This is a genomic window from Pseudidiomarina taiwanensis (assembly GCF_003987435.1).
GTDB lineage: Bacteria > Pseudomonadota > Gammaproteobacteria > Enterobacterales > Alteromonadaceae > Pseudidiomarina > Pseudidiomarina taiwanensis.
In genome coordinates this window covers 1-57,671 of sequence record NZ_PIQG01000002.1, presented here as the reverse complement: position 1 = coordinate 57,671, position 57,671 = coordinate 1, and the positions used below count along the sequence as shown (strand labels likewise).

Genomic DNA, 57,671 nt, shown 5'->3' with positions numbered 1-57,671 from the left:
CACCGGGTTTTTATCGATACTGGTAATCAACTCACTGGCCGCATGACTTATCCCCACGCCGAGGGCTAGCAGCAGTAGTCCGATTTTCATAACAGTTTGACTCAGCTTTACCACTCTTTCTCTACTCCTTTGGGTAGCCGGTTTTGTTGCTGACGGCGTTGCGCCTCTCGCAACATTTTATTGCGTAACAAAATCGCAGGATCATCTTGGATGCGATTGAGCCATTGTTCCATTTGTTGTCGCTGTTCTTCGGTCAAGGCTTCAGCGTTTGCATCAGGCATGCTCTCTTGTGGTTGCTCTGCCTCAGTTTCTTCAGCGGCAGTTTCAGCTTCCTGTTGTTGTTCAGTTTGTTGCTGTTGTTGCTGCTGTTGGTCGCCTTGCTGCTCATCACTTTGCTGCTGTTCATCTTGTTGGCTTTGTTCTGAACTTTGTTGCTGTTGCTGACCATTCTGATCGTCACTCGACTCGCCTTGTTGTTGCTCTTGCTGGGCTTGTTGTTCGGCTAGGCGCTGTTCTGCAAGTGCTTTATTCTCTTCTGCTTCAAGCCAATTAGGGCGCTGCCGCAGCGCCTCGTCATAAGCCATGATAGCTTCTTGATAGCGCTCTAACTGAAATAATGCATTGCCTTGATTATAGAAACCTACCGCATCAACACGTTGCGAAAAGTCCACTAAAGCGGCTTCATAGTTTCCCGCTCGATATGCCGCAGTGCCGCGTTGCCAGGCATCTTCACTGATCCCTTGGGCGCGTTCAAAAGCACCGCGCTGCAAGGCTTGGTCGGCCTGCTGATAGGGCGTTTGCCAGAGTTGCTCAGTCCAGTTAAGCGGTTCGTCTTGTTGGGCAAAACTAGGTGGACTCACTATCAGAGAGCTCAATACCAACACAAAGCCACTTAGAATATGCGGGAGGCGACGTTTTTGCGCAAACAGCAAAGCCAGGATTAAAACGGGTAATAACAGCCATGCACCGCGGTCCGCCCATTGGTCACCGGCTTCATTATCGGTTTTTTCACCATCCGCCTGTAGTGGGCTGAGCTGGGTTAAGCGTTCCAGGTCAAGCGCATCGTTTCGCAGTTGGACAAAGTTGCCAGCGCTTGTGGTGGCGATTGTTTCAAGTAAATTAAGCGAGTAGGTCGGAATCACGACTTGGTTGTTACGGTCGCGCAAATAACTGCCATCACTTAGCTCAATTGGCGCTCCGGCTGGCGTACCAACGGCCATGATCGATACGCGATGCTCAGTCTGCCGCAAAAAGTCAATGATCAGGCGTTGATCGAGACTGTCGATACCATCAGTGAGCCAGATGATATCGCCGGCTAGATATCCCGCATCGCTCAGTAAGCGGTCGGCAAGTCGAATTGCGGCCTCAGGATTGCTGCCACGGATGGGCATAATCTCAGGGCTTAAGGCACGAATCAAATTGGTTAAGTTTTTACTATCGGTACTGAGCGGGCTAATGATGTGAGCATCACCGGCATATGCTATTAAGCCAATTTCACCATCGAGATAGTCCTGGACCAGATCTATTGCTTTGAAGCGTTGTTGGGTAAGGCGATTGGGGCTAATATCGGTCGCTCGCATCGACAGTGACATGTCCATCACCACTACGGTTCCAGCTTTCAGTTGGTACACAGGTTGTGGCAAGCGCTCCCAACTTGGCCCTGCCAAGGCGAGGGTTGCGAGCGTCATGGCAAGGAATAAGCTCAGCGGTGCCCAAGCACGCTGAGAGCTTTGACTTTGCTGTTGTAATAAATGTAATAAATGTGGTGCGATGGCACCTTGCCAACCGCCTTGGTTACGCTTAACGCGCCAAAACTGCCAGGCGAGCACAGCCAGTGGTAATAATCCCAGTAACCACCACGGACGGATAAAATGAAATTCACTCATCGCCGCCTCCTTAACCCGAACCAACTCATCCAAAGCAACGCCAGCAGCCAAGCACAAGCGAGTGGCCAATGAAACAGACTCACCTGTGGCCGCTGCATTTGCTCATCCCCGGCAATGGGTTCGTATTCATCAAGTAATTGATAGATTTCTGCCAGTTCAGTGGTGCTGCGCGCGCGGAAGTAGCGACCGCCAGTGGCCTCGGCAAATCCTTGTAGCATGGCTTCGTCCAGATCCCGGCTAGGGTTAATTCGGCGTTGACCGAAAAAACCATCGACAATAACTTCTTCGGCACCGACGCCGATCGCATAGATTTTGACATCGTTGTATTGTGCCAATTGCAATGCTTGCTCCGGCGAGACGGCACCCGCAGTGTTTTGCCCATCGGTCAATAGAATCACAATGTTATTCGTATCTTCGTGCTGTTGGAAGCGTTTGACTGCTAGCGCCACGGCATCGCCGATAGCGGTTCGCTCGCCAATCAATCGTAGCGACGACTCATCGAGAAGTTGTTTTACGGTCTCTCGATCATAGGTCATGGGCGCTTGTACATAAGCCGTATCGGCAAACAGAATTAGCCCGAGCCGATCACCGTTGCGACGCTCAATAAAGTCACTGAGAACAGCTTTAACCATGGTCAAACGATCGACTTTATTACCATTGAGTTCCATATCGGCAATCTCCATACTGCCCGATAAATCAACGGCGAGCATCATTTCACGCGCCTCGTTGCGGGTTGCTATGGGTTCACCAAACCAAGTGGGCTGCATCGCAGCAAGCACTAGGCTCGTCCAAATGAGTAGCGCGAGGAGTAAGCTGATGCGACTATCGGCTGCCTTAAGCGACTGCTCCGCATGCGCTGGCACAGTGGCCACGCGTAAGCGTTGGAGTTGAGCTTGAAACGGTTTGCGCAGCCACCAAAGGAGCAGCGGAACAGGCCAAATCAAGCCCAGCCAGGGCCAGTTAAATTCATACATGGCCGGCCCCCTGTAGCTGTTTTACTTTATTCGGTAAGCTTAAGTGTAGCCAATAACGTGCGAACTTTTGATATTCAGCGACGGTCGAGGGGTCAGTGCTAGCAACATAGCTCTCACGCACCGCGGTACGCAATAATGCTTGCCATTGTTGCTGTTGCTTACTCGACAGAGGAGTCAGTAAAAAGTTAACCCAATCATCCCCACTCAATTCACTGATGCTTTGGCGGGGTAAATAGCCGAGACAGGCCTGTTTAATGAGCAGTGTGACCTGCTGACAATTGGGTTGAGGTTGGCGTAACTGCTTGAGCATATGATTACGGACTCGGCGGCTACGCAAGTAGCGATGCAACCAAATTACGAGAACGCTGAGGCTGAGCGTCAGTAGCGCAACCAGCGCATACCAGCCTGGTGCCAGTGGCCACCAGCTCGCCGCAGGCGCGGCAACAATATCATGTAGCTCAGTCGGAACCTGATCTAGCCTCATTGCATTACCTCAGCCCATTGTTGCTCAAGGGGGCGACTAGCGTCCACTTGCCGTAACTGCAAACCGAGCTCGCGAAATTGCTCATGGAGTTGCTGCTGGCGGGTGTTTGCCGCGGTCTGATAGGCTTTTAACGCAGCCCGGCTGGAGAGCGCTAAATCATGCTGTTGGTCATACACCGCTAACTCAGGACGAGGCTGGCTAAAGGGCAGCTGCTGTTCAAACGGATCGAACACTTGAATCGGTCTGACCTGGCAGTGTCGCTGCAGCAATTGGAGCGCACGTTTAGCCTCGTCATCAAAATGTAGCCAGTCGCTGACCAGATAGACAATGGTGCCTGGCTTGGCAACATGCAGAGTTCGTTGCAGTAAGGCGGCTAACACCGGATGCGCTGAGGCGTGTTGGTTCTGCCAATTCGCTACAGAATGGTTAATCCCTTCGTGTTGCACGCGCACCAGTTGTTGTAACAGTTTTAAGACGCCGTGTTGCCGCGCCATAGGTTTCAGTTCAGCGTGATCTTCGATAGCACCGAGTAAGCCTCCGATACGATCACCTTGATGACTCGCGACCCAAGCAATGGCACTGGCGAGATGACAGGCTTGTACTGATTTTAATAGCAGGGTTGAGCCAAACTGCATCGATTGACCCAAGTCGACCACTACCATAACCGGACGCTCTCGCTCCTCGCGGTAAAGCTTGGTATGGGGAGAGCCAGTGCGGGCCGTGACGCGCCAATCAATCGCGCGAATATCATCACCGGGTTGGTAGTGACGAACTTCGTCAAATTCCATCCCGCGCCCTTTATGTTTGCTAAGGAGAACGCCCGTTGGTGTTTGCCTTTGTTGACGTTGTTGTTTAATAAATGCGCCGACTTTGCTGCGATAGTACATCAGCTCGGCTAACTCAACATGAGTGCCGTTACTATGCCAATGTTTCAGCCATTGCTCGATTGTTGTACTCATCGCTTGTGGTTACCGCTCTATGTTCCTAAGGCGCAGGAACAAGACTGCTAAGGGTGGCGAGAACTTGGTCGGCATCGACCCCATCTGCCTCAGCTTGATAGCTGAGTATAATGCGATGACGCAGAACATTTTGATACACCGCCTGAATATCATCAGGAGTGACAAAATCGCGGTTGTCGAGCCAGGCTTTTGCGCGAGCACAACGGTCAAGTGCAATGGTTGCCCGTGGACTTGCGCCATAATGGATCCAACGCCCGAGGTCTTCGCTATAGGCCGCTGCATTGCGGGTCGCTATAACCAGCTCGACCAAGTAGTTTTCGACCTCTTCGTTCATGTAAATATTGAGGACTTCTTTGCGTGCCGCAAAAATATCTTTTTGCTGCAGCGGTGATGGCATTTTCGCTTGTTGTCCGGCGATATCCTCGCCACGCGTTAAGCGTAAAATATCGCGCTCAGTGGCGGCCTCAGGATAGGTTAATTTCAAGTGCATCAAAAAGCGGTCAAGCTGAGCTTCGGGCAACGGATAGGTTCCTTCTTGCTCTAACGGGTTTTGGGTTGCCAAAACCAGGAACATATCTGGCAGCGAATACGAGGTTTGCCCGACCGTAATTTGTCGCTCTGCCATCGCCTCGAGTAGAGCGGACTGAACTTTTGCTGGGGCACGGTTGATTTCATCTGCGAGCACAATATTGTGAAACAGTGGACCTTGTTGAAACACAAAAGAGCCGTCCTCGGGGCGATAAATGTCGGTTCCAGTTAAATCGGCTGGCAGCAGATCAGGAGTGAACTGGATACGGTGAAAATCACCCTCTAGGCCGTTCGCAAGAGCATTCACTGCGCGAGTTTTTGCAAGCCCAGGTGGGCCTTCTACGAGTAAGTGCCCATCTGCCAGCACGGCGATTAACAACCCTTCGATAAAGCGCTCTTGTCCAAGAACTTGGTTATTAAGATAGTTACGTAAGGCTTGAAAGTGTTCTGCGCTCATGAGGATCCTCTGTTGATTCACTGCAAACAGGCTATACTGACGGTCAACCTATCGACTCCGCATACTGTAAGACCTCACTGTACCGAAAACAACGGTTTAATTCTCGAGCGAATGCGGCTAAAATTTGTAACTTTATGTGAGGTCTGACCAGATCAAACCCTAACACCAGCATTGGAGATAAGACTATGGGGACGGCGACACAAAATTTAACCACCCGCCAAGGTGATCGCATCGCGATTGTGGCAGGCTTGCGCACGCCATTTGCCAAGCAGGCGACATATTATCATGGTGTGCCTGCACTTGACCTCGGTAAGATGGTCGTGCAAGAACTGCTGAATCGCACCCAACTTGATCCAAACGAAGTTGAACAGCTGGTGTTTGGGCAAGTGATTCAAATGCCGAAGGCACCGAATATTGCGCGTGAAATTGTGCTCGGTACCGAGCTTCCGGTCAGCACTGATGCATACAGTGTTTCGCGTGCTTGTGCGACCAGCTTCCAAGCGACCGCCAATGTGCTGGAGAGTATGCTAGCGGGTAATATTTCAGTCGGAATTGCCGGCGGGGCAGATAGCTCATCGGTGTTACCCATTACGGTCTCACGTAAACTCGGCCATGCCTTGGTCGACCTCAATAAAGCACGCACTTTAGGTCAGCGTCTTGCCATTTTAAAGCGCTTACGCTTCAAAGACCTGATGCCAGTGCCGCCGGCGATTGCTGAATACAGCACGGGCTTAACGATGGGCGATACTGCGGAGCAAATGGCGAAAAGTCATGGTATTACGCGGGCCGCACAAGATGAGCTGGCGCATCGTTCTCATACTTTAGCGCATCAAGCGTGGGAGCAGGGCAAACTAAGTGCTGAAGTGATGACTGCTTACGCCGAGCCGTATAAAGATTTTCTGGACCGTGACAATACCATCCGAGAAGCAAGTGACCTTGCTGGCTATGCCCGCCTTAAGCCAGTGTTTGACCGCAAACACGGTAGTGTGACTGCAGCCAATAGTACTCCGCTGACTGATGGGGCTGCTGCGGTGCTATTGATGACCGAGAGCAAAGCGAAAGCACTCGGCTATGAAGTATTAGGCTATATTCGCAGTTATGCTTTCAGCGCCATTGATGTTTGGGAAGATATGTTGATGGGGCCCTCGTATGCCACCCCAATCGCACTTGATCGCGCTGGGATGAAACTGAGTGATTTAGATTTAATCGATATGCATGAGGCATTCGCTGCGCAGTCGCTGGCCAATGTAAAAATGTTTGCCAGTAAGACTTTTGCGCAAGAAAAGCTTGGGCGCAGTGAGGCCATTGGTGAAATTGATATGGATAAATTCAACGTCCTCGGTGGTTCAATTGCCTACGGCCATCCATTTGCGGCTACTGGCGCGCGGATGTTGACGCAAGTATTACATGAACTTAAACGCCGCGGCGGCGGCACCGCCTTAACTACGGCTTGTGCAGCGGGTGGCCTTGGTGCAGCAATGATTGTGGAGAGCGAATAATGACGACGACAACGCAACAGCCAGCATTTCGCTTAGAGATGCGTGATGACCATATCGCCCTAATTCGCATTGATGTACCGGGCGATTCGATGAATACCCTCAAAGCCAGTTTTGCCGATGAAGTGACCGCTGTGCTTGAAAACCTAGAACAGGCAAAAGATCTCAAAGGGGTGGTCGTCATCAGCGATAAACCCGGTTCATTTGTCGCGGGTGCGGATATCAGCATGATTGATGGTTTAAGCAATGCGGCTGATACCGAGAGTTTGGCGCGTCAAGGGCAAGCGATGTTTGATCGGATCGAACAGCTCAAAGTACCTGTGGTGGCTGCCATTGATGGTGTCTGTTTGGGCGGTGGGTTAGAACTCGCACTCGCTTGTCATTACCGGATTGCAACGGACTCGAGCAAAACTGTATTGGGCTTACCCGAAGTTCAGCTGGGCTTGCTTCCTGGTTCAGGTGGGACCCAACGACTCCCGCGGGTGATTGGGATGCAAAAAGCTTTGCCGTTGATCTTAACCGGTAAACAGCTGCGCCCTAAACAAGCGAAAAAGCTTGGGATTGTCGATGACATTGTCCCCGCAAGCATTTTATTGGAAGCGGCGATTGAGCTCGCTAAAACCAGCAAGCCACGGATTAAAAAGGTCAAACATTCATTTGTGAATAAAATCCTCGAAGGCACCGGTTTTGGCCGCGGTATCATCGTCAAGAAAGCGCGCGAACAAGCGCAAGCAAAAGCACAGGGCAATTATCCTGCTCTCGACAAAATTATCGATACCATTGCCTTTGGTGTTGAGCATGGCATTGAGCAAGGTTTAGCGTACGAAGCAAAACAATTTGCTGAGCTGGCGATGACGCCGCAATCAAAGCAACTCCGCGGCATCTTTTTTGCCACCACTGAAATGAAAAAAGAGACGGGTGCGGGTGATGTGAAACCTGCCAAAGTGAATAAAGTCGGTGTTTTAGGGGGTGGTTTAATGGGCGGTGGGATTGCCTTCGTGACCGCTGCCAAAGCAGGTATCCCGGCACGCATCAAGGATATCAATCCGACCGGTATTAGCCATGCGCTGCGTTATAGTTATGAGTTGCTGAATAAGAAAGTGAAGCGCAAGCACATGCGCCGCAGCGAACTTGAACGCACCATGCTCAAGTTAAGCGGTACCCTTGATTACAGCGGCTTTAAAAATGCTGATGTGGTGATTGAGGCGGTGTTTGAGGACTTGAACTTGAAGCAGCAAATGGTGGCAGATATTGAGCGTGAAGCGCCGAATGCAATTTTTGCGACCAACACGTCAAGCTTGCCAATTACCCAAATTGCGGCGCAGGCCAAACATCCGGAGCGGGTGGTCGGGCTGCATTATTTCTCACCCGTTGATAAAATGCCGCTTGCTGAAATCATTACTCATCCAGGGACCTCGGCCGAGACCATTGCAACCACGGTCGCATTGGCGAAGCGGCAAGGGAAAACTCCAATTGTAGTGAAAGATGGCGCCGGTTTTTACGTGAACCGGATTCTCGCTCCTTACATGAATGAAGCTGCTCGTATGGTGCTTGCTGGCGAGCCGATTGAAAATGTTGATCGCGCATTGGTTAAGTGCGGCTTCCCAGTCGGTCCGATTAAACTGATGGATGAGGTAGGTATTGACGTTGCCGCTAAGGTTGCGCCGATCATGGAAAATGAGCTTGGTGAGCGCTTTGCTGCACCTGCGGCATTCAGTAAGTTGCTTGATGATGAGCGTAAAGGCAAAAAGAATAAAAAAGGATTTTACGACTATAAGGGTAAGAAACCGGGCAAAGCGGTTGATGAAAGTGTTTACCGTTTGCTTGATATTCAACCTAAGGGACAGATGGCTGCCACTGAGGTGGCGGATCGAGCGGTGCTGTTGATGTTGAATGAAGCTGCTTACTGTCTGGCTGAAGGAATTATCCGCAGCCCACGCGATGGCGATATCGGTGCTATTTTTGGTATCGGCTTCCCACCATTCCGCGGTGGTCCGTTCCGCTATATGGATAGTCTTGGCATTGCCGAAGTGGTCAAGCGTTTGCAAGGCTATGAGCAACAATTTGGTGAGCGCTTTAAACCCGCACCATTATTGCTCGAAATGGCTGAGCAACAGCAGTTGTTTTACCCGAACTAATTGAACGAATGAGGTTATTGTGATTATTGCGTTGTGTTGTTTGTTGTCTGCGCTAACACTTTATATTCAGGCGTTGCGAAACGCCATGGGAGCGAAGCGGTGGGGGGCTCTAGGCTTGCTTTTTGGGCCCTTCATGTTGCCCATGTTTGTCACCCATAAGCGACTTAAGCGATTGCAGTCGCAAGGTCGCAACGGGGTAATTTGGAACGTTCGTTAGTTCAGTAGGTATGATTTCGGCGCCTGCAAAGGCGTCGAAATATGTTCTAGAAACTTCTCACCGCTAAGGGGTTGGGCGTACAGATAACCTTGTGCGTACTCGCAGTTTAATCCGGCTAAAATCTGTGCCTGTTGATAATCCACAACGCCCTCTGCCACCACCGATAACCCTAAATTATGTGCCATCCCTACAATTGAGGCCACCATATTGCGGTCACGCTCAGCGCTGTGAATATCGTCAATAAACGCCTTATCGATTTTCAAGGTCTGAATCGGGAAGCGTTTTAAATAGGCAAGCGATGAATAGCCGGTGCCAAAATCATCAAGGGCAAGGTGAATACCGGTTTGATGTAATTCACTCATGATCTGAATCGCACGCTCCGGATTTTCCATGACCACACCTTCGGTAATTTCTAATTCTAAATAGTGCGGAGGTAAACCCTCTTCGGCAAGAATGGTCTTAATGCGCTGGGTTAAATCCGGTTGTAAGAATTGTCTTGCCGATAAGTTGACCGCAACCCGGCCTGTCACTTGGTCAGCCGCAATCCAGTTACGCATATCTCGACAAGTTTGACGCAAGACCCGTTCACCGACATCAATAATCAGTCCAGTTTCCTCGGCAAGCGGGATAAACTCGGCCGGACTAATCACCTCTGCTCCGGGAATATCGAGCCGAACGAGCGCCTCGAGACCGACATAACGATGATCTTTAAGTGAGACTTTAGCTTGGTAATGCACCTGCAAATAGTTGTGCTTCAGGGCATGGCGCAGCTGGCTCTCAACGTGCAGGCGACGCACCGCATTGCGGTTCATCGATTCGTTGAAAAAGTGATAGGCATTGCCGCCCCGACTTTTGGTGTGATACATGGCGGTATCAGCATTTTGCAGCAGTTCTTGCGAGGTCTCACCATCCGCAGGATAGACAACAATACCGATCGAGCCACTGATCACGACATCTTCTCCGCGAATATTAAAGGGGAGACGCAGGGTATCGAGGATCCGATTTGCGGCTTGGGTAATGGTATGAATATTCGTGGTATCTTCGAGCAATAGAGCGAACTCATCGCCACCGATACGATAAACAGTATCTTGGGCGCGGGCGACATCGCTAATGCGCTCGGCTGCTTGGAGCAAGAGGTGATCACCAACTTCGTGGCCTAACGAGTCATTAATCTTCTTAAAATCATCTAGGTCGAACACCAGCAAGGCATGGGCGATACGTTTTCGCACCAGGTTTGAGTGCGTCACTTGAAAATAGGAGCGGTTTGGCAGACCAGTCAGGGTATCGGTATTTGCTAAACGTCTGAGTTCACGTTCTTTATGTTTGCGGTCAGTGATATCAGAGAAGGTTGCAACATAATGAGAAATGGTGCCGCTATCATCGCGAATTGCATCGATGGTTAAATCCATTTGGTATTGCAGACCATCTTTGCGCAAATCTTCTATCTCGCTATGCCAAGTGCCATGCAAGGCTAGCATCGCTTTGACTTGTTCTAAGTAATCACGGTTGTAGAGTTTAAAGGTGAGCGGGCTACCAACGATTTCGTCACGTTGATAGCCAGTGATTCGAGTAAATGATTGGTTGGTTTCGACGACTCTGAATTGTTCATCGTAGATACACACCCCGTCAGAAATATTAGTTATCGAAGCAGCGAGCATTTTCAGTCGCTCTTCTGCGGCAACCAAAGGGGTAATATCTTTGAGGGTGCCGGTCATTCGCAGTGGCCGCTGTTGCTCGTCACGGGCGACTATCTTGCCTCGGTCTAACACCCAAACCCAACCTTTCGCGCCACGCACTCGGTAGGTGCTCTCGTAACTCTCACTCTGGTGGTAGAGATAGGCTTCAAGTTCGGTGCGGACCCGCTCGCGATCGTTAGGGTGAATCGCACCCAGCTGAGTTGGGGTCGGATGAACTGAATTTTTATGGCGAATTTGGTCAAGTGGAAACTCAGGGAAATCACGCCAACTGTTATGGCAATGGAGTTGCTCAGTGGTCATATCCCAGTCCCACAACAGATCACCGCTTCCCCATAGACTTAACTTGAGACGCTCTTCACTATCGCGTAATTGTTTGAGGGCCTTACGTTTGCTCCGCAGTGCCACCACGACAACATAAATGATTGCGAACGCAAGCATTAGATACAGTGCGATAGCCCAATAACTCAACCACAGTGGTCGGGCAACATCGAGAATGATGGCGCGTTCACCGAGCCAGAGTTGACCGTCAATTGATGCGCTCACACGAAATGAATGCTGACCAAACGGGAGATTAGTGTAGGTCGCACGGCGAAAACTTGCATCGGTAAAGATCCAATCTTGATCGACCCCCTCTAGTTTGTAGCGATAATACAGCTGACTGGCGTTGGGCGCGTAGGGTGCGCCAAATTCGATCGAGAAGGGCTTATCAATCTCAGGTAGGTAGAGGGTTTCGGTATTGTATAACTGAGGCCGATTACGCGCATCTAAAGCGGTCGCATCGATGGGTTGATTGGCGAGACGGAGGGTGATCAATTCGACTTGCCATTCATCGTAGCTAGGTTGGAATGCTTGCGCCGGCACGCTTAGTAAGCTTACCAGTAAGCAACTAACCGCCAATAAAAAGTGCTTCAAGTTCGGATACTCAAACTAGGGTCGATAGACTATGACTAAAGTTAATCAGGTTCTGCCACGGCTGTCAAAGCAGTCGGTTCACTTTTAAGGTATAAGCGCGATGTCGTCTGCAACACAGCAGTGTTAAAAAATTGCTGTAAATCCTTGGGTGTGAGGTGTTCTAGTGCCTCAGCAAGTTGGTTTAAACGAGCAAAATCAGTGTCAGCTTGAGTAATTGAGCTCCAGAAACGCTGTGCGCGCAAACGCAGATTAGTGTCCGGTTCAAGCAGTTGTAGGCGGATTGCCTGTTGTGCGGAGGCTAACTGGTCAGCGTCGAATTGCTGCAGGTGCAGCTGGAAATCAGCTAAGAAGTGTTCGACCGCTGTCGTTAATTGTTCGGTGTCAGTATTTGACGACTGCACGTAAAATAGCAAATGCGGACGTTGCTGAATGGGTAAATAACTGGTTCCAACTAAATAACCTAACTGTTTTTCCGTTCGTAACTGATGGAAAAATGCACTATTGACTAAATGGTTAAATAACAGGAAAAGTGCTTGCTCGCGCAGTTCGGTTTGTTCGCCTTGAATGGCTAAAATGAGCGCGCTATCCGGATGCGTTTGCCGCAACCCTTCGCATACTTTGAAGTCTTGTGCTTGTAATTCTGCTAAACCACGAGCGTCCAACTGCGCCAGTGGCGCAAGTTTAGCTGCTGCGGTGAGCTGCTGGATTTGCTCTAACACAGGGTGCAGTTCCTCGGTAATGATATCACCGCAGCTAAAGGATTCGATGGCTACTTCATTAAACAGTTGGCTGCGCCACTGCTGATAGTCGGCAAGATCGATCTCCGCCAGTTCTTCGGCGAGCTGGCAGACTGCAAAGGTGTTGGGTTGCACTAATACATTAAATTTTGAAAACAATAGATTAAGCGGACGACTGGCCAGTGCAGAGCGCCAATTTTGCGCTAGTTTTTGCCGTAAAACATGAAATCGGTGCGGACTAAAGGTGGCGTTTTGAAGGGTGATCAGTAGTTGCTGACTCAGCGTCGCAACGCCGCTGGATAGGCCCGATATATGTATCGTAATGCCTTGTTGTTGCGGATAAATATTGTAATGTAACCCAGCAACTTCAGCGTCATAACAGGACTCGCTAAGGTAGTCGAGGAGTAACTCGCACCATAATCGTGCTAGCGCAAAACTGCGCGCAGTGGCCGTGACTGCGGGTAAGCGAAAACTAAGGTATAGATGCGCGCGAGGAACTCTAAACTCTGCTTCTTGTAAGTGCCAATGGCGCAACTTCGAATTAATGACGGTCAGTTCCGGTACGCTTTGCACCCGCTTGACCGGATGCAGCGGACGCAACTGACCCGTGTATGGGTTAGCTTGCGGCAACCGTGCTTGGCTATCACTTGCGCTGATGGCGCGAAAACGGGCAAGACTGTCATTTGAGAGTGGCGAGAAGCTATATTCGGATCCATAAATGGGTTCAATCTGATCCGTTTCAACCTGCTTATGAATGACGGTTGTGCGCATATTATCAGGTGTCATCAATTGCAGTATCTGCCTGGCGAATGAATGGTTTAAGCCATCCATGCGGTAGTCCCCAAAGACCACATCCTCGAGTTTGTATTGCTGCAGGTTCACGGCTAATGCTGGTGCTAAATCTTTACTGCGGCTGCGCTCTTGATAGCGAAACGCCTGCGCAATCGTGTTTTGGCGTTCTTGGTAACGCCATTCTTCAATTGCCATTGCGTCAATCAGGCGAATGTAGGCGAGGACTTCAGCGATGATATCGTCAATGTGCGCAAGACCTTCGTCGGTTAACTGCATATTGATGTTGAAGTCTTTGAAGTTACTGCCACTGATTCCACCGCCTGCGGCGAGGGAGACAATCCACTGGCGCTCGCGCAGCAGCGAAAAAAGACTACCAGGCCCCTCGTAGCCGAGTATATGGGCAATAAAACTTGTTGTTTTATGCGCATAATCGGCATCAATACTTGGCAGCGCAAAGGAGATAATGAGCCGCTGCACGTCTTTTAAAGGGCGCATTTGAATGCGGGCTGCAAGCTGCTCGGGCAGGTACAATGGAACGTCAATAGCAGGTTTTACCCGCTCCGGCTGTCCGGGAATTTCTTCGCCATATTGCAGCGCGAGTTGTTGCAATTCAGCCAGCGAATGCGGACCCACTAAGACGAGGGTCATCCATTGTGCTTGGTAGTTGCTTTGGAAAAAATCTCGTAACTGCTGAGCCAAAGGGCGATCCGGTCGATCACTTAAAGTATTGCGATTGCCAACCGAGAACTTAGCAAAAGGGTGCGCTTGATTCACTGTCGATTTATGCACTTGATACAGTCGGCGTAGTTCGTCTTGACGCTTTAAATGAAATTCAGCGTCAATGGACTCGAGTTCTTTAGCAACCCAATCTGGATGCAATAACGGCTGATAAAAAAATCGGCAAAAGCGGTCAAGTGCTTGGCCAAAGTATTCTGGCAGAATGTGAAAGTAATAATTACTGAGTTCAGTGCCGGTCCAAGCGTTATGGCCACCGCCATGATTAGCAATAAAATTCTGGTAATCTTCAGCGGCTGGATAGCCTTCGGTTCCTAAGAACAACATGTGCTCTAGGAAGTGAGCTAAGCCTTGGGCGTCTTCGGGATCGTCAAAATGACCAGTGGCAACCGCCATAGCGGCGGCAGAGTGCTGCGCCTCGGGCGAGTGGACCAAGCAACAGCGCAGCCCATTAGCTAAGGTCAGCGCCTGATAATGGCACTGATCAGCTGGGCTTTGAATAATATCTGTTGCGTGGACAACACTGTCACCGCCGTGACTAGGGGACACCATGACGCTCCTTATCGTGTTGGAACGCTGGTTGACAGACGGCTTACTGTTCCAGCGGAATATCGAAGTTTTCAGGACGCTCGAAATCACCTTCGTAAGATACGAGCTGGTCATTCTCAAAGCGCAGGGTAATGTGTTGTGTATAACTTGCTGCGCCAGTTCCTGAGTTCATACTGAAAACATAATGCCATGTATCACTGTTAAACGCACTTGCAGCTACAGGCGCGCCTAAAACATATTCAACCTGTGCCTTATTCATCCCGACCCGAAGTTGGTCGACATCGCGCTGCTCAAGATAATTACCCTGCGGTACATCGATCCGGTACACCAACCCGTTGAATACTGAACAACCACTTAAAATTAAGCCACAACAGACGGCGACAACAATTCTCATATTTTGCATTGAACTCACTCAGTTAGCATTAGCAGTAGACATTTGTCTTAGCACTTAAGACTGCGATGATAGCCAATGCAGTCTCTCATGACTAGCCCATTGTCATGATTGACTGCATTAAATTAGGAGAGTTCAGTCACTATGTGCGAGTAATTCGGCTGCGTTTGCTTTGGCAGATTCCGTCACTTTATCGCCGCCGAGTAAGCGCGCTATTTCGAGCACCCGTTCAGCTTCTGTGAGGGCAATCATCGAGGTTTCGGTACTGCGCCCATCGGTCACTTTGGCCACTTGCAGTTGTTGATGCGCACATGCTGCGACTTGGGGCAGGTGAGTTACACAGATCACTTGGGCTTGTTGGCCAAGTTGACGCAGTAGTTTACCAACCGTCGCGGCAGTTGCACCACTTACTCCCACATCAACCTCGTCGAACATCAAAGTTGGAGTGGTTAATTGGTTCGCGGTGATGACTTGAATAGCCAAACTAATTCGCGACAGCTCACCACCGGACGCGGTTTTTGCGAGAGCCTGAAGAGGTTGGCCCGGATTGGCACTGACTAAAAACTGAATAGTATCGGTTCCCATTGCAGTTGCTGGCTGCTGTGCATGGTGTTCAACCTCAATCGCAAACTGACCATGAGGCATGCTTAACTGCTGCATACTAGCGGTGATCGCTTTGGCTAATTTAGCGGCGGCTTGTTGGCGTGATTTGCTCAGCTCAGCCGCAGCTTGTCGATAGGCTTGGTTGGCTTGCTGAATACTTTGCTCAAGCGCGGATAAATCGCTTTCTGTTGCACTAAGCTGCGCCAGCTCTTCGCTTAACTGCTGATGTTTTTGTGGCAACATCGCCGCTTCGACTTGGTGTTTTTTCGCAAGTTTAACCGCTTGACTGACACGCTGTTCAATTTGCGCAAGGGTCGCTGGATCGACGTCAAGATTGTCATAATAATGACGTAAATCACGACAGGCCTCATCGATTTGCACTTTCGCATCACTCAGTAGCTTTACCGTATCGGCAAGTTGCGGGTCATTATCCAGCTGGTTTTCCAGTCGACTGAGGGCCGCCTGAACGAGACCATGGGCGCTATTATGCTCAACCTCAAATAACACGTTGAGCGCAAACTCAGCATCTTCCTTTAAGCCAGCAGTATTAGCCGCTCGCTTAAATTCATGGTCGAGTTGCTCGAACTCACCTTCACTTAGGCCAAATTCATCGAGCTCTTGTACTTGGTACTCAAGTAACTCACGTCGGGCAGCAAATTCTTCTTGCTGCTGTTGCCACTGCTTCTGTTGTTGATGCAACTTACGCCAGTGCTGGTAGTGTTCAGTAACTTGCTGCAGTAATTGGCTGTGTCCAGCGTAAGCATCTAAGATGCGCTGTTGATACTCAGCTCGGTTCAGCAGTTGATGTTCATGTTGACCGTGAATATTGACTAAAAATGGCGCTAACTCACGTAATTGCGTGACCGTCGCAACCGCACCGTTAATCCAAGCTCGCGAGCGACCTTCTTGAGTGATCGTCCGCCGAATAATACAGGTATGAGGATGGTTTTCGTCACTCAGTTCTTGCTGTTCTAACCATTGTAAAGCAGGGCTCGTTGGGGTGAGTTCGAATTCAGCGATGACTTCAGCTTTGCTTTGCCCAGCGCGAACCAAGTCAGCGTCAGCGCGGTCGCCTAAACATAAACCTAAAGCATCGAGAGCGATGGATTTACCGGCTCCTGTTTCACCGGTGATCGCAGTCATTCCGGCACTAAAATCAGTATCCAAGTTTCGCACAACAGCGAGATTTCGAATTTGTAGATGAGTCAGCATGGCCACCTCAATAACTGATAATATATACAGTAGTTATACAGTATTTATACAGTAATGCAAGTGGCAATCGTGAGCCGACTTAAAATAGTCGGCTGCCCCAGCCCAGCTTGTTACGCAAGACGCGGTAATAGCAATAGTCGAGCGGATGGACTAATACGAGCTCATGGCTAAAGCGCTTGATGATGACTTCGTCCCCGGGTTCCACGTGCATGCGCAAATGGCCATCACAACTTAATTGGAGCGGTTCATTACTTGGTGCTGCGCGCAGTAAAACCTTACTACTCGATGGAAGCGTCAGTGGCCGACTGCTGAGTGTGTGGGGGAACATTGGAATAATACTGATGGCTTCGATACCCGGAGTTAAAATTGAGCCACCTGCGGAGAGTGCATAGGCGGTAGAGCCTGTGGGAGTACTGATAATTAAACCATCCGAGCGTTGGCTGTAAACAAACTGGTCGTCGACATAAACTTCAAACTCGATCATGTGGGCCACTTTGTCCGAGTGCAGTACGATCTCATTAATTGCACGTCCGGCGTTTTCATGGTGCCCGCCACGATAGATTTCTGCTTGTAATAAGAAGCGTCGTTCCAGTCGATATTGGCCGGCAAGGACATCGAGCAGTTGGCTCTCGACTTGGTCAGGATCAAGGTCCGTTAAAAACCCCAAGTTGCCGCGATTCACACCAATCACCGGTAGGTTCTGCTCCGATAGAATGCGGGCTGCACCCAGCATATTACCGTCCCCCCCGACGACTACTGCAAGGTCTGCGACTTCACCTAACTCTGCCAGTGGATAAGTGGGGCAACTTGAATGAGCGAGTTGCTCAGCAGTGCGCTCCTCGAGCACAACATGGTATCCTCTTTGCAGGAGCAACTGCTCGAGTTCAGCCAAGGTATTCTCGGTGGCGCTGTGGTTGACTTTACCAAGTAGCGCAATCCGCTTAAACGCAGGTAAGGTTGACGCAGTGATATTTTTTTTCATCCGAACTTGAATCCTATACGGCTGACCCCATCTATGCAGACAAGGTATAATACACTACCGACAGATTAGCGTGATTTGTTTGGTTTTCACAAGATAAGCTTAGAAGAGTTATTAGAATGAGTAGCAGCGATACCGAAAAGCAAAACCCCGAGACTCAAGATGTTGAGCAGGTCGAGAGCGAAGTAGAGCAAGTCGAGCAAGTCGAGACTGAAACTGTGGCAGAAAATCCAGAGCAGGATCTGCAACTGGAGCGTATTGCCGAACTCGAGCTCGCCCTCCAGCAAGCTGAGCAGGCGAGAGAAGATGCCAACGATCGCGCGGTTCGCGCCGTTGCTGAGATGGAAAATGTGCGGCGTCGAGCTGCCGCAGATGTCGAAAAAGCGCACAAATTTGCGTTAGAAAAGTTTGCCGGCGAGTTGTTGACAAGCGTTGACAACCTTGAGCGAGCACTCGAAATTGCCGGACAGAACGAAACGCTCGATGCGAACTTCCTAGAAGGGATTGAGCTGACCCATAAAACCTTATTAAGCACTCTAAATAAGTTTGCAGTAGAAGCAGTTGGTGAAGTGGGCGAGCCTTTCAACCCAGAATTGCATCAAGCGATGTCGATGCAGGCAAACCCTGAGTTAGAAAACAACACCATTATGGCAGTGATGCAAAAAGGCTACACCTTAAGTGGTCGATTGTTGCGACCAGCCATGGTCATGGTCGTTAAAAACTAACAACTATGCGTTTTAACCTAATGATTTTTGGAATCAATTAGGGAATATAAATTTGTAATTTGTAAGTCCTTGGTTATTATGAGTTTGATAGGTGCTAGGAAACGGACCCTGCGTTACGCCTATTAAAAACTATAACAATTGATTAATCAAGGGCTTACAATTATGAGAACCTCTTCTGAATTGAAGCTAAACCGGTTAGCACTGGCCATGGGCTGTGTGTTTGCTGGGAGTATCTTCACTGCTCAAGCGCAAGATGAGAGCCAAGATACGCAACCTGAGGCTGAAGAAGCCCAAGAGCGTATTCAGGTCCTCGGTTCGCGTATTCGCAGCGACGGTTTAGACCAAGCTGCTCCAGTCGAAGTTATCCTTGCTGATGAAGCTATCGGCCAAGGTATGGTGACGCTAGGTGACCTACTTCGCTCGTCAACTGTTGCAGCTGGTGCGAACCAGGTCACTGCAGCAGCCTCAACTGCTTTCGTAACTGCTGGTGGTACCGGTACTGAGACGCTCTCACTGCGTGGTCTTGGCGCAAACCGTACCTTGGTGCTATTGAATGGTCGTCGGATTGGTCCTGCGGGAACCCGTGGCCAGGTCTCAGCGTTCGATTTGAACATCATGCCACTTGCTGCAGTAGAACAGATTGAAATCCTTAAAGATGGTGCATCATCTTTGTATGGTTCTGACGCTGTTGCAGGGGTTGTCAACATCATCACTAAGAAAGGTGATGAGAGTAACTTTAACGTCAACTTAAGCCAGCCGACCGAGTCGGGCGGTGAAACATTGCGTGTAAATGGTACTTTTGGTCGTAGTTTCGATAACGGTTCATTCCGTTTAGTTGCGGACTATAACCGGGCCAACGAATTGGCAATGGGTGACCGTGACTTCTTTAACTGTGCGCAAAACTATGTGTTCGATACGACCACTGGTGAGCGTGCCGATATCGTTGATCCACGTACCGGTGACTACCATTGTAACGACTTACCATGGGGTCACGTGTGGATTTATGACTATGCCAACGGTATCACTGGCGATAGTAACGTACTTCCATCACGCGGCAGTAAGCTTGCTCAGTTCGACTACGACGGTAACTTAGGCCAGTACGTCCCGAGCTTTAACGATACGGCTAACGATCCATTTGATATGCGTACACCAGAAGGTTGGTATCCAGTTAGCTTTGACAAGCTCTCTGATGGTCTAACCAACGCTGACCACCCATTCCAAGATCTCGAGAGCTTGTCGCCGAAGCAGGAAATCGGCACCCTTTATGGTCAAGGTGAAATGTGGCTAAGCGATGACGTTACCCTTTATGGTGAAGTGTTATTGAACCGTCGTAAAACCACCACCAATGGTTATCGCCAGTTCTGGACATACATCTACAACGAAAACTTCTTCGCAGGTAGTTCGTTGAGTGAAGGCTGGACCGGTGCGCAATGGTTGAGCCCAACGCCAATTACTGACCACTCAGGTTCAGAAATCACAGTTGATTATCGTCGTTTCGTGATTGGTGCGGAAGGCTACATCGGTGATTGGTTCTGGGACGTTAACGTCCAAGACAGCCGCAGCGATGGTGACTATCAAACTAAGATTATCTATAACGACTCAATCCAAGATGGTTGGTTCGCAACGGGCTCATGTGTGGGCACGCAAACTTCAGTCCGTGGTGTCGATTGTATCGATATCCCATGGCTTGATCCGCAGTTCCTTGCTGGCAACATTTCGGATGATGTGCGCAACTTCTTGTTCGGTACTGAAACGGGTAACACGGTTTACAAGCAGCGGACTTTTGAAGGTGTGATCACCGGCGACTTGTTCGAAATGCCAGCGGGCGTTGTGGGAGCAGCGTTTGGTTTGCAATATCAGCAAGACGAAATCGTTGACACTCCCGGAGCGGAAACACTTCGTGCCAATACTTGGGGACAAACCTCTGCAGGTATCACCACAGGTAAATCGAACACGCGTGCAGTATTCGGTGAATTGCAAGTGCCATTATTGGCCGACATGCCATTCGCAGAGCGTTTAGATTTGACCGTATCAGCGCGTTATACCGACGTATCTTCGTACGGTAGCGATTCAACCTATAAAGCTGGCTTGAACTGGCTGGTATCTGATGGTTTCCGCGTGCGGGCGTCACAAGGTACTTCGTTCCGCTCACCAGCGTTGTACGAACTTTATCTGAACAACCAAACTAGCTTTATCGGTCAGCGTTCAATTGACCCATGTATCAACTGGGGCGCAAACCTAGCTGATCAGTCAATTACTCAACGCCTAGCCGATAACTGTGCGGCTGATGGTATCCCAGAGGATTACACTGGTGGTGCAATCTCAGCAACCGTCTTCACAGGTGGTGGTGCAGGTACGCTTGAAGCAGAAACTTCAACTGCGCGTACACTTGGTTTTGTCTACACGCCAGATTGGTCTGACCTTGGTGTGAGTGTGGATTACTTCGAAATCGAAATCGATGGGGAAGTAACCTTGCTCTCAGCTGCACAGATCGTTGGTCAGTGTTACAACTCTGAGAACTTCAGTACTGAGCCACTGTGTGATCAGTTCTTCCGTAACGCAACAGACCTTCGTATCGAAGAAGTTCGTGGTGGTTACTTGAACATCGCGAGCCAGATCAACCGTGGTATCGACTTCAATTTTAACTATCCGTTTAGCACGGACTTTGCTGAATTCGATATTACTTATGAGCACACCATGCAACTTGAAGCTTCAAGCCAATTGTTCGAGACCAGTGTGCCGATCGATCGTGTAGGTAACTTCGGAAGCCCAGAGCACGTAGGTAACTTCCGCGTTGCAATGCAAAAAGATGACTGGACGTTTAACTGGACCGCACGTTACGTGGGTGCAGTCAACAACGCGAACCGTCGTCTCAGCGGTGATAACATCACAACTTTCTACGGTGACGAGGTATACCTCACTATCGATAGTTCGCCGGTGATTTATCATGCCTTTGCAGCGACTAAAGAGTTCCGCGACGACGGTTTCGAGGTCACTCTTGGGGTTGCCAATGCGTTTGATAAAGAGCCACCAAAAACCAGTGGTGGTGTGGTATCACGCTTGGGTAACACGGCCTTCTACAGTCAGTATGACTGGTTAGGTCGTCGGGTGTTCTTGAACTTGTCATACACCTTCTAAGCGAACTGCTAAAACAAATGAAAATGCCGACAAGCTTGTCGGCATTTTTATTTTTGGCATACTGAACTCTAGCTAAGGTCTAGCGACTGAAATTTACGATAAAAATAAAAGAGCCAATTCATGCCCCGTATTATAGCCAAACCCGATACCTTGAATGACATCAATGGAAACTACCAACACGCGCCTTTGGTGAAACCTGTTTTTCTCAATTCTGTGCCTAAGTGTGGCACCCACTTAATTCGAAACATTTTTCGGATGTTCGTCCCAGTTGCGCAGCAATATCACGAGACGTTCGTGCAGCTGCCAAATCTACGTGAGCACATACAAGTGTTTAATCCGCTGCAGCCAAAGCTAAGTTGGGGGCACTTACTCTTCAGTGATGAATCTGTGATGGCACTACATGATGCTGAACATATCGTGGTGGTGCGTGATCCCTATGATTGGGTGCTGGCGCGCGCTCGGTTCTTCTTATCAGACACCTTTCAAGGCAACATGGAAAACTTGAAAAGTGGGCGGGTGACCATTGAAGAAGTGCTGAATATGATGATTTTCGGAATCTACCAAAAAGCGCCGACCCTAAATGAGATCTTTACCCACAACGGCGTATCATGGCTTGGAACTGGGGCGAAGTTAGTTCGTTATGAAGATATGATCGCGCAGTTGAAACAGCTCGAAAGTGACGAGGCGGAAAATTATTTTGCTGATTTATTAGCGCCAGTGTTAGCGGGTCGCGGTTTGCCAGACGATTGGCGCGAGCGTGTTTTACTTGGCTCTGATCGTGAGCAAAGCGGCACATATCGGGATAACCTGCAAAACCTCGCGTTAGAGGTTCCAAATGAACTTCCGCAGCAACAAAAGCAATTGGTCGATTTTGCTGCGCCGGGGTTACGTAAAGTTTTAGGTTACGAAAAATAACAATAAAAAATTGATGTGGTGAACGACATGCAGAAGAAAAAGGTCCTGATCGTTGGTGGCGGCTCGGCTGGCTGGATGGCGGCAGCCTATTTGAATGGGGCCTTAAATCAGCGCGGTGAGCGCCCTCGAGTCGATATTCAATTACTGGAGTCGCCGGATACGCCGCGGATCTCAGTTGGTGAAGCGACGATTCCCTCGATGCGGCACTTGCTCTCAGTGGTTGGCGTAGATGAACTAGATTTCATGAAGTCGACAAATGCGAGTTTTAAACAGTCGATTCGTTACACCAATTGGGTGCATAACGACATGTCGTTTTATCACCATCCATTTTCGAGTATGCGCCGGCAACCACTCGACCGCGCGGGGATGGATTGGTTGATGTCGGATCAATCGATTCCATTTATGGAAACTTGCTCGGTACAACCTATTTTGTGCGAGTGGGGGCTGGCTCCAGTGATGCTGGGGAAATGGGATATGGGCGCGCCACTGAATTATGCCTACCATATGAATGCGCAAAAATTTGCTGATTATCTGCGCGACTTCTCAACCCCACGCGGGGTTGTTCATACCTTGGCGAATATGGTTGATGTGGTGATGCGTGATGATGGTCACATTGCTGCCGTTCGCACCGATAAAGGCGAGACCATAGAGGCCGACTTGTTTGTTGATTCAACGGGTTTCAGTGCTCAGCTGATTGAGCAACAAATCGGTGTGGGTTTCGAAGATTGCTCGCAATATTTGTTGTGTGACCGCGCGGTGACCATGCATCTGCCTTATGAGACTCATTTCCCTGGTATGGTCCGACCGTATACTACGGCAACCGCGCTATCAAATGGTTGGATTTGGGATATCCCACAAAACGACCGCCGTTCGATTGGTTATGTTCATTCAAGTGCCTTTATTGATAAAGAAGCCGCTGAACGTGAGATGCGCGCCTATCAAGGTGGCAACACCGATGACTTACCTGCACGTTTTGTTGATTTCAAAGTAGGGCGGCGCAAACAAATTTGGTCTAAAAATGTGATTGCGATTGGGTTGGCTGGGGGCTTTATCGAGCCGCTCGAATCAACCGGCCTATATCTAAGTGATTTAGGAGCAGTGTTACTTGCCGAGCATTTTCCTTGGCATGATGACGGAATGGAGCAACTTGCCTCGCGTTATAACCACATTATGTCGAATCGCTTTTATGAAATTCTTGATTTCATCAATATGCATTATTGTTTGACCAAGCGCACCGATACCGAGTTTTGGAAAACGGTGCAGTTGCGCGAACACATTACCGACCGCTTACAAGCGAAGTTTGATTTTTGGCGCTTCAAGCCGCCGACCCCACATGATTTCCAAGACCAGTGGTTTAGTGGCATGAGTCAAGCGCCGCAAGCAGCCGACTTATGTAGCCATGACCGTCGCCCAGCAGTTGATACGGGTGGTCTGTGGAACCATGAAAGTTACGAATGTATTTTGTTCGGGATGGAATTCTTGAAAGAAGAGAGTGAGCAGTGGTTTGGTCCGAACCGTCCCGCCACGCAAGTGCATCCAGCGATTATCCAACGCCTGCAAATGGCGCGGCAAAAGCTCCCACCACACCATATTTGGTTGAACCGGGTGTTGGGCATGCCGCAATATCCAATGGCTTATAAACCAGTTGGTTGGGGCTAAAAAAAATTTACTCATAAGGTTGTTTTCTGACTTTCGACCCCCATTAACTAGGCAATCCGTTAAATAACCCTGTTTGGGGTGTTGAAATTAAAATTTCATACCCCATATCAGAGATAACGAACCTGTTATTAGATTTGGAAGTTGGAGACGAATCATGGGTAAAATTATTGGTATCGATTTAGGTACAACCAATTCATGTGTTGCCGTACTTGATGGCGACAAAGCGCGTGTTATTGAAAACGCCGAGGGCGATCGCACAACTCCTTCAGTTGTGGCCTTCACTGACGATGGCGAAACTTTGGTCGGTCAACCTGCCAAGCGCCAAGCAGTCACGAATCCAAACAAAACTCTTTTCGCGATTAAGCGTCTGATTGGTCGTCGTTTTAAAGACGAAGAAGTTCAGCGCGATATCAGCATTATGCCGTACAAAATTGTCGAAGCGGACAATGGCGATGCTTGGGTCCAGATCAATGATGACCGTAAAGCGCCACCGCAAATTTCTGCAGAAATTCTGAAGAAGATGAAGAAAACTGCAGAAGACTACTTAGGTGAAAAAGTTACCGAAGCGGTTATTACTGTTCCTGCTTACTTTAACGATGCGCAGCGTCAGGCGACGAAAGACGCCGGTAAGATTGCGGGTCTTGAAGTGAAGCGTATTATCAACGAGCCAACAGCTGCAGCCCTTGCCTATGGCATGGATAAGAAGTCGGGCGATAACGTTGTAGCGGTATACGATTTAGGCGGGGGTACCTTCGATATTTCAATCATCGAAATTGATGAAGTTGAAGGCGAGCACACTTTTGAAGTTCTTGCGACCAATGGTGACACTCACCTCGGTGGTGAAGACTTTGATAACCGTATGATCAACTACCTTGTTGACCAGTTTAAAAATGACCAAGGCATCGACTTGCGCCAAGATCCATTGGCGATGCAGCGTCTGAAAGAAGCGGCTGAAAAAGCCAAGATTGAGTTGTCATCAGCGCAACAGACCGAAGTGAACTTGCCGTATATCACGGCAGATAACACTGGTCCGAAACACTTGGCGATTAAAGTTACGCGTTCAAAACTTGAGTCTTTGGTTGAAGATTTGATCATGAAATCGCTTGAGCCAGTGAAGCAGGCATTGAAAGATGCCGACTTGTCGGTCAGTGACATCAACGAAGTGATCATGGTCGGTGGTCAAACTCGGATGCCAAAAGTGCAGGCTGCAGTCACCGATTTCTTCGGTAAAGAGCCACGTCGTGACGTGAACCCAGATGAAGCGGTTGCTGTAGGTGCTGCGGTGCAAGCTGGGGTCTTGCAAGGTGATGTGAAAGACGTCCTGTTGCTTGACGTTACCCCACTGTCGCTGGGTATTGAAACCATGGGCGGCGTGATGACCAAACTGATTGAGAAGAACACCACGATTCCGACTAAGCAATCGCAAACCTTCTCAACTGCAGACGATAACCAAGCAGCAGTAACCGTGCATGTTATTCAAGGTGAGCGCAAACGTGCGGCAGACAACAAGTCGCTCGGCCAGTTTAACCTTGAGGGGATTCGTCCAGCGCCACGCGGTGTACCACAAATTGAAGTCACTTTTGACATCGATGCGGATGGTATCTTGCACGTGTCGGCAAAAGATAAAGACACCGGCAAAGAGCAACAAATTACCATTAAAGCGTCTTCAGGCTTAAGTGACGACGAAGTTGAAAAGATGGTCCGTGATGCCGAAGCGCATGCTGAGGAAGATCGTAAGTTTGAAGAACTCGTGCAAACCCGTAACCAAGCGGATGCGATTGTCCATGCAACGCGTAAGCAGCTAGATGAAGCGGGTGATGCGCTTGAAGCAAGTGATAAAGAAGCGATTGAAAGCGCCATCAAAGAGCTAGAAGAAGCTCTGAAAGGTAGCGACAAAGAAGCCATCGAAGCGAAGCAACAAGCTCTGATGGAAGCTTCAAGCAAGCTGATGGAAGCGGCGCAAGCAAAAGCAGCCCAGCAGGGAGCGGGTGCAGAAGGACAAGCGAACTCGAAAGCAGATGATGATGTGGTCGATGCTGAGTTCGAAGAAGTCAAAGACGACAAAAAATAAGCATTCGCCCACCGGGTGTCTGTAATCATCACGCACGGGGGTTGCCATAAGGTGGCCTCCGTGTGTTCGTATCAGAGAGACGAAGCGAGATTATGGCAAAAGCAGATTTTTATGAAGTATTAGGGGTGAGTCGCGACGCCGATGAGCGTGCGATTAAAAAGGCGTATAAACGTCTGGCAATGAAGTATCACCCCGATCGCACCAAGGGTGACAAAGAACTCGAAAACAAGTTTAAAGAGGTCAAGCTCGCCTATGAAGTGCTGATGGATCCGCAAAAGCGCGCTGCCTACGACCAGTATGGTCATGCGGCGTTTGAGCAGGGTCAAGGCGGCTTCGGTGGTGGTGCCGGTGCGGCGGACTTTTCTGATATTTTCGGCGATGTGTTTGGCGATATCTTTGGTGGCGGCGGGCGTCGCGGCGGTCGCGCACAAGCTCAACGCGGCGCAGATTTACGTTATAACCTTGAACTCTCGTTAGAAGAGGCCGTACGCGGTAAAGAAGTTGAGTTAAAAATTCCGAAATTAAGTACCTGTGACGATTGTGACGGCTCAGGCGCGGCTGAAGGAAGTAGCGCGGAGACGTGTTCGCATTGTCATGGTTCTGGGCATATTCAAATGCGTCAGGGCTTCTTTGCGGTACAACAGCCTTGCCCGCATTGTCGAGGTCGTGGCAAAGTCATTAAAAACCCATGCCGTACGTGTCATGGTGAAGGCCGTGTTGAGAAAACCAAAACCCTCTCAGTTAAAATTCCTGCGGGCGTTGATACCGGCGACCGAATTCGCTTAAGTGGCGAAGGTGAAGCGGGCGAAATGGGTGCTCCAGCGGGTGACTTGTATGTGCAAGTGCATGTTCGCGAGCACGCCATTTTCCAACGTGATGGCAATAACCTATACTGTGAAGTGCCACTCAGTTTTACCACTGCAGCATTAGGTGGCGAAATTGAGGTACCGACCCTTGATGGTAAATTGAAGCTGAAGATTCCGGCTGAAACGCAAACGGGTAAGTTGTTCCGGATGCGCGGTAAAGGGGTGCGCTCAGTGCGTAGCGGGACCGTTGGTGACTTAATTTGTAAGGTTGTGATTGAAACCCCAGTAAATTTATCGGAGCAACAGAAAGAGTTACTTCAGCAGTTGCAAGAATCAATGGGAACTGGTGCAGAAGCGGCAAAATATCGGCCGAAAGAGCAAGGGTTCTTTGATGGCGTGAAGAAATTCTTTGATGATTTGCGGGGGAATTAACGCTTAAGGAGCACAAAATGGACTGGTTAAAAACGCTCGTTACGGCGCTATTTGCGCTACTGGCAATGTCTTGTACGCAGTCGCCAACTGGGCGTAACCAGTTCATGATGTATTCTGATAGCGACATGAGTCGGCTTGGTGATAGCAGCTTTGCCGACCTCAAGCAGCAAGAAAAAATCAGTACCGATCGGGCACTGAATCAATACGTTCGCTGTGTCGCAGATGATTTAATCGCAGTGTTACCCGCCCCCTATGAGAGCAAAAGCTGGGACGTTGTGGTATTTGACAACCCAGCGGTCAATGCTTTCGCTTTACCCGGTGAGAACATCGGTGTTTACACTGGGCTGTTAAAAGTCACTGAAAACCCCGCGCAACTTGCTGCGGTCATTGGCCATGAGATTGCCCACGTGATTGCGCAACATGGTAATGAACGGATGTCGACACAAATGGCTGCGGGAATCGGCATGCAACTTGGCGGCGCAGTGCTGGCATCTGAGTATGATGAGAAAACTGCTGGGACAGTCATGGCCGTGTTAGGAGTCGGGGTGCAATTAGGGGTGTTATTACCTTATTCGCGTACGCACGAGTCTGAAGCCGACCAGCTTGGGGTCGACTACCTAGCTGCGGCCGGATATGACCCGCGAGAGGCAGCCAATCTGTGGCGTAATATGAGCGCGCAAGGCGGGGCGCAAGTGCCAGAGTTCTTGTCAACGCACCCCTCACCAAGCACGCGTATTCAAACCCTTGCTAATTATGCCCAAACCGTCATGCCAAGTTATCAACGTGCGCTCCAGCAAAATGGTGCGCCTAACTGCCGTAAACCCGGCTAATAGAGGTTGAAGCTGTGAAAATTGGAGTAATTGGTGCGACGGGGCGAATGGGACAAGCGGTGTTGCAGGTATTGGCGAACGAAACCGAACACACAGGCGTCCCGATTGCGCGCGCACATGCGACGGTGGTAACTGAGCTTGACGTGTTAGTTGATTTTTCATTACCGCAGGCCTTGGCCGACAATATGGCCCTGGCCAAACGGCTGCATTGCCCACTGCTGGTGTGCACGACGGGGCTTACTGAGCAGCAACGCCAAGGGCTGGTTGAATTGGGTCAGCAGCTACCGGTGTTGTACGCAGAAAATACCAGTATTGGAATCGCTTTGCTTGCCGATTTAGTCCAACAAGCTAGCCGCCTGTTGAGCGAGGCTGACGTTGATATTATCGATCTCCATCATAAGCATAAGCGCGATGCGCCATCAGGGACCGCTAAGCGGCTCGCAGCAGCGGTCGAGCAGGGGCGTGGTGAAAAAACTGAGATAGAGTATGCGGTGGTTCGAGCTGGCGATATTATCGGTGAACACACGGTACTATTTAACTTGCCAGGTGAACGCCTTGAGTTTACCCATAAAGTCTCTGAGCGAGCGGTTTTTGCCCGTGGCGCAGTGCGCGCTGCCAAATGGTTAAGTGAACAGGCTCAGGGCTTTTATCACATGGCCGATATGTTGCGCTAATAAGGCAAAATTTGGTAGACGAAAACGGCAACTTTTAGTACCATAGCGCCAATTTGCCAGAACCTTTTTGGCAAGCTGAAAACGCGCACGCCAGAGGCATCGTATTACGGTTGCTCACAAGCTGGTGCAAGGTAATCAACGGGGAAGTCAGTTTATGATGTACCCGTTTTTTTGTGTATGGAGGTTGACCTTGAGTATCCTAGCGAGCCATTCAGCAAGCAAAGCTATCTTAGCTCTTGCCGATGGTACAGTATTTTATGGCACCGCGGTCGGTGCAGGTGGAACGACCGTTGGCGAAATTGTTTTTAATACCGCCATGACAGGTTACCAAGAAATTCTCACCGACCCTTCCTACGCAGAACAAATCGTTACCCTCACTTATCCCCATATTGGCAATTACGGCACCACCCACGAAGACGAAGAATCGAATCGAGTCTGGGCCCGCGGCTTAGTCATTCGCGAAATGTCATTAAAGGCAAGCAACTTCCGCAGCGAGCAATCACTCAGTGACTATCTGCGGCAGCGTAATGTAATCGCCATTGCCGATATTGATACCCGCAAGTTAACGCGTATTTTGCGTGAAAAAGGGGCGCAGAATGCCTGTATCATGGCTGGCGATATCGATGTTGAACAAGCTCTTGAACAAGCGCGTGGATTCCCAGGTCTGAAAGGGATGGATTTAGCCAAAGAGGTGACGATTAAAACGCCTCTGGAGTGGACCACTTCAAGCTGGACTCTTGGCCAAGGCTATCAGCAACTTGAAGATGAGAAGTTTCATGTTGTCGCCTACGATTACGGTTGCAAGCGCAATATCTTGCGGATGCTGGTTGATCGCGGTTGCAAAATCACTTTGGTTCCGGCCCAGACGCCAGCAGCAGACGTGCTCGCGCTGAACCCAGATGGCGTGTTTTTATCCAATGGGCCAGGTGACCCAGAGCCGTGCGACTATGCAATTCAAGCAATCCAAGACATTATCGCTGCCGGGGTACCGATTTTCGGAATCTGTCTTGGCCATCAGTTGCTCGCGCTTGCGAGCGGTGCCAAGACGGTGAAAATGAAGTTTGGTCATCATGGTGCCAACCACCCAGTCCAAGATTTGCGCTCCGGACAGGTGATGATTACCAGCCAAAACCATGGTTTTGCGGTCGACGAAGAGAGTCTTCCAGCGCACCTTGAAGTCACCCATAAATCGTTATTCGATGGTAGCTTGCAAGGTATTGAGCGCACTGATGTTGCTGCGTTTAGTTTCCAAGGTCACCCTGAAGCGAGCCCGGGGCCAAACGATGCCGCACCGTTATTCGATCACTTCATCAAGCTAATGAGTCAGTAAATCATGCCAAAACGTACCGATATTCAAAGCATTCTAATTCTCGGCGCTGGCCCGATTGTGATCGGCCAAGCATGTGAGTTTGACTACTCTGGCGCGCAGGCATGTAAAGCACTGCGTGAAGAAGGCTATCGCGTGATTTTGGTCAACTCGAATCCAGCGACCATTATGACCGATCCAGAAATGGCTGATGTGACCTATATCGAGCCGATTCATTGGGAAGTGGTGGCTAAAATCATCGAAGTTGAACGTCCTGATGCGGTGTTGCCGACCATGGGCGGTCAGACTGCGCTTAACTGTGCGCTGGAGCTGGATAAGCACGGGGTTTTAGAAAAATACAATGTTGAAATGATTGGCGCGAACGCTGATGCAATTGATAAAGCAGAAGACCGCGATCGTTTCGATAAAGCAATGAAAGCGATTGGTTTAGAAACGCCCAATGCAGAAGTTGCCCACAGCATGGATGAAGCCTTCGATATCCTCGAGCGGATTGGCTTCCCTTGTATTATTCGACCGAGCTTCACCATGGGGGGAAGCGGTGGTGGGATCGCTTACAACCGCGAAGAATTCGAAGAGATTTGTCGTCGCGGTCTCGATTTATCGCCGACCAATGAGTTGCTGATCGATGAAAGCTTAATTGGTTGGAAAGAATACGAAATGGAAGTTGTCCGCGATAAAAAGGACAACTGTATTATTGTTTGTGCGATTGAAAACTTTGATCCTATGGGGATTCATACCGGTGATTCGATTACCGTTGCGCCGGCGCAAACACTGACAGACAAAGAGTATCAATTGATGCGTGATGCAGCCATGGCTGTGTTGCGTGAAATTGGCGTTGAGACGGGTGGATCGAACGTACAGTTCGGGATCGATCCAAAAACTGGACGCATGGTCATTATCGAGATGAACCCGCGGGTTTCTCGCTCGTCAGCGCTCGCATCAAAAGCGACCGGATTCCCAATTGCGAAAGTCGCCGCTAAATTGGCTGTAGGGTATACCCTCGACGAACTCGAAAATGAAATCACCGGCGGGGTGACTCCGGCTTCATTCGAGCCTGCGCTTGACTATGTTGTGACCAAAATCCCACGTTTTAACTTTGAAAAATTCGCCGGTTGTAACGACCGCTTAACCACCCAAATGAAGTCAGTGGGTGAGGTTATGGCGATTGGTCGCAACCAGCAAGAATCATTGCAAAAGGCCTTACGAGGACTAGAAATTGGGGTTGCTGGATTCGACCCAATGGTCGACGTCAATGACCCGATGGCGCGGGCGCAAGTGATTCGTGAGTTAAAAGAACCCGGTGCTGAGCGAATTTTCTACATTGCTGATGCGTTCCGCTTGGGCATGACAGTGCACGAGGTATTTGAGTTAACGCGTATCGATGAGTGGTACTTAATTCAAATCGAAGAAATCGTGTTACTTGAGGCTGAAATCATCAAACTCGGCATGGCCGGTTTGACGGCAGACGTGCTGCGTATTCTGAAGCGTAAAGGTTTTGCGGATAAACGCATTGCTGACTTACTTGATGTTGCGGAAGCTGAAGTTCGTCGCCGTCGCCACGAATTTAACATTGTTCCTGTGTACAAGCGGGTTGATACCTGTGCGGCGGAGTTCAAATCAGATACGGCCTACATGTATTCTTGCTACGACGAAGAGTGCGAAGCGGCCCCTTCGGATCGCAAAAAAATCATGGTGATTGGCGGTGGTCCAAATCGCATCGGGCAAGGGATTGAGTTTGACTACTGCTGTGTGCATGCTGCACTTGCATTGCGCGATGATGGTTATGAGACGATTATGGTGAACTGTAACCCTGAAACCGTCTCAACAGATTACGATACGTCAGATCGCTTATATTTCGAGCCGATTACGCTTGAAGATGTGCTCGAGATCGTCCGTGTCGAGCAGCCGACCGGAGTCATCGTTCAGTACGGTGGGCAAACCCCACTGAAACTCGCGCGTGAGCTGGAAGCAAATGGCGTGCCGATTATCGGTACGTCGCCGGATGCGATTGACCGTTCTGAGGACCGTGAGCGCTTCCAAGCGGCCGTAAATCGCCTCGGCTTGAAGCAACCTGAGAACGCCACGGTAACGCAAGTTGAAGATGCTCTGCGTGAAGCTGAGCGAATTGGTTACCCGCTCGTGGTGCGGCCATCGTATGTACTTGGTGGTCGAGCCATGGAAATTGTTTACGACGAAGCGGACTTACGTCGCTACTTAACTGACGCAGTCAAGGTTTCGAATTCAGCGCCCGTGCTGCTTGACCATTTCTTAGATAATGCCATCGAGGTCGATGTCGATGCCATCTGTGATGGTGAGACGGTGCTAATTGGTGGGATCATGCAGCACATTGAGCAAGCTGGGGTCCACTCAGGTGATTCGGCCTGTTCGTTACCGCCGTATTCATTGAGCGAATCAGTGCAACAGCGCTTGCGTGAGCAAATGCATAAACTTGCTTTCGAGCTGAATGTAAATGGCTTGATGAATGCTCAGTTCGCGATTCAGGAAGATGAAATCTATCTGATCGAAGTCAACCCTCGTGCTGCGCGAACGGTGCCGTTTGTATCGAAGGCAACGGGTTTACAGCTTGCTAAAATTGCCGCCCGAGTGATGGTGGGGCAGAGCTTGCGTGAGCAAGGCTTTACTGAAGAAGTCATCCCACCTTATTACTCAGTGAAAGAGGTGGTGATTCCATTTGCTAAATTCCAAGGCGTGGATCCGATTCGAGGTCCAGAAATGCGCTCAACAGGCGAAGTGATGGGCGTCGGCGACAGTTTTGAAGAGGCCTACGCGAAAGCAAATCTTGGCGCTGGTGAAGCCCTTGCGAAAGCAGGCAAAGCCTTGTTATCTGTGCGTGATGCGGATAAACCACGCTTACTTGAGCTCGCCAAAGCCATGGCCGACTTGGGCTTCCGGCTTGAAGCGACGGGTGGTACTGCAAAAATGCTGAATGATGCGGGACTCACCTGTTCGGTGGTGAATAAATTGCAAGAAGGCCGCCCGAATATCGTTGATGCGGTTAAGAATGGCGAGTACAGTTATATTATTAACACGGTTGAAGGGCGCCAGGCGATTGAGGACTCAGTCTACATTCGTCGCGAAGCACTCTTGAATAAAGTGATTTATACCACCACTTTAAATGCAGCCTTTGCGACCGTCCGTGCTTATGCGGCAGATGACCGTGCGCGGGTAAATTCATTGCAAGATTTGCATAAAAGGATTGCCAAGTCATGACCAAAATACCGATGACTACACGGGGTGCAGAATTGCTCCGTGCGGAACTCAAACAACTTAAAACGGAAGATCGGCCACGTATCATTCAGGCGATTGCCGAGGCGCGCGAACACGGTGATCTTAAGGAAAACGCAGAGTATCATGCCGCTCGCGAGCAGCAGGGGTTCTGCGAAGGACGGATTCAAGAAATTGAAGCCAAACTTGCAAATGCGCAGATCATCGATGTCACTAAAGTTCCGAATCAGGGCAAGGTGATTTTTGGTGCGACGGTGACCCTGTACAATGTTGGTGATGATAAAGAGGTCAGCTATCGCATCGTCGGTGACGATGAGGCGAACATTAAGCAAAACCTCATTAGCGTAAATTCACCGATTGCACGTGCACTTATCGGTAAAGAAGTTGACGACGCGGTAAGTGTTACAACACCAGGTGGCGTGGTTGAATACGAAGTCGTGAACGTCGAATACGTCTAGCTTAATCGTCTTTTGCTTGACCTTTTAACAGCGCGACCAATTCGCGCTGTTTTTGTTTCTTGGTCTGGCTACTCGAGCCTTGCTGATGATAGCTTTCGACGTCAGGGAACACTTCATCAAGCGAACACCCCAGCGCCTTGGCAAGCGCCTCTGCCACTGCCTTAGAGCGAGCTTTACGATTCGCAACCTTGGAAACAAGCGAGGGGCTTTTCCCGAGCACCTGGGCGATCATCGAGTAATCAAACCCTTTTTTCGCTAATTCCTTTTTGATTTTTTGATTGTCCATTAGGTATATTGCTAGGTACGATAGTGAATTCACAAGCGAGTTCACAAATACATTCAAAAATGAACTCACATGAACGCAAAACTGTGTCAAACGACACAAAGAGTACAATAATAATGCCAAACGACACCACTGAAAATAGACCACAGCGATCTTTTAAAAGCAAGCAAGAGCTGATGAGTGTAGACGAATGCATTGAAAAGCTTCGTTATTTATCAGGTTGTCAAAGTGATAGCGCGGTGGCCAGGTGGTTTGGTTGGAAAGATAATACCCTCGCCAATTGGCGCCGTCGGGCCAGTATTAGCTATGACACTTTGGTGCTCGGCCTGCTCAATCGCAGTGTGTCAGTCGATTGGTTCTTACTGCCATATCAGCCTTTGACTTATCCGAGCTTGAGTGAATACCAGCAATTACAAGATAGCCAACGTGGTTATGGTCATGCCGATAAAGTTGCCGAGACTTTGCAGGCATTAGAGCGGGTGCAGCCGCTATTCAATGAGTTTAACCTTGCTGCGACCGAACAGAATAAAGCTTTACTGGTTGAAACCTTGCTACTGCATCAACACGATGTGATACCGGTTTCGCTGGTGTTACGCCAAGTTGCGCGTGCGCTGGCTTCAGCACAGGCGCAATCTTAGCGTTTATAGGGCTGATCTAGCCGCGCGGAAGTTTAATTTTCTGCGCTTCACTTGCTTTGTAAAGCACAACAATTTTACCCACGACTTGAACTTGAGCCGCACCCGTGTGAGCGATGATGGTCGCAATGATCTGGGCGCGTAAGTCGCGTTCTGGTTCAGGAACTTTCACCTTAATTAACTCGTGATGCTCAAGGGCGAGCTCTATCTCCGCTAATACGCCTTCGGTCAGACCGTTTGCGCCTAATAGCACGACAGGTTTGAGTGAATGCGCTTGCGCTTTTAGAAACTGTTTTTGTTTATTGCTTAAAGTTGCGGCCGTTGCCATGTAATATTCTCATCCTAATACTTGAATTTCGTCTATTGTACCGCCATCTAGGTAACAGACGCTAGTAATGCAGGTTCATCATGGCTAAAAAACGTTCGGCGAGCAGTACTCGTTGGCTACAAGAACACTTTAATGATCACTATGTGCAAAAAGCGCAGAAGAAAGGTCTGCGCTCGCGGGCGGTCTTTAAGCTGGAAGAAATTCAAGCAAAGGACCGTATTTTAAAACCGGGCCAAACGGTGGTCGATCTCGGGGCTGCACCGGGAGGCTGGTCGCAATACGTGGTGGACACACTGCAAGGGCAGTGTGAGGTGATTGGCTGCGACATATTGCCTATGGACCCGATTGCCGGAGTCGACTTCTTGGAGGGTGACTTCCGTGAAGAGGCGGTATTAAATGCATTATTGAGCCGAATCGGCGGCAAAAACGTAGATGTAGTATTGTCAGATATGGCACCGAACATGAGCGGTAACGACAATGTCGACCAACCGCGCTCGATGTATTTGGTCGAGCTTGCACTGGATATGTGCCATCAAGTTTTAAAGCCCGGGGGAAGCTTTGTGGTCAAAGTATTCCACGGGCAAGGATTCGAAGAGTTTTTAAAGGATGTTCGCGCAGCATTTACCACGGTGAAAAGTCGCAAACCCGATTCGTCTCGCGCACGATCACGCGAGGTGTACTTGGTGGCGACAGGATACAAACTGTAGTAATCTGTAGGGCGAAATTTAACAGAGGTAGTCAGCTTTGAGCGATATGGCAAAAAATCTAATTTTATGGTTAGTCATAGCTGTGGTCCTGATGACGGTATTCAACAGCTTTAACCCCGGTACCACGGCGGCGAATCAGGTTTCGTATACCGAGTTCGTGCAGCAGATTAACAATGGCGGAATTCGCGAGGCGAAAATCGACGGGCGCAATATTACCGCGCAAACCCGTACGGGCGAATCAATCAAGACCATCATGCCGGTTTCATATGATCCGAAATTGCTTGATGATCTGATTGCCAATAACGCCGATGTGTTCGGTACGCCGGAAGAAGAGCCAAGCTTACTGACCCAAATTCTGATTAGCTGGTTCCCGATGCTGCTCTTGATTGGTGTGTGGATTTTCTTCATGCGCCAAATGCAAGGCGGTGGCGGTCGCGGTGCAATGACCTTTGGCAAAAGCAAAGCGCGGTTGATGGGTGAAGACCAAATCAAAACCACGTTTGCCGATGTCGCTGGTTGTGACGAAGCCAAAGAAGAAGTTGGCGAGTTAGTTGAGTACCTTAAAGATCCATCGCGCTTCCAGCGTCTCGGTGGACGCATCCCGACTGGGGTATTGATGGTGGGACCACCGGGTACCGGTAAAACCCTATTAGCCAAGGCGATTGCCGGTGAAGCTCGCGTTCCGTTTTTCTCTATTTCAGGTTCTGACTTTGTTGAAATGTTTGTCGGTGTCGGTGCATCACGCGTGCGCGACATGTTTGAACAAGCGAAAAAGTCAGCGCCGTGTATTATTTTTATCGACGAAATCGATGCGGTTGGACGTCAACGTGGCGCAGGTCTAGGCGGTGGTCACGACGAGCGTGAGCAAACCTTAAACCAGATGCTCGTTGAAATGGATGGTTTTGAAGGTCACGAGGGCATCATTGTGATTGCTGCGACCAACCGTCCTGATGTTCTTGACCCAGCGCTGTTGCGCCCAGGTCGATTCGACCGTCAAGTGGTCGTGGGCTTGCCAGATGTGCGCGGCCGTGAACAGATTTTGAAAGTCCACATGCGCAAAGTACCACTGGGTAGCGATGTTGAGCCATCAGTGATTGCACGTGGGACGCCGGGATTCTCTGGTGCTGACCTTGCCAATTTGGTGAACGAAGCCGCCTTGTTTGCGGCGCGTCGTAATAGTCGCACCGTCGGCATGGAAGAATTCGAGTTGGCCAAAGATAAAATCATGATGGGTGCTGAGCGGCGCTCGATGGTGATGACCAACGAAGAAAAAGAAATGACGGCTTATCACGAAGCAGGGCATGCGATTGTTGGGCGTATGGTGCCAGAGCACGACCCTGTGTATAAGGTCTCGATTATTCCGCGTGGACGCGCGCTTGGGGTGACCATGTACTTGCCTGAGCAGGATCGCGTCAGCCATTCGAAGCAGCACCTCGAGAGTATGATTTCAAGCCTATACGGTGGTCGTTTGGCTGAGCAAATCATCTATGGTGATGACAAGGTCACCACGGGTGCGTCAAATGATATTGAGCGCGCAACTCAGATTGCTCGTAAGATGGTCACCCAATGGGGCTTATCAGAGAAGATGGGGCCGCTGCTGTATGCTGAAGACGAAGGCGAAGTATTCCTTGGGCGCTCAGTAACACAGCACAAGCATATGTCTGATGAGACGGTGCGGGCGATCGACCAAGAGGTCAAACTATTAATCGATCGCAACTACGAGCGCGCCAAGCGTATACTCGAAGAAAACGTCGATATTCTTCACACCATGAAAGATGCGCTGATGAAGTACGAGACGATTGATGCGGATCAGATTGATGATTTGATGAATCGTCGCGAAGTTCGTGAACCGCGTGATTGGCGCAAGCCAGACTCGAACTCTGACGGCGGCAGTGCCAGCGCAAGTGCCGACGATTCAGTTCCGTCGGGCAAACCGGGCGACGCGCCGGCGAATTAAAGAAAAATCGCTGTAAGCCCCGTTTCGACGGGGCTTTTTTCATTGTAGCTAAGATTAAACCAGAAGGTTTTCTGCATGATTGAAGTGATGGGTATTCTCAATACCACGCCAGATTCGTTCTCTGATGGTGGCCATTACCAGCATAAAGACCAAGCATTAAAACATGCCGCGCAAATGATTGAAGCAGGTGCGCAATGGATCGATATTGGTGGAGAATCAACCCGCCCGGGTGCTCGGGCGGTGAGTTTAGCGGAAGAACTTGAGCGGGTGATTCCAGTGCTTGAGGCGCTGCGTGCTGAATTTCCCGTGAAGCTCTCGGTGGATACCAATAAACCTGAAGTAATGCAGGCGTCTATCGCAGCCGGCGCGAACATGATCAACGATGTTAAAGCGTTGCAGGCCGAAGGCGCGTTAGAGGCGGTCGCTGGCGCTGAGGATGTGCTGTTGTGCTTGATGCATATGCAAGGTGAACCACGCACGATGCAGGTCAATCCGGTTTATACCGAGGTTGTCACTGACGTGGCGGAGTTTTTGCAGGAGCGAGTTACTGCATGTGCAGAGTATGGTATCGACCGTAACCGGATTATTTTGGATCCAGGCTTTGGTTTTGGGAAACAGGTCGGGCATAATTACCAGTTATTAAAACAGCTACCGCAGATTGTTGAGCTTGGCTTCCCAGTGCTGGCCGGATTATCACGCAAATCTATGTTAGGTGCTGTGACGGGGCGCGAGGTCGACGAGCGGTTAGCAGCCAGTGTTGCAGCGGCCACTATCGCTGCGATGCATGGGGCAAAAATTATTCGAGTTCATGACGTGAAGGAAACGGTTGACGCGGTTAAAGTCGTGGAAGCCACTTTGCAAGGAGAGAAAGGTTGAGTCAACGTAAGTATTTTGGCACTGATGGAGTGCGTGGGCGCGTCGGGACCTTCCCGATCACCCCAGATTTCGCCGTGAAATTGGGCTGGGCTGCCGGAACAGTTTTATCGAAAGCAGGCAATCGCCGTGTTTTGATGGGCAAAGATACCCGCATCTCAGGATATATGCTCGAATCAGCTCTTGAAGCAGGATTACTCTCAGCTGGCGTGAGCGTCGAGTTCTTGGGGCCGATGCCGACCCCAGCAGTTGCATACTTAACCCGTAACTTCCGCGCTGCGGCAGGCATTGTTATTAGTGCTTCGCACAACCCATACTACGACAATGGTATCAAGTTCTTCTCGGATAGCGGCAGCAAATTGCCGGATGCTATTGAAGCCGAAATCGAACGTTTATTAGATGAACCCATCGCTTGTGTGCCGTCAGAGCAAATGGGGCGAGCCAGCCGAATTGATGATGCCCCAGGGCGTTACATCGAGTTTTGTAAGAGCGTATTCCCCGGTGAGTTATCCCTGCAAGGATTAAAAATTGTGGTGGACTGCGCGCATGGCGCGACCTACCACATTGCCCCCGATGTATTGCGTGAATTGGGCGCCGATATTTGGGAAATTGGCACCAGTCCAGATGGGACAAATATTAACGAAAAATGCGGTGCGACCCATCTTGATGCATTACAGCAAAAAGTGATCGATTGCGGTGCTGACCTTGGCTTTGCTCTAGATGGGGATGGTGATCGGGTGATGCTGGTAAGTGCCAGTGGTCGTATTATTGATGGCGATGATATCGTTTACTTGTTGGCGCGCACGGCCCAGCAAAACGGTTTACTACAAGGCGGCATCGTTGGCACCTTGATGAGTAATTTCGCGTTAGAGAAGTTTTTTAACGATCATCGAATTCCATTTATCCGAGCCAATGTTGGCGATCGCTACGTTATGGAAGAGCTGGTGAAACGCGATTGGAGCATCGGTGGGGAGAATTCAGGGCATATTATTAACCGCCAGTATCACTCCACCGGCGATGGCATTATCGCGGGCCTGCAAGTTCTGGCGGCGATGTTGCGCGAACAGAAGTCCCTGGACGAAATGCTCAAAGGCTTTGACAAATTCCCACAAGCATTGGTCAATGTGCGCTACAGTGGCGATTGCAATCCACTGGACGCAGCGAATGTCGCATCGGCCCAGGCTGAAGTGGAGCGCGCGCTTGGTAATAATGGCCGCGTACTGTTACGTAAGTCGGGTACTGAGCCATTGATTCGGGTCATGGTTGAAGGTAAGGACGCGAAGTTGGTTCACCGCTTTGCCGAAGATATCGCGGTTGAGGTTCGTGCTGCCGCAGATTAATTTGGTGGCTGTATATTTCTTAGCCGAATAAGCAACAACAATGCATTCCCTGCTTGTATCTTGAGGCGAGGTTATGTAATATCACGCCGCTCAAGATTGAGGGACGCAAGCGAGGCACTATGTTCGTTATAGGCAACTGGAAAATGAACGGTAATCGCGAGTTGGCCCAAGCGCTAACTGAAGCGCTACGGGAGCATGCGGATGAGCTCAATCAAGTGCAAGTAGGGGTGTGTCCTCCGGCAGTATTACTGGCGAGCCTGAACGAGGCAGCAGCCGAAACTGAATTGATGATCGGTGGGCAAGATGTCAACGAACATCAAAGCGGAGCTCACACGGGTGAACATAGTACCGAGCTGCTTAGCAATTTTGGTGCTGAATTCACCCTAATCGGCCATTCCGAACGGCGCCAGTTTTACGGCGATAGTATGGCGCGAGTTGCGGCGAAAGTTGCAGCAACCTTGGCGAACTCACAATTGACCGTGGTCTTGTGTGTTGGTGAAAGCGAAGCAGAACGGCAAGCCGAGCAAACCTTTGCGGTGATTACCGAGCAGCTTGAGACGGCCTTGCAGGGGCAAACAGGTGATTGCTTAGAGCGATTGATTATCGCCTATGAGCCGGTTTGGGCGATTGGTACTGGGTTAACAGCCAGTCCTGAGCAAGCACAGCAAGTGCATGAATTTATTCGGTCTTGGTTAGTCCAGAAGTTTGGTGCTGAGGCCGCTAACGTTGCACTCCTCTATGGTGGGAGTGTAAAACCTGAAAATGCCGAAGCTTTATTCGCGCAGCAGGATATAGATGGTGGTTTGATTGGCGGTGCCAGTTTGCAAGTCGACGCGTTTATCGCGATTGCAAAAGCCGCAGCAACCCGGAGCAAGTGATATGCAAGAATTTTTATTAGTGGCTTACTTGATCGTTGCGATCGTTTTAGTGGCCTTTATTATGATCCAACAGGGTAAAGGTGCCGATATGGGCGCGAGTTTTGGTGCCGGTGCATCGAACACTGTGTTTGGGTCGAGCGGTTCGGGTAACTTTTTAACTCGTACCACTGCAATTTTAGCGGTTATTTTCTTTGTTTTGAGCTTAATCCTTGGTAATCTTGCGTCCGGCAGCGGTGAGCAAGAGAGCGACTTCGAAAATCTCGAAGCGCCGGTCCCAGTGCTTGAGGAAGAAGTTCCAGCAACAAATAACAGCGATGTTCCGGTCGGCGGCTAGTTCGCTAGGAATATCAACCTCTTAAATGCCGAAGTGGTGGAATTGGTAGACACGCTATCTTGAGGGGGTAGTGCCTTCGGGTGTATGGGTTCGAGTCCCATCTTCGGCACCAATTTTGCAGCCGTCACGGTTGCTTTCCAAGCGTATTACCGTATAATACGCAACAGATTTCGGACGCGGGGTGGAGCAGTCTGGTAGCTCGTCGGGCTCATAACCCGAAGGTCGTAGGTTCAAATCCTGCCCCCGCAACCAATTCACAAAGGGTCCAGTGTGTTTTAAGCCCCGCCGCTGAACGGGGCTTTTTACTATGTGACCTGTGCTGCACCGAAGTGAGCTTCGGCTGAGCGGCCATAACACTGGGCGATTACGCCCTTTTTTTGTTTTAGGAGTTTGATTTTGGCGCGAATTGAACAGCGTTTATCTGACTTAATCGAACCAGCTGTTGCAGCGTTAGGGTTCGAATTATGGGGTGTCGAATTTGTCCGTGCAGGCAAACATTCGACCCTGCGAGTTTATATCGACAAAGACGACGGCATCAGTGTGGATGATTGTGCTGATGTGAGCCACCAGGTGAGCTCAATTTTAGATGTCGAAGACCCAATTAAAAGTGAATATTACTTAGAAGTTTCTTCACCAGGTATGGAGCGTCCGTTCTTTAAAGCGGAACAATTTGCGACATATCTTGGCGAAATTGCTGCGGTTGAATTAACCCTCGCGCAGCAAAATAAGCGTAAATTTAAAGGCGTGATCACCGCAGTAGAAGGTGATCAAATTCAGTTTGATATAGATGGTGAGCCGCTAACAGTCGCATTTTCGACGATTAAAAAGGCCCATCTTATTCCTCAGTTTGACTAAGGATTGCGTAGGCGAGGCAGAGCAATGGCAAAAGAGATTTTATTAGTTGCAGAAGCGGTATCGAACGAAAAAGACGTACCGCGCGAGAAAATTTTTGAGGCGCTTGAATCAGCGCTTGCGCATGCCACCAAGAAAAAATACGAAGGTGACATTGATGTACGGATCAGTATCGATCGCCACACGGGTGAGTTCGATACGTTCCGGCGTTGGTTGATTGTGGATGATTCAGAGCAACCGCTTGAGCATCCTTATCGCGAGATTAGTCTGGCTGCAGCGCAATACGAAAACCCAGAGCTGAATGCGGGTGATTACGTAGAAGAGCAAATCGAATCAATCGAATTCGATCGCATCACCACGCAAACTGCCAAGCAAGTCATCGTGCAGAAAGTTCGCGAAGCAGAGCGGGCTAAAGTTGTCGAAGAGTATGAAGACCAAGTCGGCAGTTTAGTGAGCGGAATTGTAAAACGCGCCAATCGTGAGCATGTGATCCTTGACCTTGGCAATAATGCTGAAGCGATGATTTATCGTGAAGAAATGCTCCCACGTGAATCAGTTCGTGCAGGCGACCGTGTGCGCGGTTTGTTGTATGAAGTTCGCCCAGAAGCACGCGGTGCGCAGCTGTTTGTCAGCCGCACCCACCCAGACTTCTTGGTGGAGTTGTTCCGCATTGAGGTGCCAGAAATTGGCGAAGAGATGATCGAAATCCGTGGCGCTGCACGCGACCCAGGTTCACGTGCAAAAATCGCCGTGAAGAGCAACGACCGTCGTATCGACCCAGTGGGTGCGTGTGTTGGTATGCGTGGTGCGCGGGTTCAAGCCGTGTCAGGTGAATTAGGTGGCGAGCGGGTTGATATCGTGCTGTGGGATGATAACCCAGCGCAATTCGTTATCAACGCGATGGCGCCGGCTGAAGTCGCTTCGATTGTAGTCGATGAAGACGCGCATACGATGGATATCGCGGTAGAAGAGGGCAACCTTGCGCAAGCGATTGGTAAAGCTGGCCAGAACGTCCGTCTTGCGAGCCAATTAACCGGTTGGCAGCTGAACGTGATGTCAGTCGATGAGTTCACAGAGAAGAACGAAGCTGAAGCACAGCGTGTGCTTGACTTGTTCACCTCAAACCTTGATATCGACGAAGACTTTGCCTCGGTATTGGTAGACGAAGGTTTCTCAACTCTGGAAGAAATCGCCTACGTACCAATGGAAGAGCTATTGAATATCGACGGTATGGACGAAGATATCGTTGAAGAATTGCGCAACCGTGCACGGGGCGTATTAACGACTCGCGCATTGGCGAGCGAAGAGAATTTAGAAAATGCTGAGCCAGATGAAACACTATTGAATCTGGAAGGGCTTGATCGCCACCTCGCTTTTGTTTTGGCGAGTAAAGGCATCAAGACACTCGAAGACCTTGCTGAGCAGGGTATCGATGACTTGGCAGATATTGAAGAACTAAACGAGCAACGTGCGGGTGAACTTATCATGCAAGCACGTAACATTTGCTGGTTTGGTGACGAAGAAGCATAAGATCAACGGGGGTACGAGAGAATATGGAAGACGTAACGCTAGACAAGCTAGCTAAAGATATCGGTACGACAGTTGATCGCTTGGTACAGCAGTTCGCTGAGGCGGGCATGACCAAGCAAGCAGGCGATCCCGTCACCCAAGCCGAAAAACAAAAGCTATTGACTCATTTAAACAAAGCGCATGGTGGTTCAGGCCCAAGTGAGCCGAGCAAGATGACCTTAAAGCGCAAAGAAAAAAGCACGCTGAGCATTGGTGGCGGCGGTAGTCGCGGCAAGTCGGTGCAAGTGGAAGTACGCAAGAAGCGGACCTATGTAAAGCGTTCTGCACTTGAAGAGCAGCAGCGCGAAGAGCAGGAGCGGCTTGAGAAAGAGCGCGCTGAAGCGGAAGCGAAGCGCAAGGAAGAAGAAGCAAAAGCTGCGGCCGAAGCGAAGGCGGCAGCGGCGAAGAAAGCTGCCGAAGAAAAAGCTAAGCAAGAAGCTGCTCGCAAAGAAAAAGAGAAAGCTAAAGCGAAAGCTGAAGCTGAAAAACGTGCTGCGATGACGCCTGAAGAGCGCCAGAAGGCGGATGAAGCCAAAGCCGAAGCAGAGCGTTTGCGTAAAGCTCAAGAAGAGGAAGCCCGCAAAAAGGCCGAAGCTGAAGCTGAGCGTCAAGCGGAAGAAGCGCGGAAGTTAGCAGAAGAAAACGAAGCGCGTTGGCAAGAAGAAGAAGCCAAGCGGAAAGCGGCGGAACAAGAAGACGTGCACTTTACCACCTCGACTTATGCCCAAGCTGCAGAAGACGAGCAGGACGAGGGTGAAGAGCGTCGCAATCGTCGTAAGAGCAAGCGTCGTAAAGCGGACGAAGAGCGCGATGAAGCCCCACGGCGCGAAAAACGTCGTAAAGGCGGTAAACGTTCAAGCCTGCAACAAGCCTTTACCAAACCTGCATCACCGGTTGAACGCGAAGTGAAACTGGGTGAAACCATCACCGTTGGTGAATTAGCGAACCGCATGGCGGTGAAAGCAGGTGAAGTGATCAAGACCATGATGAAAATGGGTGAAATGGTTACGATTAACCAAGTTCTTGATCAAGAAACTGCAACGCTTGTGGTCGAAGAGATGGGACATAAAGCGGTTGTCGTAAGCGATAACGCGCTGGAGCAGGAAGTTCTCTCTGATCGTCACGATGATAGTGAACGCCTCGAGACCGACCGTGCCCCTGTGGTGACGGTTATGGGTCACGTTGACCATGGTAAAACCTCATTGCTTGATTACATCCGAAAAGCCAAAGTTGCCTCGGGCGAAGCAGGCGGGATTACTCAGCATATTGGTGCATATCACGTTGAGACCGGTCATGGCATGATCACCTTCCTTGATACTCCTGGTCACGCTGCGTTTACCTCAATGCGTGCTCGCGGTGCGAGTGCAACGGATATTGTTATCCTCGTGGTTGCCTCAGACGACGGCGTGATGCCGCAAACGCTTGAAGCAATTCAGCACGCGAAAGCAGCTGGCGTACCGATTGTTGTTGCTATCAACAAGATGGATAAGCCAGAAGCCGATCCTGATCGGGTCAAGAATGAACTTGCCCAGCGTGATGTGATCCCAGAAGACTGGGGTGGTGACGTGCAGTTCGTACCAGTGTCTGCGCATACAGGTCAGGGTATTGATAACCTACTTGAAGCGGTATTGCTGCAAGCTGAACTGCTTGATTTGAAAGCCGTCGCTTCGGGTATGGCCCACGGTATCGTGATTGAATCACGCTTGGATAAAGGCCGTGGTCCAGTTGCATCCATCTTGGTGCAAGAAGGAACCTTGCGCAAAGGCGATATCGTTCTGTGCGGTCTTGAATACGGTAAGATTCGAGCCATGCGTGACGAAAATGGTCATGAAGTTAACGAAGCTGGACCATCGATTCCAGTTGAGATCCTCGGCTTGTCAGGTGTTCCTGCTGCCGGTGATGAAGCGACGGTTGTTAAAGACGAGCGTAAAGCACGTGAAGTTGCCAACTATCGCCAAGGCAAATATCGCGAAGTGAAACTCGCTAAACAGCAAAAAGCGAAACTAGAAAACATGTTCGCGAATATGCAAGAAGGCGATGTGAAAGAACTGAACGTGGTCTTGAAGTCTGACGTTCAAGGTTCACTTGAGGCGATTGCCGATTCATTGACTAAATTGTCTACCGATGAAGTGAAAGTGAATATTATCGGTAGCGGTGTCGGCGGAATCACCGAGACAGACGTCAGCTTGGCGAGTGCTTCAAACGCGATTATTGTTGGCTTTAACGTTCGTGCGGATGCCGCAGCGAAACGCCAAGTTGAACAAGAAAGTGTCGACTTGCGTTACTACAGCGTTATTTACGACCTAATCGACGAAGTGAAGGCAGCAATGGGCGGTATGTTAGCGCCTGAATTCAAGCAAGAGATTATTGGTCTTGCCGAAGTTCGGGATGTCTTTAAATCGCCGAAAATTGGTGCTATCGCAGGTTGTATGGTGACCGAAGGTATCGTGAAGCGTTCAGCTCCGATTCGCGTTCTGCGTGATAACGTGGTGATCTTCGAAGGTGAGCTCGACTCACTGCGTCGTTTCAAAGATGACGTGCAAGAAGTTCGTAACGGTATGGAATGTGGTATCGGCGTGAAGAACTACAACGATGTTAAAGTCGGCGACCAAATCGAAGTGTTCGAGACGGTCGAAGTAGAGCGGAGTCTGTAACTTAGATGCGCAGAGACTTTAGTCGTACTGATCGCGTTGGACATCAGTTCCAACGCGAAATCGCAATGATTCTGCAGCGTGAGATCAAAGACCCGCGGGTGAGCATGGTCACGGTATCTGCCGTTGAAGTGTCCCGTGATCTTGCTTACGCCAAAGTATTTGTTACTTTCTTGCAAGATGATCCTGAGGCCGTAAAAGTCGGACTTAAAGTGTTAAACGATGCGGCTGGCTTTATCCGCTCGTTGCTTGGTAAGCGTGTGCGCGCTCGGGTGACACCTGAACTACGGTTCGTACATGATCCGTCCTTGAATGAAGGTATTCGGATGTCACGCCTAGTCGATGAAGCGATTCAACGTGATCATCGTCAGGATAATGATCAAGATTCGGATGAACAGGAGTCGTGAATGGGGCGTCGAAAGTCTGGCCGTAACGTCAACGGCGTGATTTTGCTCAACAAACCATTGCACATGAGTTCAAACGCCGCACTTCAAAAAGTGCGGCGTTTTTTCAATGCCAATAAAGCTGGGCACACCGGGGCACTTGATCCCCTTGCGACCGGCTTGTTGCCGCTCTGTTTTGGCGAAGCAACTAAGCTATCGCATTTTTCACTTGAGGCCGATAAAGGCTATCGCGTTACCGCGCACCTCGGCATTCGCACGACCACCAGTGATGCGGAAGGCGAGGTCGTTGCTGAACATGAGGTGGACATTGACGAGGCGCAAATTCGGGCACTGTTGCCGCAGTTTATGGGGAAGCAGTTGCAATCTCCCTCGATGTATTCTGCGCTAAAACACGAAGGTCGGCCGCTTTACGCCTATGCCCGTGAAGGCATTGAGGTCCCGCGGAAAACCCGCGAAATCGAAATTAAAGAGATCACGTTACTTGGTTATCAAGCCCCCTATCTTGAGCTTGATGTGCGCTGCAGTAAAGGAACCTATATTCGTACTTTGATCGATGACTTCGGCCAAGCACTCGGTTGTGGTGCGCATGTCAGTGCTCTGCATCGCACCTGGATTGAAGGGGTTGAGGGTGAAATGGTCAGCATCGAGCAATTACAACAACTCGCCCCCGAGCGCTTTGATGATGAGCGCGATTTAGCGATTGATTACAGCGCAATTGAGCAACAACTGCTGCCACATGATTGTATTATTCAGCAATTTCCAGTGGTTGATATTGATGCGGCAGGAGCCGCGCGGTTTCAAGCCGGTAACCCAGCTGACTATCTGTCCCATCAGCAGGACCATGATCAACACCATGAAGGGTTGCAGGAGGGCGCTTTAGTGCGCGCTAAACGCGACCAGGACCAAGCATTTTTAGGCGTCGGTTTTATTCGCGATGGCAAAGTTTGGCCGAAGCGCGTGTGTCTTGATGTCCCCCCGATTTGATTGCGCTAAAGCATTGCCTTTCAAGGTATAAGCCCGTATAATGCACGCCGATTGGGTTAGTGCTGAATTAGTGATTGGCACTAACATTATTCATCTATCAGGAGTAAGATATGTCACTAACTGCGGCACAAAAAGCTGAAATCGTTAAAGAGTTTGGTCAAAGCGAGAACGACACCGGTTCTACCGAAGTACAAATCGCATTGTTGACTGCGAACATCAACGAATTACAGAGCCACTTTAAAGAACACGCTAAAGACCACCACTCACGTCGTGGTTTGTTGCGCATGGTAAGTCAGCGTCGTAAATTGTTGGACTACCTTAAGCGTAAAGACAATCAGGGTTACGCAACTCTGATTCAGCGACTCGGTATTCGTCGCTAAGCACTGTTCAAGAAAAGGGGCCGCACGGCCCCTTTTTTGATGGATCGAAATGACACGATAAATGTAAGTAAAAGAGAAAGAGTAAAGGAAAATAAAACGTGAATCCGATTACAAAGAAATTTCAATATGGTCAACACACCGTCACTCTAGAAACAGGCGCGATGGCGCGTCAAGCGACTGGTGCTGTATTGGCCAGCATGGATGACACCACCGTATTAGTGACTGTTGTTGCAAAAAAAGAAGCAAAAGAAGGGCAAGACTTTTTCCCATTAACCGTTAACTACCAAGAACGGACCTATGCCGCGGGTAAAATTCCAGGTGGTTTCTTCAAGCGTGAAGGCCGCCCATCAGAAAATGAAACCTTAACCTCACGTCTGATCGACCGTCCAATTCGTCCATTATTCCCAGAAGGGTTTAAAAACGAAGTTCAAGTTATCGCGACCGTTGTAAGTGTTAACCCACAAGTTTCTCCTGACATCGTTGCCTTGATTGGTACCTCTGCAGCGCTTGCTATTTCAGGTGTGCCATTCTCAGGTCCAATTGGTGCGGCCCGTGTTGGTGTCATCAATGACGAGTATGTGCTGAACCCAACGATGGATGAATTAGCTGAATCAAAACTTGATTTAGTGGTTGCAGGAACCGATAACGCCGTATTGATGGTTGAATCAGAAGCGCAATTATTGTCTGAAGACGCCATGTTGGGCGCGGTCGTTTATGGTCACGAGCAAATGCAAACCGTGATCAATGCAATCAACGAATTCGTTGCCGAAGCGGGTAAACCAAAATGGGAATGGACTGCTCCTGCAACAAACGAAGAATTGTTGAACAAAATTAAAGCGCTAGCTGAAGAAGGTATCGGTGAAGCCTACCGTATCACTGAAAAAGCTGCGCGTTATGAGCAAATTGCTGCATTGCAAGCCGATGTGATTGCTAAATTAACCGCTGAAGATGAAACGCTCAGCGAGAAAGAAATCGGTGATTTATTCCACTCGCTCGAGAGTGATGTGGTGCGTGGTCGCATCATCGCCGGTGAGAAGCGTATTGATGGTCGTGACCCAGATATGGTTCGCGCCTTACACATTGCCACTGGCGTATTGCCACGTGTGCATGGCTCTGCTGTCTTTACCCGTGGTGAAACGCAAGCTTTGGTTGCTGCCACTTTAGGGACTGAGCGTGACGCGCAAATGGTTGATGACCTAACCGGTTCGACTAGCAACCGCTTTATGTTGCATTACAACTTCCCTCCATACTCAGTTGGTGAGACCGGTATGGTTGGCTCACCTAAGCGTCGTGAAATCGGTCATGGACGGTTAGCTAAGCGTGGTGTGCAAGCGGTTATGCCAAGCCAAGAAGAATTCCCGTACACCATTCGTGTGGTATCAGAAATCACTGAGTCAAACGGCTCAAGCTCAATGGCTTCGGTGTGTGGTACTTCATTGGCCTTGATGGACGCTGGCGTACCGTTGAAAGCATCGGTTGCAGGTATCGCAATGGGCTTGGTTAAAGAAGGCGACAAGTTTGTTGTACTTTCTGACATCCTTGGTGATGAAGATCATCTCGGTGATATGGACTTTAAAGTAGCCGGTACCGCAGAAGGCGTGACGGCACTGCAAATGGATATCAAGATTGACGGGATCACCCGTGAAATCATGGAAATCGCACTTGCTCAAGCCAAAGCAGCGCGCTTGCATATCCTTAATGTAATGGATGAGGCCATGTCTGGTGCACGTGAAGAGCTATCAAGCTACGCACCGCGTTATCACACCATGAAGATTAACCCAGACAAGATTCGTGACGTGATTGGTAAAGGTGGTGCGGTCATCCGTGAGCTAACCGAATCAACCAATACCAATATCGAAATCAACGATGATGGTACGGTTCGCATTGCAGCGACTGATCAAGCCTCTGCTGATGCAGCGATCGCACGAATTGAAGAAATTACTGCTGATGTCGAAGTTGGCCGTATTTATCAAGGTAAAGTTGCTCGTATCGTAGATTTCGGTGCGTTCGTGACTATCCTACCGGGTAAAGATGGCTTGGTGCACATTTCACAAATCGCTGAAGAGCGTGTAAATGACGTTAACGAATACCTTAAAGTTGGTGATGTTGTGCCGGTTAAGGTACTCGAAATTGACCGTCAGGGTCGCGTTCGCTTGAGCATGAAAGATGCGGCTGAAAAGCCAGCGGAAGCTGCTGAGCCAGCGGCAGAAGCCACTGATACTCCGGCAGAAAATGCTGAAACGGCGTCGAGTGAGAGCAAAGACGCAGAATAAGCTGGCAGCGCAAGCGCAGCTAATCTAAAAAAGGAGCGGTTACCGCTCCTTTTTTGTTTTTTTGCTAAGGGCTTTGCTATGATGCAAAGTAGAGTAACGAATAGAGGTATAGCGAGATGCGATTTAAACTAGCGCTGGTTGTTCTTGCCATGATGCTGTTAGGAGGGTGTGCGAGCCGTTCTGATGAGAGTGCCGATGCGCTGATTGTGGTTGAACCGCAAGAGCCTGATGTTCGTTATCAACTCGAAGTTGCACGAGCCAATGAAATGCTCAGTGCTCAGTTTGATCTTGAACCTGAGCAACTTGCCCAAGTACATTATCGCCGCGCCACCTTATTCGACGCAATGGGCTTAACGGCATTATCAAGGTTAGATTTGAACTACGCGCTAGAACTTAATCCGCGCTTGGCTGATGCCTATAATTATCTTGGTTTTCAGTATGCTCAAGCGGGGTATTTCGAGCGTGCGTACGAAACATTAGAAGCACTGCTGGAGCTTGATCCTGAGCACCCTTATGTCTATCTCAATCGAGGTTTAGTAGCCTACTATGATCAACGCTATGATTTGGCGGTGGATGACTTTGAGGCTTACTTTAAGCAACAGCCGGATGATCCATATCGTGCGCTTTGGCTTTATTTTGCGACACTTGAAGAGGACCCGAATAAAGCACGTCGTCAATTGGCGCAGCAACGGGTTGAGTTTGCCAATGAACAATGGGCTTGGTATTTAAGTGATTTGTTTTTGGGGGTTATCTCAGAGCAAGAGTTCCTAGAACGCTATGCCCAAGCGTTACTCGCTGAGGATGAGACCTTAGCGGAGCGCATGTGTGAAGTGTATTTTTACCTCGGTAAATTAAAAGCGATTCAAGGAAATCCTAAGCGCGCTGCCGTGTACTTTCGCTTGGCGCTGACAACCAATGTCTATATGTTTGTAGAACATCGGTTTGCCAAGCTTGAACTTGAGGCGCTCAGCCCTGACCGCGACGATAGTTTTGATAACTATTATTAAAGTTTAGTCGGCAAAATGCTCAGTATGTGGAGACAGTTCATCGGCTTTAGTGCACTCGCACTGCTGCTGTTGAGTTCAATACCGCACACGCAAGCCCAAGTACCTTATGATCCAATTTGTCAGCAAAGCCGGGTATGGGTCTGGCAACCTTATGAGTTGAGTCAAGCAGAGCAGGGCCAGCTCAACCGCACTTTAGCCGCTTGGCAACGGCATCCACTTCGACCATTTGTTGGCTGTTTGCAAACGCAGCGCTATCGAAGCGCAGATTTAAGCTGTACCCGTCAAGGCGAACGCTTTCGTCAACACTGCCAATTACCCTTACTCCCGTCCCAAATCAACGATCACCATATTCTATTTCACCGAACAACCACAGCTTTCAGTCAGAACCGTCATATTTCATTGCCGCTAGGCGCTGATGTGAGTTTATTGGCACACGAAATAGGTCATTGGCTTGGTTTTGTTGATGAATACCCATTGAGCGCAGAGATCGCTGAGCGCTATTGTCGTGAGGAGCAAGGCTTTCCTTCTTATAATTTAGTTTGGACCGCTGAGCAGGTAATGACTGAAGCGGAATTAAATGAGCTTCATCAACGCTTGCCGTGGCGGCACAAGATTGCTGATTTTCGGGTGCTTGGAAAACTTCGAAGCGATGGCCTTTGGCAGCTAGGAAGTACGCCAGAACACTCAATTGGATTATATGCCACGACCACTTGCGCTCACGCCGAAGGCTTTACTTGGCGTCCTGTCTCACGGTTTACCGCGATGCAATATCACGACACTAATGTATGGCCAGCACTCTACCTTGAATTAGCAAAGCACATCCAATAAGCATAATTTTATTTTAAAAAATGTTGATTTATGTGTTTTCAGAAGTTAACGTATTTCCGTGAAATTAATTTAGGATGATTATCATGCAACATGGACGTGTGTTGAGCTCTGCGCTCGCCGCCTTATTCTTTACGACATCTGCTTATTCGTTATCGACGCCACCACCCTGGGCGGCGCTGGGTGGTAGTGTTCTTGATCAACAAAACGGCTACATTTCAACACTCCAGCATGACGAAAGCGTGGGTGCTTTACCAGGCTCTGCGGGTGTTTCGGGAGGTGCGGCAACCTACACCATTCCTATTGAGCTTCCCCCGGGGCGCGCCAATATGGAGCCAAAGGTTCAGTTGAGCTACTCATCTCGAAGTGGTGGAGGGGTCGTTGGAGTCGGTTGGCAATTGGTGGCAGGCTCAAGTATTCATCGCTGTACGGCAACCCCTGCCCAAGATGGTGGTTTTCGTTCGGTACGCTTAGATGTAGAAGATAAGTTATGTTTCGATGGGAAGCGGTTAATTGCGGTATCTGGAAGCTATGGAAGCGCTGGTACGATTTATCGAACAGAGTTAGACCAATTCGCTGAAATCACTCAGATCGGCGCGCTAGGTGCCAATACCTCCTTCGTCGTCAAACATAAGAATAATCGCACCGCATATTATGGCAGCTCTCCTTCGAGTCGCCAGGCTCCAGCGGGAGCTACTGTTCCAAATCGATGGGCGATTAGTTATGAAATTGACCCTGCAAATAATTCGATAACTTACCACTACAGCGATCGAGGAAATGGTGACTATTTATTAGATGAAATTCGCTATACCGGGGTAGGAACGACAGATGGTGACCGCGTTGTTCAATTTAACTATGAGCAACGCCCCGATCCTTTTCGGTCGTATCTTGCAGGTGGTGTTTTAAGTGGTGCACATCGGCTACAAAGTATCGTTACGGCAGTCCAATCTGCGCAAGTAAGGCGCTATCAGTTTAGTTACGAGATCAGTCCGTATACGCAACGCTCAGTCTTAAGCTCAGCGACAGTTTGTGCGGCACAGAGCTGTTTACCCTTAACCGATTTTTCCTATTACACGCCGAATTTACAATGGGATGATAAAGACTCTAGCCTCGCCCAAAATCGAGCGGCACCGGTTGTGGGACAAACCTCGGACCATGATCAAGTTCGTCAGCGTGATTTGAATGGCGATGGACTGCCCGAGTTGATTCATCTTATTTCCTCTTATAACAGTCAGCAGCAGCTGACCGGGTATGATGTTGCCATATATACGAAAGCAACGAGTGGTCCGAATGCCGGTGAATACGTGTTGGTTTATGACGGTACGACGGCATCGAACGAGATCGTCAATGGGATCTATTTTTATGATTCAGGTGATTTGAATAGTGATGGCATCGCTGATTTTTTGATTGTTGACAGCAATGGACAGATTAATTTGCTGCAGTTTGACCAAAATTTTGTGGTGCAGCCTTTGATTGCGACCAACATTACCTTGCCAACGCTTGCTGCGACTTATCCTCACCTTATTTCCGGAAGTCTCGAAATCATTGATTTAAATGGTGATGGATATCAGGATGTTGTCTACACAGATACGGATAAATCAATTTACTTTCATCTGAATCAAGCCACAGGGCAGCCTCAATTTGAGGCGCGTCAGTTGCTCAGTGCATTGCAAAGTAGCTCAATTGCAAACAGTACGGTGTGGGAATCGGTCAATTACCAAGATATCGATGGTGATGGTGTCATGGATCTGGTTCGCACATGGCAAACGGGGATGACCAACACCATTGTCCGCGTCTCGTTCGGGGCGGTGACGGCGCAAGGGGACTATTTTATTACGCAAACACTGAGTGCATCGCAAACAGGTCTCCCTAGCAACGTCTTTTATAACCAATACACGTTTGCTGATTTAAACGGAGATGGGTTAAGTGATTTTATCGTTGCGGATAAAATCTCAGGTCAATATCACTGGGTGGTCTATGAAAATCGGGGCGATCGAAGTTTCCAAGTACCCACTCTTTTAGGCAGTGGCTTGGGGATTCATGAAGCCGAGCTATTTCGCCGAGATGGTCTTCCTTATCTTAAGGTGCAAGCCCTTTGGGGGGCTTTACGTATCGGTGATATGGATAGTGATGGTCGAGATGAGCTTGTAGTCGCAACTCACAGTGATGATGATGTATGTCTGATGTTTGGGGGGAACCCCAATCAAAGTGGAAGCTTTGAGCCATACAACACGACGGTATGTAATGATGCCTTACATGAGGATAAGGCAGAGCTCATTAGTCATCCAGGTATCGAAATTGCAATCGATTGGAGCCGTTATGACGTGCGTCGGTTCTATTGGAGTGTGCTCGACACTCGCGCCGATGCCCAGGGTATTGCGCTTGACCGAGTGATACCTGATGTTGTGTATGCGCCCTATTCATCTTTTGCGGTACGAAGTGGCGCCCGCAGCTCTGGTTTGAGTCTTAAGGATGTCGATAACAATGGGTTTACTGATTTTACCTATACGGTGTTAGCGCAACATTCTGAGTCTGCGGGATTTGGTCAGCATTTAATGGTGGGGGGCAGCCCTTATTATTATGCCTATATAAATGTTTCCCACACGAGTGCGAGTCCAGCGGTTGTGGGAGGGTATTACGAGCAGAAGAACCTCGCTGGATTAGGCGCTGATGACGGACGCTTAGTCGACACGCTCGAGCGGGTGGACAATGGTTTCGGTGAAGTATTTGAATGGCGTTATGCGCCGCTCTCTAAATCGCTGCCTGAGCGCGCCGGAGGTTTGCCATTTTATCGTATTCCGAATGACCGCTACGTTGCTGGCGACAGTCAAAATGAACACTTTTATTTCACCTCATCCATGTATGTTGTTTCTGAAAGTTTGCAAGATAATGGGATTGGAGGGTTGAATCAGACCGCATATAGTTATCAAGAGGCCGTTTATAATCGTCAAGGGCGCGGCTTTCAGGGCTTTCGGACGATTGTCGTGGATGACATTGCCCGCGGTCGGCGAGCGGTGACGGACTTCCATCAGATTTTTCCACTTGCTGGGCAAATTGAACACGTGCGGACGTGTTTGATAAGCGACCTTGATGAACTTTGTGAAACGGCGCCGCTACATGAAGAAATGTATACATATCGAACCCAACAGACGACTGCCCAGCCAACCTATTGGAGTTACCCTATTTCAGCGGTTAAGCGCCAGTATGCTCTTGAGGACCGTTTGGCACTCATAAGTGAGTCGATTACATCAATTGGGACCACACCAAGTGATGTTGATGCATACGGTAATGTGTTGCGCAAAAAAGTTGAACGCTTTAATGGTTATCAACGGGTCGAGCAGGTGATTGCGACCACATATGATTACAGTGACGTACAGGATTGGTGGATTCAAAAACCGACTCAAGTTCAAACAACGTCACAAACCTTAAGTCGAGATAGCGCAACAGCCGCGCCTGTTGCGGTCAGTGACGACCCTGTGCATTGGCAGATAAAACAGCTTGAATATGACATTGGTGGTCCGAGCTATCGCAAGCCAAACCGAGTGACATCTTCGGCCAGTCAATCCGGCGTATCGCAGACGCTGCAAACAGACTTTAATAGTTTTGGATTACCGACTAGCGTCACCAATACGGGCGCCAGCACGACAAATTCAGAGCAGGTGCGCAGCACCAGTATGAGTTACTCAGCGGATGGTTACTTTGTTACACAAACGACGAATGATAAAGGGCACATCCAAAGCTCTCACATTGCTCCCGCGCATGGCCAAGCAACACAGGTTACCGATGCGAATGGCGTTTCGACTCAAATGACGTACGATGCGTTTGGTCGACTGGTGCAAACGACCATTGCAGGACAAAAGCCGATTGAACAAGGGATGCAATGGTGCCAACTTAATTGCCCAGCCACAGCGGCGGTATACTATACCTTCAGCCAACAAGAGGGGAGTCCGACCACGCGAGCGTATTTTGATGCATTAAAACGCGAAATCATGGTTGAAACACAGGGTTTTGCGGGTGTTCCAATTTATCAACGTAAAACCTTTGATGGACTCGGTCGGTTAGCCTTTGAATCCATACCTTCTTTTTATGCCAATGTGACCGAGGGAACACATTATCGTCAATACGATGCTTTAGGGCGACTCACTGAGAAATGGGTCGATCGCGCCCAAGGTGGCACCATTGAGACCGTCTATACCTATAACCGGCATCAAGTCGATATTGATGTGGATGATGGCACCACGTTGGTGATGAGTCGCACGCTGGGTGCCGATGGTCAGCTGATTCGAACCACCGATGCGCAAGGTGGCGTGACGCGCTATGGCTATGATGCCCTGGGAAACCCCATTGCAATCGTGGATGCGAATGGCGAGGTCATTCAAGCACGCTACAACGGATTTTCCCAAAAACTGCAAGTTGATGATCCGAACATGGGGCTGAAAAGCTTCACTTATAATAGTTTTGGTGAAGTGGAGCAGGAGACTGATGCTAATGGGGATGTCATTAGTTACACCTTTGATGGGCTTGGCCGAGTCACCGAGCGTCGCGTTAATCAAGTCGTTGATGCAACGTTTACATTTGATAGTGGCAGCCATGCCATTGGCCAACTTGTGTTTGAATCAAGTGGCAGTTTTAGTAAGTCTTATCAATATGATGGGCTAGGGCGCCCCATTAGTTCAACCCGTGTTATCGACGGTGAAAGTTACGTACTGAATATGGCTTATGACAGCCACTATGGCCGCCTGAAATCGCTGAGCTATCCAAATGGACTGACCCTTGCCTACGACTATGATGATTTTGGGTATCAAACACAGACTAAGAATGCGGCCACCGGCTACATCTACGAGCAGGTTACAGCAACGGATGCATTTGGTCATGCCGTCACGACGCTGAAAAACAATGGGACGTTGACCGAAACGAAGAGTTATGACAGTACATCAGGTCAGCTCGATAGGATTGGCGTGGTCAGTCAGGCCGGAGTGAATGTGCATGATATCGCCTATACATATGGTAACTTTGGAAATCTCGCGCAACAGATTGTGACCTATGATAACGGGGCGAAGTCATCCATCGAGACGTACAGCTATGATGCGCTGCACCGTCTCACTCAAAGCACCCGTAGCTTTAATGGAATAAGTCACAGTGAGCCCGCTATTACTTACAGTTATGATGCGGTTGGGAACCTTACCAGTAAATCTGATTTCGCCTCACTTTATGTTTATGGCGATGCCAGTCGCAGTGATGCCAATGCGGGGCCCAATGCGGTTCGTAGCATTGTAAAACCCGATAGCAGCCTGGCCTTTTACAGTTATGATGCGAACGGCAATTTATTGCAAGGAGGCGGCAATACGCTTACCTACAATGCGT

Annotated in this window: 43 protein-coding genes and 2 tRNA genes (1 of these 45 running past the window's edge); 32 read left to right on the top strand and 13 right to left on the bottom strand. The window is 49.5% G+C overall.

Annotated elements, in window-relative coordinates:
• The 6 genes in view from CWI83_RS04200 to CWI83_RS04175 are tightly spaced (at most 25 nt apart) and all read right to left on the bottom strand, a layout consistent with a single transcriptional unit that may run on beyond the window.
• Positions 1-90 carry the start of a BatD family protein gene (locus tag CWI83_RS04200; RefSeq protein WP_126826190.1) on the bottom strand. Its footprint begins 1,650 nt before the window's first position, so 90 of the gene's 1,740 nt are visible here — the first part of the coding sequence; it begins with the start codon at positions 88-90; its stop codon lies beyond the left edge, outside the window.
• Between the two features lie 17 nt (positions 91-107).
• On the bottom strand, positions 108-1,886 hold the full coding sequence (locus tag CWI83_RS04195; protein ID WP_126826187.1) for a VWA domain-containing protein: 1,779 nt from the start codon (positions 1,884-1,886) through the stop codon (positions 108-110).
• Positions 1,883-2,860 (bottom strand): vWA domain-containing protein, encoded by a 978-nt coding sequence (locus CWI83_RS04190; RefSeq protein ID WP_126826185.1) that lies wholly within the window; start codon positions 2,858-2,860, stop codon positions 1,883-1,885. The genes CWI83_RS04195 and CWI83_RS04190 overlap by 4 nt, the downstream gene beginning before the upstream one ends.
• Positions 2,853-3,344 carry a DUF4381 domain-containing protein gene (locus tag CWI83_RS04185; protein WP_126826182.1) on the bottom strand — a complete coding sequence of 164 codons (492 nt, stop codon included), beginning with the start codon at positions 3,342-3,344 and terminating at the stop codon, positions 2,853-2,855. The genes CWI83_RS04190 and CWI83_RS04185 overlap by 8 nt, the downstream gene beginning before the upstream one ends.
• Positions 3,341-4,303: a DUF58 domain-containing protein gene (locus CWI83_RS04180; RefSeq protein ID WP_126826180.1), complete on the bottom strand. Its 963-nt coding sequence runs from the start codon at positions 4,301-4,303 to the stop codon at positions 3,341-3,343. Before CWI83_RS04180 ends, CWI83_RS04185 begins: the two co-directional genes overlap by 4 nt.
• A 25-nt stretch (positions 4,304-4,328) precedes the next feature.
• Positions 4,329-5,288 (bottom strand): AAA family ATPase, encoded by a 960-nt coding sequence (locus CWI83_RS04175; protein WP_126826177.1) that lies wholly within the window; start codon positions 5,286-5,288, stop codon positions 4,329-4,331.
• A 185-nt stretch (positions 5,289-5,473) separates the two neighbouring features.
• Between CWI83_RS04175 and fadI the strand changes: the two genes are divergently transcribed.
• The gene (fadI, locus tag CWI83_RS04170; RefSeq protein ID WP_126826174.1) at positions 5,474-6,787 is read left to right on the top strand and encodes an acetyl-CoA C-acyltransferase FadI; all 1,314 of its coding nucleotides are present in this window, start codon (positions 5,474-5,476) and stop codon (positions 6,785-6,787) included.
• On the top strand, positions 6,787-8,922 hold the full coding sequence (gene fadJ, locus CWI83_RS04165; RefSeq protein WP_126826171.1) for a fatty acid oxidation complex subunit alpha FadJ: 2,136 nt from the start codon (positions 6,787-6,789) through the stop codon (positions 8,920-8,922). The genes fadI and fadJ overlap by 1 nt, the downstream gene beginning before the upstream one ends.
• Before the next feature lie 213 nt (positions 8,923-9,135).
• Here fadJ and CWI83_RS04160 read toward each other — a convergent pair whose 3' ends face one another.
• The 5 genes from CWI83_RS04160 to nadK all read right to left on the bottom strand — a co-directional run bounded on the left by CWI83_RS04160 (position 9,136) and on the right by nadK (position 17,749).
• Entirely contained in the window at positions 9,136-11,748 is a 2,613-nt protein-coding gene (locus CWI83_RS04160) for an EAL domain-containing protein (protein WP_126826169.1), read from the bottom strand.
• 41 nt (positions 11,749-11,789) lie between these two features.
• Positions 11,790-14,564 carry an insulinase family protein gene (locus tag CWI83_RS04155; protein ID WP_198677244.1) on the bottom strand — a complete coding sequence of 925 codons (2,775 nt, stop codon included), beginning with the start codon at positions 14,562-14,564 and terminating at the stop codon, positions 11,790-11,792.
• Between the two features lie 40 nt (positions 14,565-14,604).
• The gene (locus tag CWI83_RS04150; RefSeq protein ID WP_241969868.1) at positions 14,605-14,964 is read right to left on the bottom strand and encodes an outer membrane protein assembly factor BamE; all 360 of its coding nucleotides are present in this window, start codon (positions 14,962-14,964) and stop codon (positions 14,605-14,607) included.
• Positions 14,965-15,087: 123 nt separating this feature from the next.
• Complete coding sequence (gene recN / locus CWI83_RS04145) at positions 15,088-16,767, bottom strand: DNA repair protein RecN (RefSeq protein ID WP_126826163.1); 1,680 nt, start codon at positions 16,765-16,767, stop codon at positions 15,088-15,090.
• Positions 16,768-16,846: 79 nt separating this feature from the next.
• A complete protein-coding gene (gene nadK / locus CWI83_RS04140; protein ID WP_126826160.1) occupies positions 16,847-17,749 on the bottom strand; it encodes an NAD(+) kinase in 903 nt (300 codons plus the stop codon).
• A gap of 116 nt (positions 17,750-17,865) precedes the next feature.
• On the opposite strand from nadK, the gene grpE reads away from it, so the two are divergent.
• From grpE to greA, 11 genes are all read left to right on the top strand, one after another.
• Positions 17,866-18,471: a nucleotide exchange factor GrpE gene (gene grpE / locus CWI83_RS04135; protein ID WP_126826157.1), complete on the top strand. Its 606-nt coding sequence runs from the start codon at positions 17,866-17,868 to the stop codon at positions 18,469-18,471.
• 162 nt (positions 18,472-18,633) lie between these two features.
• Entirely contained in the window at positions 18,634-21,609 is a 2,976-nt protein-coding gene (locus CWI83_RS04130) for a TonB-dependent receptor plug domain-containing protein (protein WP_126826154.1), read from the top strand.
• A 120-nt stretch (positions 21,610-21,729) separates the two neighbouring features.
• On the top strand, positions 21,730-22,524 hold the full coding sequence (locus CWI83_RS04125) for a hypothetical protein (RefSeq protein WP_126826151.1): 795 nt from the start codon (positions 21,730-21,732) through the stop codon (positions 22,522-22,524).
• Between the two features lie 27 nt (positions 22,525-22,551).
• A complete protein-coding gene (locus tag CWI83_RS04120; protein WP_126826148.1) occupies positions 22,552-24,183 on the top strand; it encodes a tryptophan halogenase family protein in 1,632 nt (543 codons plus the stop codon).
• A gap of 154 nt (positions 24,184-24,337) precedes the next feature.
• Positions 24,338-26,254 carry a molecular chaperone DnaK gene (gene dnaK, locus CWI83_RS04115; RefSeq protein WP_126826146.1) on the top strand — a complete coding sequence of 639 codons (1,917 nt, stop codon included), beginning with the start codon at positions 24,338-24,340 and terminating at the stop codon, positions 26,252-26,254.
• Positions 26,255-26,346: 92 nt separating this feature from the next.
• On the top strand, positions 26,347-27,492 hold the full coding sequence (dnaJ, locus tag CWI83_RS04110; RefSeq protein ID WP_126826143.1) for a molecular chaperone DnaJ: 1,146 nt from the start codon (positions 26,347-26,349) through the stop codon (positions 27,490-27,492).
• A gap of 17 nt (positions 27,493-27,509) precedes the next feature.
• Entirely contained in the window at positions 27,510-28,322 is an 813-nt protein-coding gene (locus tag CWI83_RS04105) for a M48 family metallopeptidase (RefSeq protein ID WP_126826140.1), read from the top strand.
• 14 nt (positions 28,323-28,336) lie between these two features.
• Positions 28,337-28,996: a 4-hydroxy-tetrahydrodipicolinate reductase gene (gene dapB / locus CWI83_RS04100; protein WP_241969867.1), complete on the top strand. Its 660-nt coding sequence runs from the start codon at positions 28,337-28,339 to the stop codon at positions 28,994-28,996.
• Positions 28,997-29,186: 190 nt separating this feature from the next.
• Positions 29,187-30,326, top strand: a complete 1,140-nt coding sequence (carA, locus tag CWI83_RS04095; RefSeq protein WP_241969866.1) for a glutamine-hydrolyzing carbamoyl-phosphate synthase small subunit — start codon at positions 29,187-29,189, stop codon at positions 30,324-30,326.
• A 3-nt stretch (positions 30,327-30,329) separates the two neighbouring features.
• Positions 30,330-33,554: a carbamoyl-phosphate synthase large subunit gene (gene carB, locus CWI83_RS04090; protein WP_126826137.1), complete on the top strand. Its 3,225-nt coding sequence runs from the start codon at positions 30,330-30,332 to the stop codon at positions 33,552-33,554.
• Positions 33,551-34,027, top strand: coding sequence for a transcription elongation factor GreA (gene greA, locus CWI83_RS04085; protein ID WP_126826134.1), 477 nt, complete (start codon positions 33,551-33,553; stop codon positions 34,025-34,027). Before carB ends, greA begins: the two co-directional genes overlap by 4 nt.
• A gap of 1 nt (position 34,028) precedes the next feature.
• Here greA and CWI83_RS04080 read toward each other — a convergent pair whose 3' ends face one another.
• A complete protein-coding gene (locus CWI83_RS04080) occupies positions 34,029-34,313 on the bottom strand; it encodes a helix-turn-helix domain-containing protein (RefSeq protein WP_126826131.1) in 285 nt (94 codons plus the stop codon).
• 173 nt (positions 34,314-34,486) lie between these two features.
• Between CWI83_RS04080 and CWI83_RS04075 the strand changes: the two genes are divergently transcribed.
• Positions 34,487-34,948: a helix-turn-helix domain-containing protein gene (locus CWI83_RS04075; RefSeq protein ID WP_126826129.1), complete on the top strand. Its 462-nt coding sequence runs from the start codon at positions 34,487-34,489 to the stop codon at positions 34,946-34,948.
• A 16-nt stretch (positions 34,949-34,964) separates the two neighbouring features.
• Here the strand turns inward: CWI83_RS04075 and yhbY are convergent, their stop codons facing one another.
• Entirely contained in the window at positions 34,965-35,273 is a 309-nt protein-coding gene (gene yhbY / locus CWI83_RS04070; RefSeq protein WP_126826126.1) for a ribosome assembly RNA-binding protein YhbY, read from the bottom strand.
• A gap of 80 nt (positions 35,274-35,353) precedes the next feature.
• Between yhbY and rlmE the strand changes: the two genes are divergently transcribed.
• From rlmE to CWI83_RS03980, 18 genes are all read left to right on the top strand, one after another.
• Complete coding sequence (rlmE, locus tag CWI83_RS04065) at positions 35,354-35,980, top strand: 23S rRNA (uridine(2552)-2'-O)-methyltransferase RlmE (RefSeq protein ID WP_126826123.1); 627 nt, start codon at positions 35,354-35,356, stop codon at positions 35,978-35,980.
• A gap of 37 nt (positions 35,981-36,017) precedes the next feature.
• Positions 36,018-37,937, top strand: a complete 1,920-nt coding sequence (ftsH, locus tag CWI83_RS04060; RefSeq protein WP_275540761.1) for an ATP-dependent zinc metalloprotease FtsH — start codon at positions 36,018-36,020, stop codon at positions 37,935-37,937.
• Positions 37,938-38,012: 75 nt separating this feature from the next.
• Entirely contained in the window at positions 38,013-38,813 is an 801-nt protein-coding gene (gene folP / locus CWI83_RS04055) for a dihydropteroate synthase (RefSeq protein ID WP_157980360.1), read from the top strand.
• Entirely contained in the window at positions 38,810-40,150 is a 1,341-nt protein-coding gene (glmM, locus tag CWI83_RS04050; RefSeq protein WP_126826117.1) for a phosphoglucosamine mutase, read from the top strand. Before folP ends, glmM begins: the two co-directional genes overlap by 4 nt.
• 119 nt (positions 40,151-40,269) lie before the next feature.
• Positions 40,270-41,028 carry a triose-phosphate isomerase gene (gene tpiA, locus CWI83_RS04045; protein WP_126826115.1) on the top strand — a complete coding sequence of 253 codons (759 nt, stop codon included), beginning with the start codon at positions 40,270-40,272 and terminating at the stop codon, positions 41,026-41,028.
• 1 nt (position 41,029) lies between these two features.
• Entirely contained in the window at positions 41,030-41,362 is a 333-nt protein-coding gene (gene secG, locus CWI83_RS04040) for a preprotein translocase subunit SecG (protein WP_126826112.1), read from the top strand.
• Between the two features lie 27 nt (positions 41,363-41,389).
• Positions 41,390-41,474 (top strand) — tRNA-Leu (locus tag CWI83_RS04035).
• 63 nt (positions 41,475-41,537) lie between these two features.
• Positions 41,538-41,614 (top strand) — tRNA-Met (locus CWI83_RS04030).
• A gap of 144 nt (positions 41,615-41,758) precedes the next feature.
• Positions 41,759-42,217, top strand: coding sequence for a ribosome maturation factor RimP (gene rimP, locus CWI83_RS04025; protein ID WP_126826109.1), 459 nt, complete (start codon positions 41,759-41,761; stop codon positions 42,215-42,217).
• Positions 42,218-42,241: 24 nt separating this feature from the next.
• Positions 42,242-43,744: a transcription termination factor NusA gene (nusA, locus tag CWI83_RS04020; protein ID WP_126826107.1), complete on the top strand. Its 1,503-nt coding sequence runs from the start codon at positions 42,242-42,244 to the stop codon at positions 43,742-43,744.
• 23 nt (positions 43,745-43,767) lie between these two features.
• Positions 43,768-46,437: a translation initiation factor IF-2 gene (infB, locus tag CWI83_RS04015; RefSeq protein ID WP_126826104.1), complete on the top strand. Its 2,670-nt coding sequence runs from the start codon at positions 43,768-43,770 to the stop codon at positions 46,435-46,437.
• 5 nt (positions 46,438-46,442) lie between these two features.
• A complete protein-coding gene (rbfA, locus tag CWI83_RS04010) occupies positions 46,443-46,841 on the top strand; it encodes a 30S ribosome-binding factor RbfA (RefSeq protein WP_126826102.1) in 399 nt (132 codons plus the stop codon).
• On the top strand, positions 46,842-47,822 hold the full coding sequence (gene truB / locus CWI83_RS04005) for a tRNA pseudouridine(55) synthase TruB (protein ID WP_126826100.1): 981 nt from the start codon (positions 46,842-46,844) through the stop codon (positions 47,820-47,822).
• Positions 47,823-47,932: 110 nt separating this feature from the next.
• Positions 47,933-48,202 (top strand): 30S ribosomal protein S15, encoded by a 270-nt coding sequence (gene rpsO / locus CWI83_RS04000; protein ID WP_126826099.1) that lies wholly within the window; start codon positions 47,933-47,935, stop codon positions 48,200-48,202.
• A 98-nt stretch (positions 48,203-48,300) separates the two neighbouring features.
• Positions 48,301-50,475: a polyribonucleotide nucleotidyltransferase gene (pnp, locus tag CWI83_RS03995; protein ID WP_126826097.1), complete on the top strand. Its 2,175-nt coding sequence runs from the start codon at positions 48,301-48,303 to the stop codon at positions 50,473-50,475.
• Between the two features lie 116 nt (positions 50,476-50,591).
• Entirely contained in the window at positions 50,592-51,482 is an 891-nt protein-coding gene (gene nlpI, locus CWI83_RS03990; RefSeq protein WP_126826095.1) for a lipoprotein NlpI, read from the top strand.
• A gap of 24 nt (positions 51,483-51,506) precedes the next feature.
• Positions 51,507-52,310 (top strand): hypothetical protein, encoded by an 804-nt coding sequence (locus CWI83_RS03985; RefSeq protein WP_126826093.1) that lies wholly within the window; start codon positions 51,507-51,509, stop codon positions 52,308-52,310.
• An 83-nt stretch (positions 52,311-52,393) separates the two neighbouring features.
• Positions 52,394-57,671, top strand: a 5,278-nt coding sequence (locus tag CWI83_RS03980) for an FG-GAP-like repeat-containing protein (RefSeq protein WP_198677243.1), incomplete at its 3' end; no start/stop codon positions are given.

Bases quoted from the DNA above. Each gene is read 5' to 3' on its own strand.
- greA (WP_126826134.1), top strand. From the start codon at position 33,551: ATGACCAAAATACCGATGACTACACGGGGTGCAGAATTGCTCCGTGCG.
- fadI (WP_126826174.1), top strand. From the start codon at position 5,474: ATGGGGACGGCGACACAAAATTTAACCACCCGCCAAGGTGATCGCATC.
- CWI83_RS04150 (WP_241969868.1), bottom strand. From the start codon at position 14,964: ATGCAAAATATGAGAATTGTTGTCGCCGTCTGTTGTGGCTTAATTTTA.
- CWI83_RS04185 (WP_126826182.1), bottom strand. From the start codon at position 3,344: ATGAGGCTAGATCAGGTTCCGACTGAGCTACATGATATTGTTGCCGCG.
- dnaJ (WP_126826143.1), top strand. From the start codon at position 26,347: ATGGCAAAAGCAGATTTTTATGAAGTATTAGGGGTGAGTCGCGACGCC.
- grpE (WP_126826157.1), top strand. From the start codon at position 17,866: ATGAGTAGCAGCGATACCGAAAAGCAAAACCCCGAGACTCAAGATGTT.
- CWI83_RS04120 (WP_126826148.1), top strand. From the start codon at position 22,552: ATGCAGAAGAAAAAGGTCCTGATCGTTGGTGGCGGCTCGGCTGGCTGG.
- folP (WP_157980360.1), top strand. From the start codon at position 38,013: ATGATTGAAGTGATGGGTATTCTCAATACCACGCCAGATTCGTTCTCT.
- nlpI (WP_126826095.1), top strand. From the start codon at position 50,592: ATGCGATTTAAACTAGCGCTGGTTGTTCTTGCCATGATGCTGTTAGGA.
- recN (WP_126826163.1), bottom strand. From the start codon at position 16,767: ATGCTGACTCATCTACAAATTCGAAATCTCGCTGTTGTGCGAAACTTG.
- carB (WP_126826137.1), top strand. From the start codon at position 30,330: ATGCCAAAACGTACCGATATTCAAAGCATTCTAATTCTCGGCGCTGGC.
- truB (WP_126826100.1), top strand. From the start codon at position 46,842: ATGGGGCGTCGAAAGTCTGGCCGTAACGTCAACGGCGTGATTTTGCTC.
- CWI83_RS04105 (WP_126826140.1), top strand. From the start codon at position 27,510: ATGGACTGGTTAAAAACGCTCGTTACGGCGCTATTTGCGCTACTGGCA.
- yhbY (WP_126826126.1), bottom strand. From the start codon at position 35,273: ATGGCAACGGCCGCAACTTTAAGCAATAAACAAAAACAGTTTCTAAAA.
- fadJ (WP_126826171.1), top strand. From the start codon at position 6,787: ATGACGACGACAACGCAACAGCCAGCATTTCGCTTAGAGATGCGTGAT.
- CWI83_RS04190 (WP_126826185.1), bottom strand. From the start codon at position 2,860: ATGTATGAATTTAACTGGCCCTGGCTGGGCTTGATTTGGCCTGTTCCG.
- CWI83_RS04130 (WP_126826154.1), top strand. From the start codon at position 18,634: ATGAGAACCTCTTCTGAATTGAAGCTAAACCGGTTAGCACTGGCCATG.
- CWI83_RS04125 (WP_126826151.1), top strand. From the start codon at position 21,730: ATGCCCCGTATTATAGCCAAACCCGATACCTTGAATGACATCAATGGA.
- rbfA (WP_126826102.1), top strand. From the start codon at position 46,443: ATGCGCAGAGACTTTAGTCGTACTGATCGCGTTGGACATCAGTTCCAA.
- nadK (WP_126826160.1), bottom strand. From the start codon at position 17,749: ATGAAAAAAAATATCACTGCGTCAACCTTACCTGCGTTTAAGCGGATT.
- CWI83_RS04080 (WP_126826131.1), bottom strand. From the start codon at position 34,313: ATGGACAATCAAAAAATCAAAAAGGAATTAGCGAAAAAAGGGTTTGAT.
- secG (WP_126826112.1), top strand. From the start codon at position 41,030: ATGCAAGAATTTTTATTAGTGGCTTACTTGATCGTTGCGATCGTTTTA.
- rlmE (WP_126826123.1), top strand. From the start codon at position 35,354: ATGGCTAAAAAACGTTCGGCGAGCAGTACTCGTTGGCTACAAGAACAC.
- CWI83_RS04155 (WP_198677244.1), bottom strand. From the start codon at position 14,564: ATGGTGTCCCCTAGTCACGGCGGTGACAGTGTTGTCCACGCAACAGAT.
- CWI83_RS04175 (WP_126826177.1), bottom strand. From the start codon at position 5,288: ATGAGCGCAGAACACTTTCAAGCCTTACGTAACTATCTTAATAACCAA.
- CWI83_RS04075 (WP_126826129.1), top strand. From the start codon at position 34,487: ATGAGTGTAGACGAATGCATTGAAAAGCTTCGTTATTTATCAGGTTGT.
- infB (WP_126826104.1), top strand. From the start codon at position 43,768: ATGGAAGACGTAACGCTAGACAAGCTAGCTAAAGATATCGGTACGACA.
- rpsO (WP_126826099.1), top strand. From the start codon at position 47,933: ATGTCACTAACTGCGGCACAAAAAGCTGAAATCGTTAAAGAGTTTGGT.
- dnaK (WP_126826146.1), top strand. From the start codon at position 24,338: ATGGGTAAAATTATTGGTATCGATTTAGGTACAACCAATTCATGTGTT.
- nusA (WP_126826107.1), top strand. From the start codon at position 42,242: ATGGCAAAAGAGATTTTATTAGTTGCAGAAGCGGTATCGAACGAAAAA.
- CWI83_RS04180 (WP_126826180.1), bottom strand. From the start codon at position 4,303: ATGAGTACAACAATCGAGCAATGGCTGAAACATTGGCATAGTAACGGC.
- CWI83_RS04195 (WP_126826187.1), bottom strand. From the start codon at position 1,886: ATGAGTGAATTTCATTTTATCCGTCCGTGGTGGTTACTGGGATTATTA.
- CWI83_RS03985 (WP_126826093.1), top strand. From the start codon at position 51,507: ATGTGGAGACAGTTCATCGGCTTTAGTGCACTCGCACTGCTGCTGTTG.
- tpiA (WP_126826115.1), top strand. From the start codon at position 40,270: ATGTTCGTTATAGGCAACTGGAAAATGAACGGTAATCGCGAGTTGGCC.